Raw genomic sequence first — 55,102 nt, forward strand, 5'->3', positions numbered from 1 at the left:
ACGCCGCGAGTTTGCTGCAGAGCCCTTACCCGCTCACCATCGCAGGACACGCTGCAAGTACGTCCTTGCAAGCTCTTAAGCGGCATTGCATTGATGCAGCGTAAGGTCCCTCGGCGGTGAGCGGACAAGGACCCGTCGAGACGATCGGTATGCATGTTTTCAACAAAACGACCGACTAACTCACTTGCGCGGTGTCCTCACCGATTGCGGGACCGTGTAGCGGCATGGATGCCGCCACCGAGCCTCCAAGGAAGGATTCACGGCGTGTCCCGCGAGCGGTGAGGGCATCGCGCCCTCGACGCCGCGAGTTTGCTGCAGAGCCCTTACCCGCTCACCATCGCAGGACACGCTGCAAGTACGTCCTTGCAAGCTCTTATGCGGCATTGCATTGATGCCGCGTAAGGTCCCTCGGCGGTGAGCGGACAATGACCCGTCGAGATGATCGGTGTGCATGTTTTCAACAAAACAACCGACTAACTCTCTGGCGCGGTGTCCTCACCGATTGCGGGACCGTGTGGCGGCATGGATGCCGCCACCGAGCCTCCAAGGACGGATTCACGGCGTGTCCCGCGAGCGGTGAGGGCACCGCGCCCTCGACTCAGTGGGCGTTTGACTGCACTAAAACGACTTTACGACTGCACTAAATGACTTTACGACCGGGACGATGGTGGCAATCAGTCCTTTGGTCGACGGTTTGACGCGCTCAGCGCAGCGACTTGATGGTCAGGTCGAGCGCGTCCTGGCCTTTTTCCTTTTGCAACAGACGCGCCGGCACCGGCAGGTCCTTGACCACCCAGGCGATCAATTCCTTGTCGCCATCCACGCGCGAAACCTTGGTGGCCTGTTCCTGCTTGCCGTTGACAGTGATGGTTTCCTTGCCGATCACCTTGTAGCTCATCGGTTTGATGCGGCCTTCGTCCACCATGCGGTAGTTGAGCGGCTTGCCGGCGGCTACATCGCGGGTGATCGCCAGGTTGATCAGTAACGCGTCCATATCGCCAGGCTGCAGTTTGACCGGGCCGCGACGGTCCGGCTTGATATCGCCGGCCCACGTCGCCTGGCTGGTTTTCCAGTCGTAATTGGCGGTGACGTTGCGGCGCTTGACCATCATCGACGAGGTGTCGTTGCTGCTGACCGGGCGCAGCTGGCCACTGGTTTCTTCGAACACCGTGCTCTGGGTCAGATTGGCCAGCTGGTTCTGGATGGTCAGCGTGTAGCGCCACTGATTGGCGCCGGCCGCGGCCAGCGTCATCGTGCCGTTGGCCTGCATGCCCATGTAATTGGCAGAGTAATCGGCCTGGAATGGCTGCATCGCGAATGCCGGCAGGCTGGCTACGGCCAGTGCGGCGGCGGCGATCAAGGCGCTGGTGCGAGAGAAGGTTTTCATGGTCAGACTCCTTGGTATTCGACCAGGCGGAGATCGACCTGATCCTCACCTTTGTCACGTTGCAGGATGCGCACCGGCGTCGGAACCCCGTTGGCGATCCAGAGGATGGTTTCGTTGTCGCCGCTGTTGACGCGGTACACGCGCAACGCGTCGTAGCTCAGGTCGCCGACCTGCACCACCTCGGTGGTGTCGGCGGCGCGGTAATCGTATTTGCGCACCCGGCCCACATCGACATAGCGGTAGCTCAGGCTGCGGCCGGGCTGTGCATCGCGCATCAGCGACAAATTCAACGACAGCGCGCTTTGATCGCCGTGCTGCAGTGGAATGGGTTGCTGACGCTCTTTCTTCAGGTCGCCGTCCCACTGCGCGGTGCCGGCTTGCCAGTTATAGACACCGGTGACTTTTTTGCCGAAGAACATCGCCTTGCGCACGGTGCTCTGGCTCAACGGCACATAGGTGTCGCCATCGACGCGAAACACCGTGCTCTGTTCCAGGTTCAAGCCCAGGATGCTGGCGAAGCCCTTGCGGCCGCGGACCGACATGTCGATGCGCCACTGGCTGCCTTCGCCGTGGCTGACCTGCATGGTGGCATCGCCGGCCTCCTTGCCGCGGTAGAACGCCTGGTAGGTCGCCACGAAAGGCTCCAGCGGCGGCGGCGTCCAGGTGCTTGCCGGCAGCGCGGCTGCAGCCGCAGGGGCAACCGGCGGAATAGGCGTGGCAGGCGTCGCACGTGTTTGCGCGGCAGCTGCCAGCGGGGCCGCTGCCTGTTGCGCACGGCCTGCGCCGGCCTGGCAAAGCAGGGCCGTGGTCAACAGCGCGGCGGCGATCGGGATGGCTTTCATGCGCGGGAGCTGAGGCACGGGGCCACAAGGATGTCCGAGACGGGATGAGGGGGGCGTATCCGCATTCAGGCGAGCGCGGCGTCAGCGGACTCTAGTCGTAGTGGCGTAAACAGGCACTGACCGTCGACATGCACCGCATCGCCGTCCACCTGCAGGCGTCCGCTGGCCAGCAGGTCCAGTGTGGCGAGCAGCAGCGGGTGTTCGCGGGCCAGAACGCGTGCGGCCAATTGCTCGGCGCTGTCGCCGGGGAGCACCGGTACGCGGGCCTGTGCGATCACCTTGCCTGCATCCAGTTCGGGTACCACCAGATGCACGCTGGCGCCGTGCTCGGCATCGCCGGCCTCCAGCGCGCGCGCATGGGTGTGCAAGCCACGGTACTTGGGCAGCAGGGACGGGTGGATATTGAGCATGCGCCCGGCAAAGCGCCGCACCAATGGCTCGCCCAGAATGCGCATGTAGCCGGCGCAGATGACCCAGTCCGGCTGTGCGGCGGCGATGGCATCGCCCAGCGCGGCGTCGAAGGCGTTGCGGTCGGCGAAGTCGCGCGGATTGGCGCTCCAACGGCGCGCTGCGTCCATTTTCTGAAGTGCCGGCGCCTGCGGACGGTCGGAAAATACCCCGACCACTTCTGCGTGCAAGCGCCCGCTGGCGATCGCGTCAAGGATGGCCTGCAGATTGCTGCCGCGGCCGGAGGCCAGCACGGCCAGGCGCAGGCGGGGATCAGTTGCGAGCATTGAACAGTCTCCTCACCGCGGGGTAGGCCGCCAGGCTGCCGAAGGTTGCCAGCAGCATGTCGGTGTGCGCGTCCCAGGGGTCGCCCTGCTGGCCGTTGTAGGCCTCGGCGGCCTGTGGCGACAGCAACAGCGCAATGCCCCACTCGAACCACTCGTAGACCAGGCTGACGCAGATGATGCTCATCACCGTCAGCGCGAAGGCCTGCCGCAGCGTCAGGCGGGACCACAGCCGCAACGCCAGTTGCGCAATGGCCGGCGTGAAGCACAGCCCGAACAGCAGGTGGATCAAGCGGTCGAAATGATTGCGCGTCCAGCCGAACGTGGCGCTGGGCGACCAGTGCACTAACTGCATGCTCCATTGCTCGTAGGGCACGTTGGAATACAGCCAGCGCGCGCCGATGCAGTGCAATCCGATAAACACGCAGATCGCCACGAAGGCGGCGTTCTCCAGCGGCCAGCGGCGGTCGGCCCACACCAGTGCGATCAAGCCGATCACGGTCAGCGAACTATGCAAGGCCTGCTCGACCGGCCACAGCGGTGCGATCCAGCTCGCCAGGAACACCGCGATGGTGACGGTCAACGCAGCCGGTTTGGCGCGGCGCAGGGCCCGGGTGATCACGTGGCTCTCAGGCGGCGGTTGCGGCAGGGCCGAACAGTGCCTTGACCTGAGGGCGCAACAAGGTGACCAGCGTAAAGACGCCAAGCACGGTGCCGAACGGCATGAAGGAGCACGAAATGCCCGCCACGACCAGGCACAGCAGATGCCGCCGGCGATGGGCGATACAACGGCCGGCATAGGCCATGAAGCCGGCCAGGGTCAGGCCGCAGATGATGATCGCGGCCGCAAACACCACGAAGATCCAGCCGAACATCCGCATCTCGTCCGGTGCCGTTTCGCCGTTGTTGCCGTTCATCGGCAAGTGCCCGGTGACGATGGCCAGCCCCATGAACAGATGGATCAGCGGAAACAGCGAAAACAGCCCGGTGATGCCGGCCAGCACGTAATGAAAGATCGACAGCAGCTTGAGGTGCTGCAGGTCATCGGCGCTGGCCGGCGTCGGCAGGGCAGGTGTGAATGCGTCCATGCAGGTCTCCTTGGCTCAGCCAATCCGCACGCGTTCGTCGCCGTGCGCAGCGACCACTTGGCCAATGCGCCAATGCGCCAGCGATTGCGCGTCCAGCCCCTGTTCTAGCGTGGCGGCCTGCTCGGGCGAGGCGATCAGCACAAAGCCGATGCCGCAGTTGAAGGTGCGCCACATTTCGGCATCGGCCACCGCGCCTTCGCGCTGCAGCCAGGCGAACACCGGCGGCAAGGTCCATGCCTTGGCATCGATATCCAGGCCCAAGCCGTCGGGAATCACGCGGATGATGTTTTCGGTGAGCCCGCCGCCGGTGATGTGCGCCATGGCATGGATCGTTTCGCCGTGTGACTTGAGCAACGCCAGTACCGGCTTGACGTACAGCGCGGTCGGCGCCATCAGTGCGTCGATCAGTTTGGTGCCGTCGTCCAGTACATGCTCTGCCGGCGCGCCGGCACGTTCGTAGATCTTGCGGATCAGCGAATACCCGTTGGAATGCGGGCCGGAGGACGCGATGCCGATCAGCACATCGCCCTCGCGCACCTGCGCGCCGTCCAGTAGCTGCGACTTTTCCACCGCACCCACGGTGAAGCCGGCCAGGTCGTATTCGCCCGGCGGGTACATGTCGGGCATTTCGGCGGTTTCGCCACCGATCAAGGCGCAACCGGATAGCTCGCAGCCGCGCGCAATGCCGCCGACCACCGCCGCGGCGGTGTCCACGTCGAGCTTGCCGGTGGCGAAGTAGTCCAGGAAGAACAGCGGCTCGGCGCCCTGCACCAGCACGTCGTTGACGCACATGCCGACCAGGTCGATACCGATGGTGTCGTGGCGGCCCAGTTGCTGTGCCAGTTTGAGCTTGGTGCCCACGCCGTCGGTGCCGGAGACCAGCACTGGTTCCTTGTACTTGCCCGACAGGTCGAACAGCGCGCCAAAGCCGCCCAGGCCACCCATCACCTCCGGCCGGAAGCTGCGCTTGACCAGTGGCTTGATGCGTTCGACCAGGGCATTGCCGGCATCGATGTCGACACCCGCGTCGCGGTAGGTCATGGGCGAGGGAGTGGAAGGCGTTGGGCTGGTCACGGGCGTGGGTGGCTCGGCAGTAAAGGCGGCGATTTTAACAGCCACGTTGGCGCTAGCGCCCCATTCGGGCAACAATTCACCCGGATACGCTTACACCATGGAACCGTCGATGCGCCGCAGTCTCGCTTTCTTTCTTGCCCTCGTGGTCGCCATGCCTGTGGTTCCGGCCTTTGCGCAGGCCGATCTGCGCACCGAAGGCGACGTCGCTAAGGCGCAAAGTGCCTACGACGCCGAAGTGCCGGTCAACAGCCAGGGCGAATCCGACCGCCCCGGTGCCCTGGCGCGCGCGCTGGGCGCCGTGCTCGGCAAGGTCTCCGGCGATCGCTCGGTGATGAGCCGCCCCGGCGTCCCGCAGGCGCTGCGCAATGCGCCCAACTACGTCGAACACTACGACTACCGCCAGGATCAGGGCACCTCGCGCACGGGTGCGCCGACCTTCCGCACCACCCTGGTCGCGCGTTTTCGCCAGTCCGATGTGGATAGCTTGATCGCCGCGCTCGGTCTGCCGGTGTGGCCGCTGCCACGTCCCAAGCCGGTTCTGTGGCTGGCCATCGATGACGGCAGCGGCCCGCGTCTGGTCGGCGTTTCCCAGGCCAATGCCGCACGCAGCGTGCTCGACCGTGCGATCGAGCGCGGCTACCGGCTTGGCCTGCCGGGCGGAGCGGCCGCCGAGCAGGCGCTGGCCGGTGCGATCTGGCGCAAGGACACCGCCGCGGTGTCGCGCGCGTCGGCCAAATACAGCCCGCCGATGCAGCTGATTGGCAAGCTCTACCGCAATGCGGCCGGCTGGACCGCCGACTGGGTGTTCGTGGACAACGGCAACGTGTTGTCCAGCTGGAGCAGCAGCGACGGCGATGCGCGCCGCGCAATGGCAGCCGGTGCCGATGGCGCCGCCGATGCCTTGGTCAAGCGCTACGCCAAGCGCGTGGATTCGGGGGTGCCGGGCGTGTACCGCGCGGTGATCACCGGCATCCACAGCGCCGACGATTACCTGCGGGTCGCCGCCGCACTGCAGAGCGTGTCGGTGGTACGCAGCATTCGCCCGGTCAGCGCCAGCGGCGATCGCATGGAAGTAGATCTGGAACTGCTCACGGGTATTTCTGGGCTCAACCGTATGCTCGGCGACAACAGCCCCCTTGTGTCGGTCTCGGTACCGACTGAAGGCCCGATCATTCTCGAAAACGAGCACGCCGAGTACCGCCTCAAATGACGTTAACTCCCGAAGCCGAAATCGCTTTATTCCTGCGTCGCCTCAAATGGGTGGCGGTCATTGTCGGCGTGCTGTGGGTGGTCTCGCTGCTGTCCCCGATCCTGACGCCGTTCGTGCTGGCATTGCTGCTGGCCTGGCTGGGCGACCCATTGGTGGACCGCATCGAACGTGCCGGCCGTTCGCGCAACATGGCGGTGGCGTTGGTATTCGTCTTGGCGCTGCTGCTGTTCGTGCTGGCGCTGATGATTCTGGTGCCGATGATCGAACGCCAGATCATGACCCTGATCGATGCCTTGCCGCAGATGCGCACCTGGGCAATCAGTACGGCCATTCCGTGGCTGGAAGCCAAGACCGGCGTGGAGCTGATGGGCTGGCTGGATCCGGAGCGTTTGATCGACTGGATCCGCAGCCACTGGGAGCAGGCCGGCGGTGCCGCCAAGACCTTCTTCGGTTACGTGTCGCGCTCGGGTTTTGCGATGGTGACCTGGGTGATCAACCTGGCGTTGCTGCCGATCCTGGCGTTCTACTTTCTGCGCGACTGGGATCGGCTGGTCGAGCGTGTGGCGGCGGTCATCCCGCGCGCCTACATCGGCACCGTGAGCCGGCTGGCGCTGGAATCCAACGACGTGCTGGGCGGCTTCATCCGCGGTCAGTTCCTGGTGATGCTGGCGCTGGGCGCGATCTACGCTACCGGGCTGTCCATCATCGGGCTCAACCTGGGATTGTTGATCGGCATCATTGCCGGCTTCATCAGCTTCATTCCGTACCTGGGGGCAACCACCGGCATCGTGCTGGCGCTGCTGGCGGCCATCGTGCAGGCACAGGGGCTGGATCTGAAACTGCTGATCGGCGTGGGCGTGGTGTTCACGGTCGGGCAGCTGCTGGAAAGTTATTTGCTCACTCCGCGCATCGTCGGCGACAAGATCGGCCTGCATCCGGTGGCGGTGATCTTTGCGGTGATGGCGGGCGGCCAGTTGTTCGGCTTCCTCGGCATGCTGCTGGCATTGCCGGTGGCAGCGGTGGCCAACGTGCTGCTGCGGTATGCGCATGAGCAGTACACGCGCAGCGACCTGTACGCCGGCGAGCGTGCCGGTATCGTGCTGCAGTCCACCACGGCCGAGCGCAGCGTCATCATCGACCCGACCAAGGACGCAGATCGGTCGTGAGCGTGCCGCAGTTGCCATTGGCGTTGCGCGCGCCATCCGATCAGCGTTTCGATAGTTACATTGCCGCGCCCGAGGGCCTGCTTGCGCAGTTGCAGGCCCTGGCGGCCGGGCAGGTGAGCGATTGGCTCTATCTTGCCGGTCCCGCCGGCACCGGCAAGACGCATCTGGCGCTGGCGGTGTGCGCAGCAGCCGAGCAGGCCGGGCGCGCAACCGCGTATCTGCCGCTGCACGCAGCAGCCGGCCGCCTGCGCGATGCGCTCGAAGCATTGGAGGGGCGCAGCCTGGTTGCACTGGACGGCGTGGACAGCATTGCCGGGCAACGCGACGACGAGGTGGCGCTGTTCGATTTCCACAATCGTGCGCGCGCTGCCGGCATCAGCCTGCTCTACACCGCACGGCAGATGCCCGATGGCTTGGCGCTGGTGCTGCCGGATCTGCGTTCGCGGCTGTCGCAATGCATCCGGATCGGATTGCCGGTGCCCGACGACGCGGCGCGCGCCGCAGTGCTGCGCGACCGTGCGCAGCGGCGTGGGCTGGGGCTGGACGACGCGGCGATCGACTGGCTGCTGACGCACAGCGAACGCGAACTTGCCACCTTGGTAGCCTTGCTGGATCGGCTGGATCGCGAGTCGTTGGCAGCCAAACGCCGCATCACGGTGCCATTTCTGCGTCGCGTGCTTGAGGATCGCGGGGCGTAAGGCAGTGGGTTTGCGGCTGTCTTGCAGGGCGCTTGCCTGCCAACCATCGCGGGACACGCTGCAAGTACGCCCATCTAAGTTCTTACGCGGCATCCAAGCCTCATAAGTTCTCGCGAGGGTGGGCGGGCAAGGACTAGCCGAGGCAGTCAGTGCGTCGAGTTTTCAGCAAGCAACCAGCAACGCTCTAGCGCGGTGTCCTCGTTCTTCAAAAAAGCAGCCAACTGTCTGGTGCGGTGTCCTCGCCGCTTGCGGGACCGTTGGCGACATGGATGCCGCCAACGAGCCCCCAGGGACGGGTTCACGGCGTGTCCCGCGAGCGGCGAGGGCACCGCGCACTCGACATTGAGAGTGCGCGGCAGGGCCCTTGCCCGTTCACCAGCGCGGGACATGCTGCAAGTACGTCCATCTAAGACCTTACGCGGCATCCATGCCGCGTAAGGTCCGGCAACGGTGGGTGGGAAAGGGCCAGCCGAGGTGGTCGGTGCGTGGTTGCGAGCGGTGCACGCGGTGCGGGCGGCCGCTAACGTGTGGCCTGATCAGCTCATTTCGTCCGAGCGATGTCATTGCCAGTCCGGACATCGCCTCACCCGTCGGCGAAGGCGCATGTGGCAAACACGTTGCAACCAGCGAGCCAGCGCTCGAAGGTTTCTGTTGATGCGCTTGATGACGAGCGTTGCAGCAACGAGTTGCGGTCAGCCGTCGTTGCGCAGTAACTGTGCATCCAGCTCTGCCAGACGCTGCGGCGTGCCGACATCGGTCCAGCGCCCGGCATGGTGGATGCCGTCGATCAGGCCTGCCGCCATCTGCGCGCGCAGGATCGGCGCCAACGCAAACCGCGGCGCCGCGCCGGTCTGCTCTGGCAACTGACCAATCACCGATTGCCAATCGTGCAGCAGCGACGGTCGATACATGCCGATGCCGGAATAGGTAAGCGTTGCGGGCAGATCTGCGTGCACCTTGCCCTCCGCATCCAGCGCAAAATCAGCGCACTCTGCATAAGCGGGGCGATCCACCAACACCAGTTGCGCCAGTCCTTCCGGTGCATGCGACAGCCGGGCAAAGTCGAAATCGGTCCAGATATCGCCATTGACCAGCAGGAACGGTGCATCGCCCAATAGCGGCAGTGCGTGCAACATGCCGCCGCCGGTTTCCAGCGGCGTTGCGCCTTCATAGGAATACGTCAGACGCAGCCCGAACGCGCTGCCGTCTCCCAGCGTTTGCGGAAACTGCTCGGCCAGCCACGAGGTATTGATCACTACCTCGTCCACGCCCAACGCTGCCAGTTTGCGTAAATGCCAGACGATCAACGGCGTGCCGCCGACCGACAGCAAGGGTTTGGGGGTGTGCTCGGTCAACGGCCGCATGCGCTCGCCAAAGCCTGCTGCAAAGATCAGCGCCTTCATACGTCAGCGCGCAATGCGCGTGTTGCCAATGCGGGTTTGACCACCTCGTCCAGCAGCATGATCAGCGGCGCCAGCTCGGCATAGCGCGGCAGTACTTCGTCCAGATAGACGATGAAGCGCGGCACGTTGTCCAGATACCAATGCTTGCCATCGCGATGGCTCAGACGCGAAAAAATGCCCAGGTTTTTAAGGTGCCGCTGCACGCCCATCCAGTCCGCATCGCGCAGAAACTGCTGCAGTGGCGGCACCGGCAATCCGGCGGCCTGCGCACGGGCGTGATAACGCGCCAGCCAGCCGTCGACGCGTGCGATCGGCCAACTCACCGAGGTGTCCTTGAACAGACTGATCGGGTCGTAGGCGATCGGCCCGATCACGCAATCCTGAAAGTCCAATACTGCCGGGCCATCGGGCACCGGCATCAGATTGCGCGGCATGAAGTCGCGATGGGTGAACACGCGTGGTTGCGCCAGCGCGTTGTCCATCAACCGCCGTTGCACCAGCTGCAACTGCTCGGCCTGGCCGCAGTCCAGCTGCACGCCAAGATGGCGACCCAGAAACCATTCCTCGAACAAGCCGGCATCGCGTTGCAGCAGCGCCTCACCAAACACGCCGCTGTCGGCAGGTGGCGGGATCTGTTGCAGCAACAGCAATTGCGCGATGGCGCCATCCAGCAGGGCGTCGGCATTGGCGTCGGTCAGGACCTGCGCCAGCGTCGGTACGCCCAGATCTTCCAGCAGCAGAAAGCCGGTCTCCAGGTCCTGTGCCAGCACCTGCGGCACGCGAACTCCATGCGTAACCAACACGGCGTGCATGCGCAACCACGGCGCCACGTTTTCAAGCTGCGGTGGCGCATCCATCAGGATGCGATCGGTGCCGCGTCCCTGCGTGCGCCAGTAACTGCGAAAGCCGGCGTCGACCGACGCACGTTGCAATGCCGCAGATGGGTCATCCAGTGCGTGTCGCGCCCATTGCAGGCGCAGCGCGTCGCGCGCAGGGTCAGAAGGCGATACCGTCATGTGTCGTGGTTGCGTAGTTAAGTTAGGACGAAGCGTGCAATGCAGCGGTCAGCGTTTGCTGCCGCTGAACAAGCGCAGCAGTGCAAGGATGGCGATGGCACCGAGCAACGCGCCGAGGAAACCGGCAGGCTCGCCTGCGTGGTACCAGCCCATGTAGCGGCCAAACCAGCTGGCTACCACCGCCCCGGCGATGCCCAGCACGATGGTCAGCAGGCAACCCAGGCGCTGCGTGCCGGGCGTGATGAAACGCGCCAGCAGCCCGACCACAAATCCCACCAGCAAAATGTAGAGCCAGCTGTCGCTACCAAACAAAGTGTTCATTGCAGCACCGAAGGCGAACGGGATCGGCAGACTAGCATTTCGGATGTCGGCGACTCGCGCTGCACACGCAGCGCGAGTGGTGCTGATGGGGTGCCTTTTCAGTAAATCGTTGCGTTGGGCATCGCCACAGAAACCCTGCCATGGAGTGACTGCCCAGGCAGCCGCCGCCGTCAATCGCATGATCGAACACCCAGCCCCCGTCCCTGCGGGAGAGGAGCTGGGTGAGAAGACGCTGATCAGGTTGCCGATGCGCGTCCGTCGCGCCAAATGCAACGCAACGCTTCACGTCAGGACACGCCCTCAGCCCGCAGTCGTCTTTCGTCGACTCAACAGCAACCGTGTCCACCATGACGGGTGCCGCTATCGGCCGCCACCGGCGAGCCGCTGGTTTCGCCGCGCAGGCAGGCCGCGTGATGCTCAGCGATCACCTTCGACACGCAGGCGGTGACGCGCTTGCCCATCGGGATGTGCAAAAACTCGTTCGGGCCATGCGCGTTGGAATGCGGCCCCAGCACGCCGGTGATCATGAACTGCGCGCCGGGGAACTTCTCGCCCAGCATGCCCATGAACGGGATCGAGCCGCCTTCGCCCATGTACATCGCCGGCTTGTCGAAGAAGGCCTGGCTAGCGGCGTCGATGGCTTTTTCCAGCCACGGCGCCATGGCCGGGGCATTCCAACCGGACGAGGCTTTTTCCAGCTCCAGCGTGACCTGCGCGCCATTGGGCGGGTCGCGCAGCAACGCCTGCTTGAGCAGCTCGCCACAGGCTTTGCCGTCGGCGGTTGGCGGCAGACGCAGCGACAGCTTCACCGCGGTCTGCGGACGCAACACATTGCCGGCCGAGGCCAGCGGCGGCATGCCATCCACGCCGGTGATCGACAGCGCCGGGCGCCAGGTCCGGTTCAAGACCAGCTCGGTGAGGTCGTCATGCATCGGCACCAGGCCATCGACCATCGGGAATTTGTCGAAGATGGCGGTATCCAGCGTCACCGCTGCGGCCTTGGCCTGGGTCAGGCGCTCGGCCGGCACCTCCACATGCAAACCCTCCAGCAGGATGCGCCCCGTGGCCTCGTCTTCGATGCGCGACAGCAACTGCCGCAGCAGCCGGAAGCTGGACGGCACCACGCCGGACGCATCGCCGGAATGCACACCTTCTTCCAGCACCTTCACGCTGAGGTTGCCACCGGTCAGGCCGCGCAGCGAAGTGGTGCACCACAACTGCTCGTAATTGCCGCAGCCCGAATCCAGGCATACCACCAGCGAGGGCTTGCCAATACGCTCGGCCAGATGGTCCACGTAAGCGGGCAGATCGTAGCTGCCGGACTCTTCGCAGGCTTCGATCAGCACCACGCACCGCGCATGCGAAAGACCCTGGGTGCGCAGCGCCAGAATCGCCGCCAGCGAGCCGAAGATCGCGTAACCGTCGTCGGCGCCGCCCCGGCCATACAACTTGTCGTCGCGCAGCACCGGCTCCCAGGGGCCCAGGTCGGCATCCCAACCGGTCATCTCCGGCTGCTTGTCCAGATGGCCGTACAACAACACGGTGTCGTCGCCGGACTCCGGGCCGGTGGCCGGGATCTTGATGAAGATCAGCGGCGTGCGGCCGTCCAGGCGCACCACCTCGACCTGCATGCCATCGATGGCTTGGGCGCGCGCCCAGGTTTCCATCAACGTGACAGCCTGCTCCATATAGCCGTGGGCCACCCAATCGGCGTCGAACATCGGCGACTTGTTGGGAATACGGATGTAATCGACCAGCTGCGGGACGATCTCGCGGTCCCAGGTTTCGCTGATGAATTGGTCGATCTTGGCGCTGTCCATGAAGGCTCCGAATGCGTGACGTAATGACACATTCTACGCCCGGGGCCAGGGGTAGGTATTTCCCTACAAGGCGGCGCGCAGTTCACCTGCTGTGTGAAAAGTTCGTTGGCGATAGGATTGCTGCATGTGGCGCGGGACACTGGCTCCGCCGGCAGGAATGCTGGCTAGGACCATCACCCAAGCCACAAGGAGCGTTGCAATGAAGTCATTTACCGTAGTCCTGAAGTCCCTGCTACTGGCGTTGTTGTTGTCCTCGAATGCGTACGCGCTTGAGAAGGTCGATATCAACACCGCGTCTGCTGAGGAATTGGACAAGGTGCTGACGAATGTCGGGCGATCAAAAGCCGAGGCAATCGTTGAGCACCGTCAGGCAAACGGTCCCTTCAAAAGTGCCGAGGAACTGGCACTGGTAAAGGGCATCGGACTCAAGACGGTCGAACGGAATCGTGACCTGATCGAAGTAGGAGCCACGATGGCTCCCGCCAAGAAGGCTGCCAAGGGGGCGGCGGTGAAACCGGTGGGACGGCGTTAAGGGGAAGGGATCCGAGATACGGTTCGACGCGAGGATGCGTGGCCGCAACCTAACTGGACAGGATGTCCGGGGGATGGCTGGAAGCCGACAAGGACGTGGAATCGCCCGGTGTTGCACTTGGATGTGCAGCCGGGCGTTTTTCGTTTCAGGACGCGTTGAGTCGATCTCATCGCAGCGCTGTTCCTGATGGGCAACGCCTGGCTTTGCGCTGACAGCGGCCCGCATCCATATGTTTCCGCACGTTGACGCGTTGACGCACGGACATCGCAATGTCCTGAGATCCTGAGATCCTGAGATCCTGAGATCCTGAGATCCTGAGATCCTGAGATCCTGAGATCCTGAGATCCTGAGATCCCGACATCCTGTTGAGCGTCGCGTGATGCAGCGAGGTCGATGCAGACCGTTATTCTCTGAGTGCTCGATGTGCCGGGGGCTCGAAACGCGAGGGCGGCTCGAGATGCCTGATTTGGGTACGTCTGCGGATACCGCACGGTCGCAGGAGGGTTTGGGCGGCGGGCTTCGGGCACAATGCGTCGATGCAGCTGACAGACCTGAGCAGCCGGGTGATTCCGGCCACCGAGTACCGCCGCGAGCGGTGGCGCAATCAATTGGGTTGGACACGCGAGATTCTGCGGCTCGGGGAATCCGAGGCCTGGGCATTGCGGCTGTCGATTGCCGAGATCGAACAGGACGCCGCGTTTTCCGCATTCCCGGGGATCGACCGCGAATTGGTGCTGCTGCATGGAAACGGCATGCGCCTGCAGTTTGGCGACGGTGAGCTTGATCCCGGCGATGCTGCTACGCGTGCTGATGGCCTGATCACAGATACACCTACTGATGACGGTGATGCTGGCGCACGCGTCGCTGGCGCCGCTCGTGTCGTCGAATTGCTGCCGCCCTACCAGCGTGTCCGATTCGCTGGCGAAGAGACGGTCGGTGCGACTTTGCTCGATGGGCCAACGCAGGACTTCAATCTGATGTGGCGCCGCGATCTGCTGCACACCGAACTGCTGCATCGCCCCTTGGTCGGCACCATGCTGTTTTTTGCGGATCCGGGCAGCGCCTGGGTCATCCACCTGTTGGCGGGCCAGGCCAGCTTTGGGCGCGACAGTGGGCTACCGCCCCTGGCTGCGGGCGACACCGCATGGCTGAGTGCATCGACGCGAACCCGTTACGTGCTCGATGGCGGCGGCGAGCTGCTGGCGATCCGGGTGAGTCCGCTTGCTAGCGCCTCCGATTAGCAGGTCCGGGCAGTTGAGAGTGTTCTTGCTCGCATTGAACGGCCGAGATGCAAGTGCAAGTGCAAGTAAAAGTCAAAGCGCAGCCAGTGAACCCGGTAGTTAGCAATGCGGATTGATACGTGTCACGTGCACTGTCTGCGTCGAGGACTAAAGAGGCTGGCAACAAGAAAGAGGCTGACAACAAGTAGCGAACACTCGTCTGGTGGGTGTGAACGGCGCGCAGGGACTGGAGTGTGAGTGGCACACACCCATGCCGAGCAACGGCTGCGGCCGTCTGGCAGCTGCACAGTCGTTTTGTAAGCTGCTCTTAGCGAACTCGCAGAACTGCAGCAACGTGCCGAAGCGTGTCGATGCAGAGCACGGTTGCCGGCAAACGAGCGTTGCTGCATACAGGATTTGGATGCCATGTCTGCCTGCCCACGATCGCCACGTGATGGCAGCGCTCCCCGCTGCCAAGCTGCGATCGTCAGCTTGCGCGCTTGCTGTTCAATACACGTCGCGACGGTAGCGGCCGCTGCGGAGTAGTTCTTGCCTGACCTCGGTGCTCAGCAGCGTGTCGAGGGTACGGTCCACTTCGGGTGCCATACCGCGCAGGCTGCCGCAGAGATAGATGCAGGCGTCGCGGTCGATCCACTGCCGCAGGCGATCGCTGGCAGCGGCCAATGCATGTTGTACGTAACGTACCGACAGGTTGTTGTCTCGCGAGTACACCAGGTCCAGATGCGCGATCCAGCCATCGTGTTGCCACTGCTGCAGTTCGTCGGCAGACAGCGCGTCGTGCGCGGCATTGCGTTCGCCAAAGATCAGCCAGTTGTCGCGCGCACCGGCTGCGATGCGCGCGCGGAGATGGGCGCGCAAGCCGGCGATGCCGGTGCCATTGCCGATCAGCAGCATGGGCTGCGCGGCTGCGGGTGGGTGGAACCCCGGATTGCTGCGCAGGCGCAAGGCAATTTGCGCGCCGAGGTGAGCATGCACGCACAGCCAGCCGCTGCCGATCCCAAGCTGCCCGTCGGCATGCTGGTGTTCGCGGATCAGCAGTTCGGCGTGGCCTTCTTCGCTGATCGATGCGAGCGAGTATTTGCGATGCGGCAGCGCGATCAGGCTATGCGCCAAGGCGGTCGCATCCGCTGACGCCGTGGCGCCTATCTCTGCATCGGTGGGCAGGTGCGAGCGGCCAAGCCAGTCGCGCAGCGTACGACCGTCGATGATGTCCGAGCCATCGCGTCGATGACGCTGCAACCAGGCGTCGACACTCTCTGGTGCGTTCTGCGGCGCGATCTCGGCGATGTCGCCAGCACGCCATGTCGGCAGCGGGCCATCGATGGGCGTGAGGCGGAGCCGATGGATCGGTGCGCCGGCACTGCCTGGATTGACGTGGACGCGCTCGCGCATCTGCCAGGCCGTGTAGGTCGGCACGCTCCAGTCTGGCTGCTCGGCAAGTGCAGGTGCCAATGCCGACAGCCGCTGCTGCCATTGCTGCAATGCGCGCGGGTCGGCATTGTCGACCTCGATGCGCTCGAACAGGCGGGTGCCGCCGCGCGCGTGCAGGCGGTCATCGAGATGGCGGCCGAACGCGCAAAATTGCGTGTACCGACGATCGCCGAGTGCCAGCACCGCGTACTGCACGGCGGCCAGATCCTGTCCGCTGTCGGCGAGCCAGTGACGCTCCGCAGCCTGTGCGTGATCCGGTGCATCGCCTTCGCCGGTGGTGCTGACGATGCATAGCAAATGCGGCACACGCGCGAGCTGCTCGGCAACCACCGCCTCCAGCGGGAGTGCGTAGGCACCGATACCTGCCGCTTGCAAGGCTGCAGCGCTGCGCTCGGCGAGTTCGCGTGCGAATCCGGTCTGGCTTGCCCACACGATCAGCATGCCGCTGCTGTCGCCGTGCAACGTGTTGGCACGTGCCCGGCGGCGCAGCAAGACCGCCGCGCACAGCACGGCGTACGCGGCCATCCCGACGGCTGCCCATTGCAAGCGATGTGGTGTCGGTGCGCTCCACCAGGCACCGTCATGCAGGCTGGCAAGCCAGCCGACAAGCGTCGCCAGGGCGATCAACAGTGCTCCGTTACCCATCCACACGCGTGGGCTTATGGCGCTCATGACGCCGCCAGATGCTTCGCGAAGGCCGGGCTCATCGCTTCGTGCAAACTGCCATCGTGGCGCGTCAGAAAGCGCACTGCCAGATCGGTCTTGGCGGCATAAGCAAGCCCTGCATCGATCCCGAGCACGCTCATTGCGGTGGCCCAGGCATCGGCCTGCATGGCATCGCGCGCGAGCACGGTGACGGCGGCAGGCGCATGCGGAATCGGTGCTCCACTGCGTGGATCGAAGGTGTGCGCGTAGCGCATTCCGTCGGCATCGAAGCGGTGCCAGCGATCGCCCGATGTGGCGACTGCCAGGCCATCCAGCGTGAGCACACGTGCCGGCAATGTGGCGCCGGCGTCTTCGTCGGGTGCGGATTCGACCAGCACACGCCATGCGCTGCCATCGGGTTTGCATCCATAGCCAAACAATTCGCCGCCTACGTCGATCAAGGCGCTGGCGATGTCGGCCTGTCGCAATGCGTGCTGCACGCAGTCCACCCCGAAGCCTTTTGCGATGCCGGATAGATCCAGTGCGACGGCGCCGGGTTGCAGCACCCGCTGGCCATCCAGAGCCAGGCGTTGCCAGCCACAGCGCAGGCTGGCCAGTGCGATCTGCTCGGGCGAGGGCACACGCCGCCGGCCGCCGGAGGCGCCAAAGCCCCACAGTTCGACCATCGGCCCGACCGTGGGGTCGAACGCGCCGTCGCTGGCCTGCGCGATCTGCAGCGCGGTGCGCAGCACGGTGAAAAAGTCATCGGGCAATGTCTGCCACTGACCGGCCGCGGCACGGTTGTAGCGGCTGATATCCGAGTCCGCTTCCCAGGTGCTCATTTGCGCGACCACGCGATCGAGCGCTGCCTGGATACGCGCATGCAGGGGATGCAGGTCGCGCGCAGGCGGCGCCACCAGCTTGACGCTCCAGGTGGTGCCCATGCTGCGCCCGCCCAGGGAGGCAACGGCGTCATCTGCGGAAGAAACTGGGTGCATGCGTGGACCGGTCGAGCAGGTGCTGCCTGAGGCAGCCATGGTGACGCGCGAGCGTGCGGTTTGCATCACGCGGTGTGATGTTTGAAACAGTGAGGGATGCGCCGATTCGACGCTGCAGCACATATCGCAAACACCGCAAACACCGCAAATACCGCAAATACCGCAAATACCGCACAGGCGGCAAGCGGTACACGCCGAACGGCATGTGCCGCTTCCACATCGGCGCTGCATCGCCACTGCGTTAGCCGCAAGGTCAACGCAGTGGCGGACATGAGGCGATTACTGCGGCAACACTTCCAGCGTTGCCACGTAGCCCAGGCGCCGTTGTTTGGCCTGCGGCAGCGAGGTCTTGCTGTCTTCGCTGGTGGTTTCGAGCCAGTACATGCCCGCTTCCGGCCAGGTCACGCTGAAGCCACCCTTGGCGTCGGTCTTGAGCTTGATCTCGTTCTGCGCATCGCGATAGCGCGTGCCGCCACGCACGATCTCGATCTCCAGCCCGGCTGCCGGCTTGCCATCCAGCTGCAGGGTGAACTGCGCCGCTTCACCGGCGACCAGGTCGTTGGGATGGGTCACCGGCACCAGCTCGATGCCCTTGCCGCTGGGTTTGAACGCGGTGGTGGTCGGTGCGCCGCGGGTCACAAAGGTTTCCACGCGATTGAGCGATTGCGACACCTGCAGCTCCTTCGCGTCTTTCGGCACTTCGGTGGCAAAGCTTGCCTCGTTGCCGCGCCAGCGCTTGGGCTTGCCGTCTTCCTTCCAGCTGGCGAACAGGCCGGCGTTGATGATGCTGAGCTTGTAGGTGCCGGGCTGGGTGAGCTGCAGATCGAACACGCTGCGGTACTTGCCGGTGGCCGGGTTTTCCGGCTTGAGCGCGCTGCCATCGGGCGCGGTGATGCTCAGATTATCCAGGCGCAGCGGCACGTGATTGAAGTAGAACAGGTCGTTGGACACCGCCGCATCCACGGTGATCCACGGCGCTTCGCCGGCCAGGACGGTTTGCGATGGCAGCAGCCAGGCCTTGTGGGCGAACGCGCTGACGGGAAGTGCGGCAAGCAGGGCGATCAGGACATGCGAACGTTTCATGACAACTCCTTGAAGAACGATAAGGCGGGTGGGTCACGTGTCTGATCAGCGCACTGCGGCGCTGCGTGGATGCGTGGGTAACGAAGGTCGATACGCGTCTGCGCCACGTAGCGCGCGTCATAGGCACGGATGCATGCACGGCGGCACCGCATCCGCGCCCATCTGCATCAGGGCTTGGCGGTCAGGCTCACCGCGCCGAGTTCGCTGCTGCCGCTGGCCTTGGCAGACTGCGCCGAGGTGGCCGGCCAGGTGAAAGGCACCTTGACCAACTCGCGGCCACCGACTTCGCGCGCAGCTTCCACCACCAGGGTGTACTGGCCGGCCGGCAGCGACTTCAGCGCGCCCTTGGTGTCGGTGAACGACAGCGCATGCGCGCCGGCAGGCCGGGTGGGGCCGGTCACGCCATCGACCGGCACCTCCAGCGTGCGGCCGCTCTTGCGCCACCACTGGCGCAGATCTGGCAGCCACTTGGTACCGTGGCCTTCGGCGGTGTCCTTGGATTGGTACCAGACCGCCAAATTGGCGGCGGCCTTCTGGTCTGCGCCTTCCAGCCAGATCGCCACGTACGGGCGGTGGTATTCGGCGACATTGAGCTTGGGGATTTCGACGTTGATGTCGAGCGTGGCCGCATACGCCGGCATGGCGAGCAGGCCGCTCAGAGCGATGGTCAGGGTGGCGCGCATGATCGTCTCCGGTGAGTAGGGTCAGTGGATCAACAGCAAGGCAAGCAGCAGCGGAATCAGCAGGCCCAGGCCGACCAGCGGCCAGGTCATGCTGCGCTGACGCGCATGCAGGTGCAGCAGGAACAGGCCGGTGATGCAGAACACCAGACAGGCGATGGCGAACACGTCGATGAACCAGCCCCAGGCCGGCCCGGCGTTGCGGCCTTTGTGCAGGTCGTTGAGATAGGCGATCCAGCCACGCGTGGTGCGTTCGTATTCGATTGCGCCGGTGCTGCGGTCCAGGCTCAGCCAGGCATCGCCACCGGGGCGGGGCAGGGCGACATACAGCTCGTCGGGCGACCACTCCGCGTTGCGGCTGCCGACGCTGATCTCCAGTTCGCGACCCAGCCACTGCGCCACGCGCGGCGGCAGCGGTGCATCGCCATCCTGGCGCGTGCCCAAGGTCTTCAACAGCGCTGGCGGCAGGGTGAGCGTGCGTTGCTCGGTGGACGGGCTGGCTTCGATGCGCGCAGCGTGGTTGAGGGTGAGCCCGGTAACCGTAAACAGCAGCATGCCGATCAGACACAGCGCCGAACTGATCCAGTGCCATTGATGCAGCATGCGCAGCCAGAATCCGCGGCGTTGCTGTGCAGTGGCGATGGTGTCGTTGGAAGCGGGCATGCCGATTTATGCCACGTCTGCGGGAACGGGCGGCTGCAGTTGCGATTGCCGCGCGGCCACATCGCTGAGCAAGGCGCGCAGGCGTGGCTGCGGCGCGTTGGCCAGCACGGGCGTGAGCTGACGCAGAAACCCGGCGTGCCCGCCGCCGATGGCGCGTCGCATCCAGTGTTCGGCCTGATCGAGCGCGCCTTCATCGGCAAGCAACGTTGCATAGCTGGCCTGGCCGCGAAAATCGCCTGCCTCTGCGGCGCGGCGATACCACTCGCGTGCAGCAAGCGGATCCGCCGCGCAGGCCAGGCCCTGGTCGAGATAGCGCGCCACAAAATTCATCGACTTGGCGTGACCACGTTCGGCCGCGGTGCGATACAGCGTCAATGCGTGTGCCTGGTCCTGCGCCACGCCGCGGCCGGAGGCGTAGAGATGCGCCAGGTTGTACATGCCCCATTCCAGGCCATGCTCGGCGGCGCGGCGATACCACAACGCCGCCAGCACCTCGTTGATGGCGGTGCCAAAGCCCAGTTCGTGGCAGCGGCCCAGTTGATTCATCGCTTCCGGATGCCCGGCATTGGCGGCCACTTCGTACCACAGCATCGCCATGGCCGGATCGGCGGCAATGCCGCGGCCTTCGGCATACAGCTGTGCGAGCAGCAGTTGTGCAGTCACATCCTGACCGGCGGCGGCCTTGCGCAGCAACGCGACTGCCTGGGCAGGCTGGGTCTGCAGCAGTGCCATCAGCAGGGCTGGGTCAATCGCAGGCTCAGACATCGGCCCACTGCCGCAGCAGGTTGTGATACACGCCGGTGAGCTGGATCAACGACGGATGCCCGGGCGTGTCCTGGGTCAAACGACGGATCGACACATCCAGTTCGAACAACAGGCGGCGCTGTGCATCGTCGCGCAGCATGCTTTGGATCCAGAAGAACGAGGCGACACGCGTGCCGCGCGTTACCGGCATCACTTTATGCAGGCTGGTGCCGGGGTAGATCACCAGGTGCCCGGCCGGCAGCTTCACCGACTGCGTGCCGAAGGTATCTTCGATCACCAGTTCGCCGCCGTCGTAACTGTCCGGGTCGCTGAGAAACAGCGTGCAAGAGACATCGGTGCGAACCGGCTCGGCACCGCCGCGGCTGCGGTCGTAACGCACCGCATTGTCGACGTGATACCCGAACGACTGCCCGTCGCTGTAGCGATTGAACAACGGCGGATAGATCCGACGCGGCAACACCGCCGAGAAGAACGTGCTGCTGCGGGAGAGCGCCTCCAGCACCAATGCGCTGGCCTCGCGCGCTGCGGCGCTGTCCTCGGGCAACTGCGCGTTGTCCTTGGCCTGCGCCGATTGATGGCCAGCGGTAATGCGGCCGTCTGCCCAGTCGACCGCGTCCAGCCGCGCGCGCAACTCGCTGAGCTGCACGGGCGTCAAGACATCGGGAATGGGCAGCAGCATGCGGCGCTCTCCACGCCGTCCGCAGGGTGCGGGCGGCGTGCCGGAAGGTTAGAAACTAAAGGTAGCGTTCAACACCGCCGAGCGGCCATCGCCCGGCAACGCCCAACCACTGCCGGCGGTGACGGTACCCGCGGCGTTGACGGTGAGGTTGTTGCGGATGCTGGTGTAGTACTCCTTGTCGAACAGGTTGTTGACGTTCAACTGCAGGCTGAGCCAGTCGTTGACGCGCAGGCCGACCATCGCACGGTGCACCCAGTACGCGTCGGTCTTGCGGTAGACCGCGGTCGAGGTGTTGTTCGGGTAGAAGCTGCCCTGGTAATTGACGCCATAACCGAAGGTCCACTGGTTGAGCGCGTAGGTGGTCCAGAGATTGCCGGCATTACGCGGGGTCTGCACCAGTTCGCGCCCGGCAATTGGGTCGCCGGTGAGGCTGGCGGTACGGTTGGACACGCTCTGCAGCACTTCGCTGTCCAGGAAGGTGTAGTTAGCGAAGACCGACCAGTGCTCGGTCAGGTAGCCGGCCACGCCCAGTGCGATACCGTCCACGCGCGCCTTGCCGTCGAGCACCTGCTCGGGAATCAGCGGGTCGCCGCTGTTGACCTTGTAGTTTTCGCGCTCGTTGCGGAACACCGCAGCGGTCAGCGCCAGGCGCTCGTTCAACACGTCCCACTTGCCGCCCAGCTCGATGTTGACCGCACTTTCCGGCTCAACATTGCAGTTGGCGCCGGCGGTGGCGGTGGCGATCGGCGTGCACGAGCCGTTGACCGACGCCTTGGACGGGGTCTTGCTGTTGGCGTAGGACAGATACAGGCTGGCGTTGTCGACCGGCTTGAATACCAGGCCGGCGCGGTAGGAGAACAAATCGTCCTTGCTGCCTGCCGGGAAGCCCGGAGTCACGCCGGTGACGCCGCCGGTGGCATTGACGGTGTAGGTGGTGGTGTCGCCTTCGTTGTGTTCGTAACGGCCGCCCAGGTTGAGCATCCATTGCTCGTTGAACTGCAGCGTGTCGAACAGGTACACCGCCTGATTGGTCAGGCTGCCTTTGCTGCGGCCGGTGCGGAAATAGTTCTGCGGGCCGGTCCAGATGTTGTACGGGTTGTCGAAGGTCTGCAGCGGGTAGGTGATGCCGGTGGTGGAGCCGTCGGCATTACGGAAGATGCTGCCGCTGTCGAGTTCGAAGTCTTCCTTGCTGAAGGCCACGCCGGCGACCACGCGGTGCTCGATGGCGCCGGTGTGCAGGGTGGCGGTCAGGTCGGTCTGGCTATGCGCGATGAAGTTTTCGGTGTCGCGCACCAGCCCGCGCGGGCCGCTGTTGGGGTTCCAGGTGGACGGCGGCTGGCCGACGCAGGCGCGACCGGTGTAGGCGTTGGTGTTGTTTGGCAGGCACCAGGTGCCTTCCGGCGCGGTGGCCGAGGTGGTCTGATCCACGCGCTGCAGACGCGCCAGGCTGCGCAGCTTGACGTTGTCGTCAAAGTCCATTTCCAGCACGCCGGTCAGCATGTCCACGTCGATCTCCTGACGCGACACATTGCGATAGCCGTAATAGGTTTCGCGGTCCACGCCCGGCAGCGGGCCATCGTTGAACGGGCTGAGCGCGAACGGCACGCCGTACTGCGGCAGGTTGTTGTCGTGCTGGTGCAGATAGCTCAGCGTGAAGCGCGTATCCGAGCCCAGGCCGAAGGCGATCGATGGCGCAAAGCCCCAGCGATGGCGGAATTCTTCATCGCGGCCCGGCACATCCTGGGTGTGACCCATGGCGTTCAGGCGCACGGCGGTGCCGTTTTCGAAGTCGTAGTTGCTGTCGACGGTGAGGCGGCCATAACGGTCGCTGCCGCCGCCGATCAGCACATTGGTGAAGTCGCCTTGCCCGGCGGTCTTGGTCACCAGGTTGATGTTGCCGCCGACCGAACCGGCACCGGACATCGCCGAGTTGGCGCCGTTGATCAGCTCCACGGACTCGAGGTTGAAGGTGTCGCTGCGGCTGTACTGCGCGCTGTCGCGCACGCCATCGGTGGTGATGTCGCTGCTGGCGGTGAAGCCGCGCAGGTTGATGCTGTCGCCATATCCGCCGCCGCCTTCGCCCGCGCCGAAGGTGATGCCGGGCAGCGTGCTCAGCACATCGCGCAGCGACAGCAGGTTCTGCTGGTCCATGGTCTGCTTGGTGACAACCGTGATGGTCTGCGGGGTGTCGCGCAGCGCTTCGGTGTACTTGGGCGAGGACGGCTTTTGCGCACGTTCCTGCTGCACCCGGATGGCATCCAGATCCACCGCACCCGGAGGCGCCGGCGCATCGCCAGGCTGGGCGAACGCGGGAGCGGACAGGGTCAACAGCACGGCCGAAGTGAGCGGGGAAATCCTGGGAGTCATGAGACGTCTCGAAAAGGAAAGCGGTGCTCCGTCCTGGCGATGGCTCGGCGGATGCGGAAGGGTGTGCGTGCGTCGCTAGCCCGTGGCGCCCGGCTGGCGTCCACCGCACGCGCCGTCGCGCCGCGCTGGAAAGCGCAGGCGAGCAAAACGCAGATCGGAGGTGTCGGACAGTGCAGGGCGCATGGGATCGCAGGGCAGGTCAGATGTTAAGAAGACCTGAAGGGCTGCGATCTTAAATGCAAATCATTCTTCTTTGCAATCTTTGCCGACCGGAGGCGTACGTCGGCAAACACGCGGCGGCTTCCAGCGTGGAAAATATGCGTTGGTAGCTGCCGCGCTAGCGGTCGTCGCGGGTCCAGATGCCGTCGTGCTCGCGCTTGACCGGGAACTTGGGCACGGCGGTGTAGGCGGGGGCGCACAACGGGCGGCCATCGCGGATATCGAAGCGGGCGCTGTGCAACAGGCATTCGATGGTGCCGGCGACCGGGTCGAAGCTGCCGGGCGACAGCTCGTAATCTTCGTGGCTGCAGCGGTCTTCCAACGCGTACAACTCGCCGTCGAGATTGAACACCACGATTGGCGCGTCGGTGACGGCATCCCACGCTGTCTGCAGTTCGCCGGGCAGCAGCGCGTCGCTTGCGCAGACGAAGGTCCAGGTCTCACTCATGGCGCGGCGCCGTTCAGCGATTTTTCCAGCACTTCGAAGCGTAGATCCTGCCGCAGCGGCACGCCGAAGCGTTCGTCGCCATACGGGAACGGCTTGAGGAGGCCAGTGCGGCGATAGCCGCGTCGTTCGTAGAAGGCGATGAGTTCGTTGCGCACATCGATCACGGTCATACGCATCACCGGCAGCTTCCACTCGGCGTCCACGATGCGTTCGGCTTCGGCCAGCAGCGTCTTGCCGATGCCGCTGCCTTGCAGCGACGGGTCCACCGCAAACATACCGAAATACCCTGCGCCGCCGTCGTCGGCGATATGCGCGCACGCCAGCAGGCGCCCATCCTGCTCGACCAGCAATACCAGGCTGCGCTCGCGCAGGATGTCCTGACGCAGCACGGCCGGGTCGATGCGGGCGCCGTCGAGAATGTCGGCCTCGGTCGTCCACCCCACGCGACTGCTGTCACCGCGATAGGCCGAGGTCACCAACTGGACAAGGGCGTCGATGTCATCGACGGTGGCAGTGCGGAACGTGGTGGTCTGCATGAGGGCGGGGATTTGGGAGTGGGGATTGGGGATTCGTAACAGCGTAGCGAAGTTTGGCGCTTTTGAATTCCCGCGTGAATACTCGTGAATAGTAGGGCGATGGAAGTCCAGCTCCCCTCGGTGACATGCTTTTGCGATTCCCGATTCCCGATTCCAATCAGCCCAGTAGGCGACGCACCTTCACCAACGCGGCGACAAAGCGCTCGATCTCGTCATGCGTGTTGTAGAACGCCAGCGATGCGCGACAGGTTGCGGCAACGCCGTAGAACTGCAGCAGCGGGTGCGCGCAGTGCTGGCCGGAGCGCACCGCCACGCCTTCCAGATCGAGCAGGGTGGCAAGATCGTGCGAATGCGCACCGTCGATCAGGAACGACACCACCGCGGCTTTGTCGGGCGTGGTGCCGAAGATGCGCAGGCCATCGATCCGCTGCAGCTCTTCGGTGAAGTGCGCCAGCAGCTCGGCTTCGCGCGCTTCCACATGCTCCAGGCCGATCGACTCCAGATAATCCACCGCTGCGCCCAGGCCGATGAAGCCGGCGATGTTGGGCGTGCCGGCTTCGAACTTGTGCGGGGCATCGTTGTACACGGTGCCTTCGAAGCTGACTTCCTTGATCATTTCGCCACCGCCCAGAAACGGCGGCATGGACTGCAGATGTTCGCGACGCGCCCACAGCGCGCCGGTGCCGGTGGGGCCGCACATCTTGTGGCCGGTGATGGCGTAGAAATCGCAGCCGATCGCGGCCACGTCGATGCGCCGATGCGGTGCGGCCTGCGAGCCGTCCACCATGGTGACGATGCCACGCTTGCGCGCGTCGCGGCAGATCTCGCGCACCGGGTTGACCGTGCCCAGCACGTTGGACACATGGGTGATCGCCAGCAGTTTGACGTCCGGCGTCATCGCCTTGCGCAAGGCATCCAGATCCAGCGCGCCCTCGGGGGTGATCTCGGCTACGCGGATGCTGGCACCGGTGCGCTGGGCCACCAGCTGCCACGGCACAATGTTAGCGTGGTGCTCCATGCGCGTGATCAGGATGACATCGCCTGGTCCCAGACGCGGCAATGCCCACGAATACGCCACCAGATTGATCGCAAAGGTGGTGCCGCTACACAGCACCAGCTCGTCGGCGCGCACATTGAGAAAGCGCGCGAGTTTGCTGCGTGCGCCTTCGAAGGCATCCGTAGCTTCGCTGCCCAGCGCATGCACTGCGCGGCTGACATTGGCGTTCTGACGCCGATAGAACTCGTCGGTCGCGGCAATCACCTGCAGCGGCTTTTGTCCGGTGTTGGCGTTGTCGAAATAGATCAGCGGCTTGCCATGCACCTGCCGCATCAGCAGCGGGAAATCCGAACGGACGCGTTCCCAATCCGGAGCGTTGCCCTGAGTGACGGCAGGTGCATTCATGCCACGCCCGCCGAATTCAGGGCGCGGTCCAGCTGCAAGGCCAGCACGGCACTCAACGCAGCCGGCAGGACCCGCAACGGCTCGTGGCAGAACGCCGCACTCAGCAGACGTTGCGCCTCCGCTTGCGGCACGCCGCGCGAGCGCAGATAGAACAAGGCGTTGTCATCGAGCTGACCGACAGTGGCGCCATGCGCTGCCTGCACTTCGTCGGCGTCGATCACCAGCACCGGCTGGGTATCGATTTCGGCATTGGAAGAGAGCAGCAGATTCTTGTTGGACAGCCGTGCGTCGGTGCCATCGGCGCCCTGACGGATATGGATGCCGCCATGGAACACCACGCGGCTGCGATCGGCACCCACACCGCGCCAGACCAACTCGCAGGCGGTGTCGCGGGCAATATGTTCGATGCCCAGGCGCGTATCGACATGGCGGCGACCATTGCCCAACAGCACGCCATTGGCGGTGAGCTGGGCGTTGCTGCCTTCCAGGCGCACGTTGAGTTCGTGCCGCGACAGGCCGGCGCCCAGTTCCAGATCCACGCGCTGGTAGCGTGCATTGCGTGCCAACACGGCATCGGTGCGCAGCAGTGCGGTGGCGTGCGCGCTATCGGCCTGCACCCGCGCATGCGACAACACCGCGTCCTGTGCCAGATGGACATGCATCACGCTGTTGTCCAGATGCGCCGCATCGCCGACGTGCAGATGATGCTCGACCACATTGAGCGCTGCGCCGGCACGGACTTCGATCAGATGGCGGTAATGCCAGGACAGATCGTGCTCGCTGGCCACGCTGACAAAGACGATATGCAGTGGCAGTTCGATCTGCGCGCCGTCTTGCACGCGCACCAGCACGCCTTCGTCGGCCAGCGCGGCATTGAGGCGGGCAAAGATCTCGTCGCTGCCTTCGAAACGGCGGCCGAGCAAGTGCTTTGCGTCATCGCCTGCGGCCAGTGCGGCCGACAAGGTGTCCAGCTGCACGCCGTCCGGCAAGGTCGAAACATCGCTCAGCGCTGCGGAAGGGCGCCCGTTGACGAACACCAGCCGCGGCGCGGGGATCTCGTCCAGTACGGCGGCATCGAGCAACGTCGGCACCAGCGGTGCCGGCTGAAAACTGCGCCGTTCCAGCTGACGCAGCGAGGTGTATTTCCACGCTTCGGCGCGCGGACCGGGCAGGCCGGTCTGCAGCGCTGCGTCGAGCTCGGCGCGGCGTGCATCGTCGCCACTGAAGCCGCGGGCCAGGGAGTCGAGCAGGGCGCTCATCAGGCGGCAACCTCGGGCACCACACGATCCTTCAGGAAGTGGTAACCGTGTTTTTCCAGCTCCAGCGCCAGTTCCGGGCCGCCGCTCTGCACGATGCGTCCTTCGGATAGCACATGCACCACGTCCGGCTTGATGTAGTCGAGCAGGCGCTGATAGTGGGTGATCACCAGGAACGAACGCTCCGGCGAACGCAGCGCGTTGACGCCGTCGGCCACGCTTTTGAGCGCATCGATATCCAGGCCGGAGTCGGTTTCATCCAGGATGGCGAGCTTGGGTTCGAGCACGGCCAGCTGGAAGATCTCGTTGCGCTTCTTCTCGCCGCCGGAAAAGCCCTCGTTGACACCGCGATGCAACAGTTCGTCCTTCAGATGCAGCACGGCCAGCTTCTGCCGCACCAGCTTGAGGAACTGCATCGAATCCAGCTCCTCTTCGCCACGCGCCTTGCGCTGGGCATTGAGCGCGGCGCGCAGGAAATAGGTGTTGTTGACGCCGGGGATTTCCACCGGGTACTGGAACGCCAGGAACAGGCCGGCGGCGGCGCGTTCTTCCGGCGGCAGATCGAGCAGGTTCTTGCCTTCGAACTGCACGCTGCCTTCGTTGACTTCGTAGCCATCGCGGCCGGCCAGCACATTGCCCAGCGTGGACTTGCCCGCGCCATTGGGCCCCATCAGGGCGTGCACCTGGCCGGGCTGGATGTCCAGCGACAGGCCTTTGAGAATGTCTTTGCCGGCGATGCTGGCGTGGAGGTTTTTAATGTTGAGCATGCTGATGGTCCGTCAGAATTCTTATGTAGCCCCTCTCCCGCCGGGAGAGGGGTTGGGGTGAGGGTCGGCGCGAAGCGTCTCCTGGATTTGGGGGCGCGAGGCTTCGCCCGTATCCTCATCCGGCGCTGCGCGCCACCTTCTCCCGAAGGGAGAAGGAAAAGGGTGTCAGCCGACGCTGCCTTCCAGCGAGACTTCCAGCAGCTTCTTGGCTTCCACGGCGAACTCCATCGGCAGCTCGCGGAACACCTGCTTGCAGAAACCATCGACGATCAGCGACACCGCATCTTCCTGGCTGATGCCACGCGCGCGGCAATAGAACAGCTGGTCGTCGCTGATCTTGGAGGTGGTGGCCTCGTGCTCGACGGTGGCGCCGGGATTCTTCACCTCGATATAGGGGAAGGTGTGCGCGCCGCATTGCTTGCCGATCAACAGCGAATCGCACTGGGTGTAATTGCGCGCGCCATCGGCGTTGCGGTCCACCTTGACCAGACCGCGATAGGTGTTCTGCCCACGCCCGGCACTGATGCCCTTGCTGACGATCTTGCTCTTGGTGCGCTTGCCGATGTGGATCATCTTGGTGCCGGTGTCGGCCTGCTGACGATGGTGGGTGAGTGCCACCGAATGGAACTCGCCCACCGAATCGTCGCCGAGCAGCACGCACGACGGATACTTCCAGGTGATCGCCGAGCCGGTTTCGACCTGGGTCCAGGTCACCTTGCTGCGGTCGCCACGGCATTCGGCACGCTTGGTGACGAAGTTGTAGATGCCGCCAACGCCGTTTTCATCGCCCGGGTACCAGTTCTGCACCGTCGAGTACTTGATCTCGGCGTCTTCCAGCGTCACCAGTTCCACCACCGCGGCATGCAGCTGGTTTTCATCTCGCATCGGCGCGGTGCAGCCTTCCAGGTACGACACGTAGGCCTTGTCTTCGCACACGATCAAGGTGCGCTCGAACTGGCCGGTATGGCCGGCATTGATGCGGAAATAGGTGCTGAGTTCCATCGGGCAACGCACGCCCTTGGGAATGAACACGAAGCTGCCGTCGGAGAACACCGCCGAGTTGAGCGCGGCGAAGTAGTTGTCGCCCACCGGCACCACGCTGCCCAGGTATTGCTTGACGATCTCCGGATGCTCTTTGATCGCCTCGGACATCGAGCAGAAGATCACGCCCTTTTCGGCCAGTTCCTTGCGGAAGGTGGTGCCGACCGAGACCGAATCGAACACCGCATCCACCGCAACGCCGGCCAGCCGCGCGCGCTCGTGCAACGGCACGCCAAGCTTGTCGTAGGTGTCCAGCAGTTCCTTGGGCACATCGTCCAGCGAGGCGTACTTCGGGCCCTTGGGCGCGGAGTAGTAGCTCAATGCCTGGAAATCGATCGGCGCGATCTTGAGCTTGGCCCATTCGGGCATCGGCATTTTCAGCCAATGGCGGTAGGCCTCAAGACGCCAGTCGGTCATCCATTGCGGCTCGTCTTTCTTGGCCGACAACGCACGGATGGTGTCTTCGTCCAGACCGGGCGGGAGCGAATCGGATTCGATCTCGGTGATGAAGCCGGCGTCGTAGCGTCGGCCCAGCCGTTCGAGGATCTGCGCATTCTGCGGAGGAGCAAGTTCGGTGGCCATCGGGCTGCCTACAGGTCAGGTGGTCGCGACGCGTGCGGCGATGGAACGCCGACGGCTGTCGCCAGGGAGAGAGAGGGGCTGCAACATTTGCGCAAGCGTGACCCGACGCAATGCGTCGCCGACCACGTCGTTGATCAGGCGCCAGTTGGAGCGCACGCCGCATGTCTGCGCGATGCCGCACTGGCTGTGGTCCTGGCTGCATTCGGTGATCGCCAACGGGCCTTCCATTGCCTCGACGATCTCCACCAGGGTGATCTGGCTGGCGTCGCGCGCAAGCCGGTAACCGCCGTGCACACCGCGCAGGCCTTCCACCAGCCCGGCTTGCGACAACGGCTTGAGGATCTTGCTCACGGTCGGTGCTTCCAAGCCCGCCTGTTCGGCCAGTTCGCTGGCGCTGAGCACTTCACCGCTACGCGCGGCAAGCACGGTCAGTACGACGGTGGCGTAATCGGTGAGTTTGGTGACGCGCAACATGAGCGAGCAGAAAACCTTAAAGCGGACCGAAATTGTACTCTTTCCGGCAGGGCGGGGCCAACCGCCCGGTTCAGCCGCCGGCAAGCGCAGGGCGTTGCGGGTGGTGGAGCGCTTGTGCTTGGCGCACGGACGCGCTGCGGTCACAATGAGCGGCCCCATCACTGGACCCTTACATGTCGCGCAAAGTTGCCGCCCGCAAGTCACGTATCCACGGCAATGGCATGTTCGCCCTCGCCCCGCTCCGCAAGGGCGAGCGCATCATTCAGTACAAGGGGCGTCTGCGCACGCACGCCGAAGTGGATGCCGACGACACCGGCGACGTGGAAAGCGGCCACACCTTCCTGTTTACGCTCAGCGACGATTACGTGCTGGATGCCAACTACGAAGGCAATGTCGCGCGCTGGATCAACCACAGCTGCAATCCCAATTGCGAAGCGGTGATCGAAGAAGCCGAAGGCGACGACCGCAGCAAGGACAAGATCTTCATCGAGGCCAAGCGCGCCATCAAGGCCGGCGCCGAGCTGACCTACAACTACGGCATCACCCTGAGCGAGCGCCACACGCCGCGTCTGAAGAAGATCTGGGAATGCCGCTGCGGCTCCAAGAACTGCACGGGCACGATGCTGCAGCCCAAGCGCTGAGCCTGGCGAAGCGCACTGCGCGCTGACGCAACGCACACATCGGTTCACGGGTGCGCAACAGCGCGCTGCCTACGGTGCGGGCTTCTTTTATCGAGGAGCCCCACATGGCGTATTCGCTCTCCGGCAAGACCATCGCGGTCCTGGCCACCGATGGCTTCGAGCAATCCGAACTGACAGAACCCAAGCGCCTGCTGGAATCGTGGGGCGCCAAAGTCGATGTGATCGCACCTGGCGATGGCGCAACGATCCGCGCCTGGAATCACACCGATTGGGGCGTTTCGGTTGCAGTCGACCAGCCTCTCGAGCAAGCAACGCCTGAAACCTACGACGCACTGGTGCTGCCCGGTGGCGTGCTCAATCCCGACACATTGCGCATGAATCAGCAGGCGATCGCCTTCATTCGTGCATTCGCCACGGCGCAGAAGCCGGTGGCGGCCATCTGCCATGGGCCGTGGTTGTTGCTGGAGAGCGATTTGGTGCGCGGCCGCAACGTCACCTCGTGGCCGTCGGTCAAAACCGATCTGACCAACGCCGGCGCGCGCTGGCAGGATGCCGAGGTGGTGGTCGATGGTCCGTTGATCACCAGCCGCAAGCCCGACGACATTCCGGCATTCAGTGCTGCGGTGGCCAAGGCCCTGTCTGCGTAAGTCGCGTTAGCCGCTATTTGTCACTTGTTTCAGTAAACACGGCCCGGCGCTGTTGCGTCGGGCCGTTGCATGATGGCCGTTGTGCGCGTCGTACCCACCTTGCGCGGACTGTTTTCGCCCAGGGTGAAGATGACGGTGCGGACTTACTTCCCCGACAGCGCCGCCGCCGGCACCATCTGCTCGATGTTCTGGTTGAAGTTGACCGCCACGCGACCGTTCTGGATGCCCACCGACTCCACCTGCACGGCGCCCATCACTGCGGCAATCGACGGGTCGATGCGATAGATGGGTTCCTTGCGCGCGTAATCGGCCAGCCAGGTGTTGAGTAGCTGACGGGTGCTGTGGTCGAGCTTTGCGCCGGAATTGGCCGGGCGGAAATCGTCGATGCTGGGCTGGTCGAGATAAAAACCTTGTTTGGCGACGTCGTAACGCAGCGCGCTGGTCAGGGTCACATTGCCCACCGGAGCCGGCGCACCGCCGGCAGTGGCCACGGCCAGATCGAACGCCATCTTGAGTCGGTCGCCCGGCGGCAGCGACAGCGCGGGGTTGCTGACCGTCATTGCGATCAAGCCGCCGAGCGTGTCGTGCGTTTGCGGGAAGCGACCGCCCAGATACTGCTGCAGGTCGCTGGCCTGCACGCTGATCTGATGTCCCTGGATCTGCGGCGCCGCCCAGGCGCTGCCAACGGGGAGCGCCAAGGCGAGGGCAAGCACGGATCCGGCAAGCGAACGCAGTTTCATCGGGTGACTCCGGCAATAGGTGACACAACCTTAGTCAGCACTGGTGAACCACGGGTTAGCGCAGTACCGGTTGCAGCGTGGCGGAGTAGATTTCCCAGCTGTCGCTGCCGGCGCGCGGTTGCAAGCGATAGGCGCCGACCAGCTGCTGCGTGCCCGAGCCCGTGCGTACGACGATGCGCACCGGCACTTCGATGCGTCGCGGCGGATGTTCCTGATCCAGCGGCACCGGCGGGTCGTTGTTGATGCGCATCGAGCGGATATCACCGATGCCGCGCAGCGCCGCGTCGTCCGGCACCGGCGATGGACGTCCGCCGGTCCACAGCGCATCGGCATCGGCGCGCGCGGCACCGGGCAACGCACCCAGATAACGCTGCACGGTGGCGCTTGCTTCGGCCAAATCGGCGCGCGTTTGCGCATCGTCGGGGGCTTCGGACGCCGGCGACATGGGTACGCCTTGGGCAGTCACCGCAGCGTAGTCTGTCGCCGCAGTGGCTTTAGGCGAGCTTGTGGTCGCAACAGCTTGCTGATCTGTACTGCGATGACAGCTACAGCCTGCGAGTGCGGTTACTGATAAAGCAATGACGATCCAACGCATAGCGGCTCTCCATCCCCGAGGCGCGCAGTGTAGCGGGCGTATGCGGTGCGGAGCAGCGCTCAGGCGCCGGGTTGGACGCGTTGCAGGCGATCGAGCAGTAGTTGCAGCTTGGGCCGTAATGCATCCAGCGCATCGCTGGGTTGCGCGCGTGGACGGGCGGCCAGGTCTTCCAGCAATTGCGAGCCGACGGTCAGTGCGGCGCATTCGTCGCTGCTCAGATCGCGGCGCAGGTGCAATTCTTCGAGCAGGCGCATCCAGTCGGCGCGGGAGCGCTGTTCAAACTCGATGGTGCAGCGGTCGTCGCACGGTCGCCCGTCGTTCTCGATGGGCGTGACCGTAATGCGATAGCGTTTTCGGGGCATGGTGGTCGCGTCACTCCTGGGCTGCCTCCACCATAGGGGTAGGCTGCCGCGCGCTCGATAGCGCAGGCCATGACGCAGTGTTCCAGCATGCTCAGTCGGCAGGCGGTGGCGTGGTTTTACGCAGCAGCGGCAGTGGATCGTACGCACCGTTGCGCCCATAGACACCATAGTGCAGGTGCGGCGGCGTGCCGCGCGCGTTGCCGGTGGTACCGACCATGCCAAGCGCGGTACCGGGCTCGACGACATCGCCAACGGCCAGTCCAGGTGCCCAGTCGTCCAGGTGCGCATAGTAGTGCCGCTCCATCGCCGGCCCGAGTACCCAGACCTGTTTTCCACCCAGCCCGGCGTCGCGAATGGCACTGACCACGCCGCGGGTGGCGGCGACCACAGGCGTACCGCGCGGCGCGAAAATATCCACGCCGGCATGGCTACGGTCGCGTCCGCGTGGTGCACCGAAGGTGTCGGCGATCTGGCGGGCACGGACGTTTTTCACTGGAATCTGCAGGGTCTGCGGCGGCGGCATCCGTGACAGTTCCCAGGTGGTGCGCAGGCGTTCGCCCATCGGCGACTGCCAGGCCCAGCGCGCGGCCACGCCCAACGCGCACAGCAGGGCAATCGAAACCAGCAGGCGACGCACACGTCGGGCGGGCCTGCGAGGTGCTGGCGCGGTCATAGACACTCTCTGTTGCGAACTCACCAACAGGGTAGACGGGCTGCCATGACTGCGATGTGGTGTGTCGACACGCATCGCCAACAAGACGCGGGAAAAGCGCAAAAAAAAAGACGGCCCGCAGGCCGTCTCGATGACACCGGATGCGTGCTCGATTAGAGCGCGGCGTCCTTCAGCTTCTTCAGCAAGCGTGCCTTGACCTTGAGGCTGGCGGGCTTGGCGGGGAAGGTCTGCTCTTCCTTGGTGAAAGGGTTGATCCCCTTACGCTTCGGCTTGGCCGGCACGTGCACGGCGGTCAGCTTCAACATGCCCGGAAGAGTGAACGAGCCAGCGCCCTTCTTGTTGAGCGACGAGTGTGCGGTGGCTTCCAGCGACGCCAGCACGGCGCGGACGTCCTTCGGAGCCAGCTGGGTGGATTCGGCGATGTGCGCGACCAGGCCGGTCTTGCTCAGGGCTTCCTTGATCGGCTTCGGTGCGGCGGTCTTGGTCGCGGCCTTGGCCGGCTTTGCGGTCTTGGTAGCGGCGACCTTTTTCACTGCCTTCTTGGGGGCAGCCTTCTTAGCGGCGGTTTTTGCCATGAGGTATTCGTTCCGTATTCGTTGGTGGTGTTGGGTCTGCCGACCCAGTCGGCAACGCGAAATGTAGGGCAACTGCTGCGCGCCGCCAATAGGCAAACGATGAAACAACACAAAAAAGCGTCTTTCGACGGGGATTCGTTCACCAGCGGCGCAAAACGCGCGTAAAAACCAGTGCGGAACGCGTGCAGCGCGCAGGCATGTGCCGTATCTGACGCAGAGCAGCAGGTCGTTGCGCAAGGCTGCGGTGGTAATGCGCATGCCAAAAGACTCTGCACTGCGCCATCCGCTCTGCTGCCAACGACGGATGCATCGCCGCGAGATGTCGAACAAGTCGCGTGCGATCGCCTGATTGGCGCGTATTGGCATCGATTGCAAAGCGCGCGACATTGCGCAGGAAAGTCGCTTGATGCCTGGCGGTGGGTATTGGGAAATCGCGTAGCGACGTGTTGCGATGCAGGCTGCGTGCCGGGGGCGATCACCGCGACGCGTCGCTGATTGCCCCATGCAGCCAGCAACGCGTTGGGGCGAACCGCGGCGCGCTAGTCGTTGGCAGCCGACAAGCTGCGGCCGCGCTCGGTCGCAGCAGCGATTGCCCGCGCTGTCAGCGCTTCGAATCCGCCAGCCTGGAATGTTTCGATGGCCGCTTGCGTGGTGCCGTTGGGCGAGGTCACGCGACCGCGCAGGACCTGCGGTGCTTCGCCCGATTCGGTGAGCATGCGCGATGCGCCCAGCAGGGTTTGCAGGACCAGCGTGCGCGCGGTATCGGCCGGCAGTCCCTGCGCCTGTGCTGCCGCTTCCATCGCTTCGGCCAGTAAAAACACATACGCCGGCCCGCTACCGGAAACGGCAGTCACCGCATCCATTTGCGCTTCGTCGTCGATCCACACCGTCACCCCGGCGCTTTCCAGCAATTGGGTTGCCTGCATGCGCTGCGCATCGGAGACGCGTGCAGTGGCATACAGCCCGGTCACGCCGGCGCCGAGCAGTGCGGGGGTGTTGGGCATCGCGCGGACCACCGCCGTATCGCCGCCGCACCAACGCTGCAACTGCGTTGCGGTGATGCCGGCTGCAATCGACAGCAGCAGCGGCTGTTGCGCTTGTGCAAGCGCGGCCAGTTGCGCGCACACGCTTGGCATGACCTGCGGTTTGACCGCCAGCACCCAGGTGGCTGCGCCATCGGCCGCGTCGCGCGCGTCTGCGACGGCCTGTACGCCAAAGTCGCGCGACAACCCGGTGCGCAACTCTTCCACGGGCTCGGCGACGCGCAGGCTCGCAGCCGGCACGCCTTGTCGGATCAGCCCGGCGATCAAGCTGCGCGCCATGTTGCCGCCGCCGATAAACGCGATGCGCCCGGCAGTGGTGGATAACGGCGCAGGCGGCGTGGGCAGAGTCATTGCGGTACCTCTCTAGTAATAGGAATGGATGGCGCGATGCGCGAGGCAGATCAGACGGAGGCGGCGGGCGAGGGCGCGCGCGCGCCGAACAGCGCCGTGCCCACGCGGACCATGGTGGCACCGGCCGCGATCGCTTCGGCGAAGTCTGCACTCATGCCCATCGACAAGGTGTCCACCTGCCGATGGCGCTGCTGCAGGTGCGCGAACAAGTCCTGCATGCGCGCGAACGCCGCAGCGCGACGTGCCTGATCCGGGAACGGCGCCGGGATCGCCATCAAGCCGCGCAGTTGCAGTCGCGGTTGCAGTGCGATGGCGTCGGCCAGGCCGTCGATGGCGTCCGGGGCGCATCCGTATTTGCTGTCCTCATCGTCGATATTGACCTGGATCAGCACATTCAACGGCATGCGGTCGTCCGGGCGGTATCGCGCCAGCAGCGGAATCAACTTGGCGCGGTCCACAGTCTGCACCCAGTCGAAACATTGGCTGGCGACGTCGGCCTTGTTGGACTGCAGGTGGCCGATCAGATGCCATTCCAGCCCCAGCTCGCGCAGCGCGGCGATCTTGGCTTGCGCTTCCTGCACGTAGTTTTCGCCGAATGCGCGCTGGCCCTGGGCGGCCAATGCGGCGACGGCATCGGCCGGTTTGGTCTTTGACACCGCCAGCAACCGAACGTCGGCACGCGCATGCGTGGCTGCTGCGGCATGGATGGCATCGAGAATCTGCTGCAGCGACGAAGCCGGCACGTGGCAATCCAGAACAAGCGGGAGCGCTAGTGTGCCGCCGCCGCTGGCTTCCTTCCAGCGCGCCGCGCGCCTTTGCTGGGTTGACGGTGGCAAGCGCGTACCGGCATCGGCGTCGCTGCGGGCTGCGGGCTGCGGGCGCAGCCGCTGGTGCCCAATCCCGCCTGGCTGGGCCGGACACAGGCAAGCGCCGTGCCTGGGCATGCCCGAAAAACAACGCCTTCAGCCGCATACAACGCTGCCGACCTGAACCGGCGCCAGGCCGCTTCCCGCCAGCAGCCAGAACGCTATACTGCCAGCCGGGGACTACCTTCCAATCGCAGCCTAGGGGAAAAGCAGCGCATGGATATCGCTGAACTACTGGCGTTTTCTGTCAAGAACAAGGCATCGGACCTGCACCTGTCTGCAGGGCTGCCGCCGATGATCCGTGTCGATGGCGATGTCCGTCGCATCAATATTCCGGCGTTGGACCATAAGCAGGTGCACGCGCTGGTGTACGACATCATGTCGGACAAGCAGCGGCGCGATTACGAAGAATTCCTCGAGGTCGACTTCTCGTTCGAGATTCCCTCGCTGGCGCGCTTCCGCGTCAACGCGTTCAATCAGAATCGTGGCGCCGGCGCGGTGTTCCGCACCATTCCGTCCGAAGTGCTGACGCTGGAAGACCTGGGCTGCCCGCCGATCTTCCGCCAGCTGATCGACCAACCGCAGGGCCTGATCCTGGTCACCGGCCCGACCGGTTCGGGCAAGTCGACCACGCTGGCCGGCATGATCGACTACATCAACAAGAACGAATACGGCCACATCCTCACCGTCGAGGATCCGATCGAATTCGTGCACACCTCGCAGAAGTGCCTGATCAATCAGCGCGAAGTGCACCGCGATACGCACGGCTTCAACGAAGCGCTGCGCTCGGCATTGCGCGAAGACCCGGACATCATCCTGGTGGGCGAGTTGCGCGACCTGGAAACCATCCGCCTGGCGCTCACCGCCGCAGAAACCGGCCACTTGGTGTTCGGCACCCTGCACACCAGCTCGGCGGCCAAGACCATCGACCGCATCATCGACGTGTTCCCGGCCGGCGAAAAGCCGATGGTGCGCTCGATGCTGTCCGAATCCTTGCGCGCGGTGATTTCGCAGGCATTGCTCAAAAAGGTGGGCGGCGGGCGTACCGCAGCCTGGGAAATCATGGTCGGCACCCCGGCGATCCGTAACCTGATACGCGAGGACAAGGTGGCGCAGATGTATTCGTCGATCCAGACCGGCCAGCAGTACGGCATGCAGACGCTGGATCAGCATCTGCAGGACCTGGTCAAGCGCAGCCTGATCACGCGCAACCAGGCCCGCGAATACGCCAAGGACAAGCGGATATTCGAGTGATTCGGGAATCGGGAATCGGGAGTGGGGAATCGCACGAGCGCGCCCCTGACCGGTTCCGGCTCCTGGCTTGCAGATTTTCCAATTCCCGATTCTCGATTCCCAATTCCCGGCTCCAAGGGAGCACGCCATGAGCACCATCGACTTCACCTCCTTCCTCAAGCTGATGGCGCATCAGAAGGCGTCGGATCTGTTCATCACCTCCGGCATGCCGCCGGCGATCAAGGTGCACGGCAAGATCAGCCCGATCACGCAGACGCCGTTGACCGCGCAGCAGAGCCGCGATCTGGTGTTGAACGTAATGACGCCGTCGCAGCGCGAAGAGTTCGAAAAGACCCACGAGTGCAACTTCGCCATCGGCGTGTCCGGGGTCGGGCGCTTCCGTGTGAGCTGCTTCTATCAGCGCAATCAGGTGGGCATGGTGCTGCGTCGGATCGAGACGCGCATTCCCACCGTGGAAGAGCTGAGCCTGCCGCCGGTGATCAAGACGCTGGCGATGACCAAGCGCGGCATCATCATTTTCGTGGGCGCCACCGGTACCGGTAAGTCGACCTCGTTGGCGGCGATGATCGGCTACCGCAACCAGAATTCCACCGGGCACATCATCACCATCGAAGACCCGATCGAATTCGTGCATAAGCACGAAGGCTGCATCATCACCCAGCGCGAAGTCGGCATCGATACCGATAGCTGGGAAAATGCGCTGAAAAACACTCTGCGCCAGGCGCCGGACGTGATCATGATCGGCGAGGTGCGCACCCGCGAGGGTATGGACCACGCGATCGCCTTCGCCGAAACCGGCCACCTGGTGCTGTGCACGCTGCACGCCAATAATGCCAACCAGGCGATGGACCGCATCATCAACTTCTTCCCGGAAGACCGCCGCAATCAGCTGCTGATGGATCTGTCGCTAAACCTCAAGGGTGTGGTGGCGCAGCAACTGATTCCGACTCCGGATGGGCGCAGCCGCCGTGTGGCGATGGAGATCATGCTCGGCACGCCACTGGTGCAGGACTACATCCGCGACGGCGAGATCCACAAGCTCAAGGAGATCATGAAGGAGTCCACCAACCTGGGCATGCGCACCTTCGACCAGAGCCTGTTCGAGCTGTATCAGGCCGGCGAAATCAGCTACGAAGACGCGCTGCGCCACGCCGACTCGCAGAACGAAGTGCGCCTGCGCATCAAGCTCTCGCAGGGCGGCGATGCCAAGACCCTGTCGCAGGGGATGGATGGCGTGGAGATTGCCGAAGTTCGGTAATGGGTCGTCTGTTGCCGCAGAGCTTGCGCTGGCTGCGGCCAGTGCCTGGTGCGGTGGTTTGTAGTGGTGGATCAAAATGGCGCCCCGCATCGGGCGCCTTTTTTGTAGACGCGATTCCCCTGTGGTAATGCACGCGTCTCGCACTGGAGAGGCGCATCGCTGCTGTTTCAGATGTAACCAGGGTGGCCGATAGTGTCTAATATCGCACCCCACTGCAGTGCCCAAACCCGTGAGCCTTCCCGATTCCGATCTCCGTCCGGAGCAAGAACCGTTGCCCGACGACGGCACCGTGGTCACCTCCGGGCCGTTGACGCCACCGCCGGATTCGGCGGGAACCACGGCCGACGACCACGCGTACCACCATTCGGTGGCCGAGGACGTGCAGGGCATGGTGCTGGCCACGCTGGTCGCCTCGCTCGGCCTGGCGATCTTTGCCAAGGGCGGGCTGATGATCGGCGGCATGGCCGGTGTCGCCTTCCTGCTGCACTACGCGTTGCATTGGAATTTTGGCCTGGTGTTCGTGCTGGTCAATCTGCCGTTTTACTGGCTGAGCGTGCGCCGCATGGGCTGGGAATTCACATTGAAGACCTTCGCTGCGGTCGGTGCCTGCGGCGCCTTGACCGATCTGCTGCCGCGCTGGGCTGAGTACGCGCACATCAGCACGGCGTTCGCCGCCATTGCCGGGGGCGCGCTGGCCGGGCTGGGTATCCTGTTCTTCATCCGCCACCGCGGCAGCCTGGGCGGAATCGGCATTCTGGCGGTGTATCTGCAGCGCGAACGCGGCTGGAGCGCAGGCAAGGTGCAGATGAGCTTCGATGCCATGCTGATGCTGGTGGCGTTCGCCATCCTCACGCCTGACAAGGTGCTGTATTCGGCGCTGGGCGCGTTGATGCTGAGCCTGGTGCTGATGTTCAACCACCGCCCGCACCGCTATATGGGCGTGTGATCCGGCAGGCGACCTCGTTGCTTGCCACGTAGGAGCGCACCTGGGCGCGATGCAGCTTTACCGATAACCCGTATTGCCAGGGTTCCACCGGCAATCGGTGTGCAAGTTCAAGCATTGCATCAGCCCGCGTGCGCCGAAGAGCGTATGCACGTCATCTCGTTATCGAAGTAGCACTACGCACTGCGCGTTTGGGTGCGCATGCGCCCATGCGGGCCGGATCGTCTGGTTCCTCGCCATGTGCCAGGCCTCGATGCAGGTTGCCTCGCGACTCAGCACGGCGTCGCTATCACTGCTGGCGTAGCGTTGCGCATCGCCATGCAGGCCTGGAGAGACGAAATCAGCGCTGACATTGGACGCATCGCCATCGCGTGGCAGCTTGCCTGGACAGCATCAAGCAAAGCTCGCAGTCTCGACGGCCACGCTCGGCGGTTACTCCGGCTGCGCAGTCGCGGTTATCAACGCCACGCTGGCTCGCTCGCGTCTTGAGTCCAGCGGCAGGGTCGCGACCTGAGTGCCGGGAGCGTCGTACAGCCACAGCGCACAACACCCTTCGGGGGAGGTCAGATAGCTGCTGCGAAAGGCCACAATGCTGGCGCTGTAGCACGCCTGTCCGCGCCGCACACGAAAGTCGGCGACATAATCGAAGGTGTAGTGGCCCGCATCGTGCCAGGGCCATTGATCGGCTTCGTCGGGATCGCCGCTGGTCTGCGCCGGGCAGCGTGCAGCAGGGTCCGGTGTACGCTGCGTGCCGTCCGGTGCGAACGCAAGCTGCTGCAGCTGCGCGTTGACGGCTGCCTGCAATTGCGGGTGTTGCGCCAGCCAGTGCGATGCCTGTTGTTCTTCGGTGGTGGCACTGGCTGCTTGGCGCGATGGTGTCGCCAGCGTGTGCCGGTAGCGATAGCGCACCTGCAGTACCTGCGTCTCCACGCGTTCGCCGGGCAAGGACAACGGGCGCGATACGGTCACCGTGTCCTGAAAATAATCGCCATCGCGGGAGGCCGCGTAGCTTTTGCCATCGATACGCAGCCAGTACAAAGCTTGATCGCTGCCGCGGCCGTTGATGCTGAAGCTGCCCGGCGTGCCATCTGCGTCAACTGCAGTGGCGACTGCCGGGCGGAAGCCCTGCGCGCGGTTGTAGCGCAGCACGGAGATGTCGTTGAAGAGCCCGGTGCCGCCGACATACGCATCGTCTATCAGATCGCGCTGACCGTCTTCGTCCAGGTCGGCCAATGTGTAGTGGTGGTTGCCGTTTTCAGCGATGTCGTTCTCTGCACTGGCACTGGTGCTGCGGTAAGCCTGCACTGCCAGCCACTCCGCATCTGTCACACCCACTGGCTGCACGGCTGGGGGTGCTTCGGCATCGTCGCTGTCGTCCGGCCTGCCGAGATCGAAGCTGAGCCCGGTGGTGTCGGCATGGCGCTGCAGCACGGTATCGATCGGGGTGGGGTTGCCGATTGGCTCGGCGACGATTTCGCGACGCAATTGCTCCAGCACCTGCGAGACCGTCGCAGTCGTTGGCGGGGCCGCATGTGCCTGGAAAACCAGCCCGGCATGGACGAGCACGAGCAGACAGCCGTTGCGTGTCCTTGCTGAGACAGGCGATGGCACGATGCCGACAGCGTGCCTGTCTCCGTGCCTGAACATCCGCGCGCTCATGCTGCCTGCATCCAGGCCGGTTTGAGTTTGGCGATACGTTTGAACGCCGGGCATTGCGCGTGATGTGCGCCGGGCAGGTAGCCCAGACTCATCAGGAATTCGCCGGTGATTTCGCCGCCGGTGAAGCGGAACGTCTTCTTGAACAATTTGACCCAGGCCGGCTTGTCGAGCGGATGCTGCGCATCCAGCCATTGCGCAAAACTGCCATGCGAACGGCGCAAGGTCTGGATGACCTGCGCGTTGTGGATGGCCGCCAGGATTTTCAGACGGTTGCGGATGATGCCGGCGTCGCTCATCAAGCGCGCAATCTCGGCGTCACCATACGCCGCGACCGTATCCACGTCGAATCGGTCATACGCCTGCTGAAAATTGGCGCGTTTGCGCAGGATGGTTTCCCAGCTCAGGCCGGCCTGATTGATTTCCAGCACCAGGCGCTCGAACAGTTCGCGTTCTTCGCGCTGCGGGAACCCATATTCGTGGTCGTGGTAATGCCCGTGCACCGGGTGGCCGGGCGCGATGCTGCAGTAGCCGCTCATGGTTGAGGTTCCGGCCGGATGCCTACTTCGTTGGGGGTGATGTGGATGCGTCGGCCTCCCGGCAGCGCCAGGTCCGGCCAGCGATTGGGCCGCGTCTGTAGCTGACCATTGCGCAGCGCCTGGCTCACTTCGCTCATGGCCGCATCGTCCAGGGAATAGAGCTTTGCCGTACCGGCTTGATACCATCCACCGCCGCTGCGGGTCTGCAGCTCGCAGGCAACCACATAGTCGGCGCCGAGATTGCACAACAGCACATCGAGCTCGCCGTCGCCATCGAGGTCGCTGCTGCTGACAACGCAGTTGCTGTTGCCCTGCGTGCAGGCGCCCCAGAGCATCTTGGACCGCACCAGGTAGTGCCACCAGTCCGCTGGCGGCTCTGCCTGGCCGGCAGCTACGGTCACGTGCTTGCGGATTTGGGTCAGGTCAGTCAGCTGTTTGTCCTTCTGGTCTTCTACTGGCTCACTGCCTGCCCAGCGGCTGGTGCGTGCCAGTAACTGCTCCAGCTTCTGCTTGCGCTCCGGGCTGCCGGCAAAGGGGGGCGTCGCGCGCAGCGACTGCACGGCCAGATAGCCGCGGCGGCCATTGTCGAAACGCAGAAATTCCAGATTCTGTTGCAGGGTCTCGGGCGTGTCGTTGGCAAGGCGCTGCATCTGGCTCTGCACGGTGATGCGATACGGGTCGAGCAGCGGTGTATTGACCAGCACTGCCAGCCCGATCACCACCCACGACAGCGCCATGTTGCCGCCGGCCAGCTGCGGTAGCCAGCGATCGGCGCGCGGCCGCAGCACCGCGAACGCGTAGGCCATGGCATATGCCAGCGCCAGCGCGGCCAGCAAGGCCGCGCAGACGCGTTCGCTGGTCCAGCCGTGCTGCGCAATGCGCAGACCCACCGCGTAGGCGGCCAGCGCCGCATGCAGCGGCAGGCTGAGCAACCCGGCCTCGATCATCCGGCGCAACCAGCGCGGATACGGCGGCAGCCCGCTGCCATCCTGGTACACGGCGTTGGTGAACAGCACCAGCCCGAACACCAGGCTCAGCAGGATCGACGCCGCCGAACGGGTCTGCCAGAGCGCCTGCAGCCCGGTGAACGGCAGCACCAGCAGGAACAGCAGCGCGATGCCGGCCAGCAGCGGGAGCAGGCCGGTGCAGAGGGCGAACAGGATCTGCCGCATCACCTGCACCGCGCGGTGCTGGGTGCGCCCGATCAGGATGCCCAGCCCGGTGATGGCGCCGGTCGCCAGGTAGGCGAACGCCTGTTCGTGGAACAGTTCGGCAAAAAACCTGATCTTGACCAGCGCGAACAGGCTGGCCCATAGCCCCAGCACCATCCAGCACACGCCCACGAACAGCAGCGCCAGTGCCAGGGTCAGGCCGTTCTGCCAGGCGTGTTCGAACAGGTCGCGGTAGCCGGCACGCCAATGGCCGTGCAGCTGCCGATGTTGCATCCAGGGCAGCGCGACGAACCAGCCGACCGTGATGGTGAAGCCGAACGGACCAAGGACCCGCGCGACCTGCAGGGCCGGCGCGCCAGTGCTGCTCCACGCCGCCCAGCTGCCCAGGGCAGCCAATACCAGTGTGCTTGCCGCCACGTGCTGCCACAGGCGCCAGTCGCGAAGATCCTGCACGCTCAGCAGTACCAGGCTGGGCACGATCGCCACCACGGTGTACCAGCAGATTCGGGCGCCCAGTTCGGTGAAGGGCCACGCGCCATGTTGTTGGCCCACTGCGGCCAGATACAGCAGGCAGCCCTGCAAGAGCGCCACCAGTACGATCAAGACGCGGGTCTGGCGGGGCAGTGGCGCGTCGGAGCGCGCGGGTACGGTTCCAGGTGTAGGCAGCATCGTCGGTCCTTGGCATGCAATAGGCGGCAAGTATGGCAGTGGCTCTGCGCGCGGCGGAACGAACGGCTAGAATGCGGCCATGTCTGTTTTGCCCACGCCTCTGGCCAACCAACTGCTGATCGCGCTCCCGGCGCTGTCCGATCCCACCTTTTCGCGCAGCGTCGCGCTGATTTGTCAGCACGACGAAAACGGCGCGATGGGCGTGCTGGTCAACCGGCCGTCCGAGTACACATTGGGCGAAGTGCTGTCGCAGATGGGCATCGACACCGACGATGCGCAGCTGCGCGAGCAGATCGTGCTCAGTGGCGGGCCGGTACACCCGGAGCGCGGCTTCGTCATCCATGACGATGCGCGCGAATGGGATTCCAGCCTGGAAGTGGGGCAGGGCGTATTTCTGACCACGTCGCGCGACATCCTCGAAGCCATGGCCGCCGGCAAAGGCCCGCGCAATGCGCTGGTGGCACTGGGCTGCGCCGGCTGGGGCGCGGGCCAACTGGAGTTCGAATTGGGCGAGAACAGCTGGCTGACCGCACCGTCGGACGCCAACGTGCTGTTCGACACCGCGCTGGAAGATCGTTGGCAGACCGCTGCCGGGCGCATCGGTGTGGACCTGTTCCGGCTCACGGATTATTCCGGGCATGCCTGAGGCGGGCGCACTCCGCCCCGATGGCACGGTGCTGGGCTTCGACGTGGGGTCGCGCCGGATCGGTGTGGCGGTCGGTACCGCATTGGGTGCCGGCGCGCGTGCGGTCGCGGTCATCAATGTGCATGCCAACGGCCCGGACTGGGCAGCGCTGGATCGCGTGCACAAGGAATGGCGACCAAATGGCCTGGTAGTCGGCGACCCGCTCACCCTGGACGACAAAGACCAACCTGCCCGTAAACGCGCGCATGCCTTCGCCCGGCAATTGCGCGAACGCTATGCGCTGCCGGTCGTGCTGATCGACGAACGCTCCAGTTCGGTCGAAGCCGCGCAGCGGTTTGCGCGCGAACGCGCTGATGGGCGCAAGCGCCGCCGCGATGCCGACGCACTGGACGCCATGGCGGCGGCCGTGATCGTCGAACGCTGGCTGGCTGCGCCCGACCAAGCCACTCTTCTCCCTTGATTCCCGACCTGCGATGACCACCATGCAACTCGATTCGGACGGACGCCTGCGTCACCTGCTCACCCTGGAAGGACTGCCGCGCACCACGCTGCTGCAACTGCTCGACCGTGCCGGCCAGATCCGCGATGCCGCGGTCGGCCGGGTCGGCAAGCGCAGCGTGCTGGCCGGCACTGCGGTGTGTACGCTGTTTTTTGAACCGTCCACGCGCACGCGCAGTTCATTCCATCTTGCCGCGCAACGCTTGGGCGCGGACGTGCTCAATTTCGACGCGTCCACCTCCTCCACCCGCAAGGGCGAGACCGCGCGCGACACCTTGAAAAATCTCGAAGCGATGGGCGTGCGTGGGTTTGTGGTGCGCCACCCGGATGACGGCGCGGTGGAAGCGCTGGCCGCTGCCGCAGGCGAGGGCACCGCATTGATCAACGCCGGCGATGGCCGCAGTTCGCATCCCACCCAGGGCTTGCTAGATATGCTGACCCTGCGCCAGGCCAAGGGCACCGATTTTTCCAAGCTCAAGGTCGTGATCGTCGGCGACGTGAAGCACTCGCGTGTGGCGCGCTCGGACCTGCATGCACTGCGCACGCTGGGCGCTGGCGAGATCCGCGTGTGCGGCCCGGCCAGCCTGCTGCCCGATGACGACATGCTGGACGGCTGCGTGGTCGGCCAGGATTTCGACGCCATGCTGGAAGGTGCCGACGCCCTGATGATGCTGCGCCTGCAACGCGAGCGCATGGAAGAAGGCCTGGTGCCGTCGCTGGAGCAATATCACAGCGACTACGGGCTGACCCGCGAGCGTCTGGCGCGCGCCGGACGCGATGCCGCGGTGCTGCATCCGGGCCCGATCAACCGCGGCGTGGAAATCACCGACGAGGTCGCCGACGGCGCGCAATCGTGCGTGCTGCGCCAGGTCGCCAACGGTGTCGCTGTGCGTATGGCGGTGCTGGAAACCTTGTTGGGCTGATTGCCCGCACGTTCGCTCGCAGGCACCGCGCGAGCGCAGTGCCTGCGAAAGATCCACCGAACACTGAACACCGGGCGCAGCGACAGCCGTCGCAGCGCCCGCTTTTTTCCTGCACGCAGGCATGCATCCCGGCACTCGAGCATGGCCGTCTGTCAGCATCGCTACGCAGCCACAAGCCGCGCGTGGCAGATCGTCCGAATCGGGCTCCACCGCAACGATGCAGCGCCTTCTTCGCGATGCATCCCGTTGCCGCTGCTCGTCGCTTGTCTTGAGTCGCCGCCAACCTGACGTTAGCCGCGCGACACAAATGCGTGTGGCAGTGCAAGCTCTTGCGATTCCCCATTCCCCATTCCCCATTCCCGATTCCCGATTCCCGATTCCCCGCAACAAGCACCAAGCCCTAACACCCGCTCGCCTAAGGTGGCGGTCTCTTTCAATCGCAGGAGATCGCAATGGGTATTTCGCGTCACGCCACCGCTCACTGGGAAGGCGACCTCAAGACCGGCAAGGGTCAACTCAGCACGCCGCAGAGCGGCTTGATGGACAACACCCGCTACGCCTTCAGCAGCCGTTTCGGCGACGAGAAGGGCACCAATCCAGAAGAACTCATCGCTGCCGCGCACGCGGGCTGCTTCACCATGGCGCTGTCGGCGCAGCTGACCGAAGCCGGCTTTCCGCCGACCTCGCTGGACACCCGTGCAGACGTCGATCTGTCGATGGAAGGCGGCCCGCAGCTGTCGCAGATCCGTCTGAAGCTCAAGGCGGTGGTGCCGGGGATCGACGAAGCCAAGTTCCGCGAGCTGGCCGATACCGCCAAGAAGAATTGCCCGGTATCCAAGGCACTGAGCGCCGTGCCGATCAGCCTGGAAAGCGAATTTTCCAACTGATGCGTGTCAAGGCTGCGGAGCGTCGGCGGACCATGCCGGCGCGCGCAGCTGGCGGCAACCTGAATAGGCCTTTGTAAGGCCTGTTCGGTTCAGGGCGGTTTCACTGCAACAAGCCGAGCATCGGCAACGTGTCCTCCCTGTGAAGCTGCCGCAATGAAAACTCTTGTGCTTGGTGCTCTGGTAATGGGTCTGGCCGTGGCGGGCAATGCAACGGCGCAGCGCTACGACAGCGGCTACCGCGACAATGGTCGTGGCAGCTACGAGGACGGTCGTTACGAATACGCACGCGTCGTACGCGTGGACCCGATCATCGTGTCCGATTCCTACAACGAACGCAGCAGCGAGCGCTGCTACAGCCGTCCGTCCGATGGCTACTACACCAGCAATGATGGCTACTCCCGCGACGGCGGCAGCTACGGCTCGCCCAATGCCTCCAACCGAGGCGTTGCCAGCGTCATCGGCGGTATCGCCGGTGCGGTGCTCGGCAGTCAGGTCGGTGGCGGTAACGGACGTCTGGTCGGCACTGCCGTCGGCACCATGGCCGGCGTCGCGGCGGGCCGCTCGATTTACGAGGCTAATCACCGCAGTTATCAAGGCAACGTCAGCGTCTGCGAACCTGTGTCGTACCGCACCTCACGCGAGCGTGTGGATGGCTACGACGTGACGTACGAATATGCGGGCCGCACTTACCACACGCGCAGCGATTACAACCCAGGCGACCGGATCCGGGTACGCGTGGATGTCCGTCCTGACTGATTGATTACGTGTGGGTTGTTCGTCAAAAACGCTGCGGGAAATCGCAGCGTTTTTTTATCTTGCGAGATATGCGGCAGGTGAGCGTTTGCTGCTAGTGCTTGATGGCACGTCGCATCGGGCAGACTGCAAAGGTTTCTGAGTTTGACCGCTAAACGCAGGTGCACCTTACGACGGATGTTGATCGGGCCGAGTTCGCAGCGCGGAAGAATTTTTATGGGTTCTTCGCCTGTGAACCGCACGCATCAAGCTGGGCGAACACCAACATGGCGGCCGCGCTCAGCCCCAGTCCAAGGTCCCGCGAATCACCGTCTGCACCTGGCCGCCGGACCACACGTCGCCGTTGTTGTCGATGCGCAGTTCCAGCAAGGCATCGAAGCCGATCTCGCGGCCCTGACTGACCACGTAGCGTCGCTCTTTGCCGGGCAGCGCGTGGCGGCTGTCCAGCCAGGCCGCGAGCACGGCATTGGCCGCACCGGACGCGGCGTCTTCAAAACGCCGGCCATTGCCCACAAAGGCGCGCACCGCCAGATCGTAGCTGCCAGCCTGAGCGGCACGCGCGTAGGCGAAGACGCCCATGCTGCCCGTGGATTCGGCCAAGGCGGCAATCGCGTCCCAGCTCGGCTGCAGGCTGCGCAATGCGGCTTCGCTGGCCAGCTCCACGACCCACCAGGTGCGGCCGCCATCCATCAACGCGGGCGGCAGGGCGCCGAGCGACCAGCCGTGCAGTGCATCGCGCAGACGCGGGTCGTCCGCGTCCACCTGTTCGGTAACGCGCGCGCGCGGCGTGCGGATGGCGATGCTGCGGTGGCCATCGATCTGCTCCACGCGCAGCGGCAACTGGCCGGCAATGCCGTCCTGCACCAGCAGGCCTTCGTCTGGCGCGGCCAGCCCGGCGTCGAGCACCGCATGCGCCGTGCCCACGCTGGGGTGGCCGGCGAAGGGAACCTCTTTTTGCGGCGAAAACATCCGTAGCCGGTAGCTGCTGTGCGCATCGGCTGCGGGAAACACAAAGGTGGTTTCCGGCAACTTGGTCCAGCGGGCGATCGCCTGCATCGCCGCATCGTCCAGACCCTGCGCATCCAGCACCACCGCCAGCGGATTGCCGCTGCCGGGGCGGGCGGAGAACACATCCAGTTGCAGGAAACGGCGGGTGGTCATGGTGGCGGATCCGCGAACAGGGCGCGGCAGCTTACCAATCGATGCGGCCGTCGATCACCTGCAGCGTCGTTCCGCCAATCCAGACTTCGCCTGCATCATCCACTTCCACCTGGATGCGGCCATCGCGGCCCACCTCGCGGCCCTGGCTGGCGACATAACGCGACGCCTCGCCGGGCAGGCGGTTCTCGCCATGCAGGCGTGCGGCAATGCAGGCATTGGCGCTACCGGTGACCGGATCTTCGGGGATGCCGTCGCCGGGGCAGAACGCGCGCACCACCAGATCTGCGTCGCCGTCCTGCACAGCGGCATAAATCGCCAGTCCGGTGGCCGCGCTGGCCTGGGTCAGGCGGGTAATTGCGGCAAGATCCGGCGCGGCCTGGCGCACCGCCGCGGCGTCGTCCAGCTCCAGCAGCCACCAGTTCGGGCCATTGTTCCAGAGTTCTGCGGGATGCTGCGCTACCTGCAATCCGGCGCTAGCTGCCCGCACTGCCGCCGCGTGGGTGTCGCCGGTTGCAATGATGTGCGCGCGTGGCGCGCGCAGCCGCACCTGCAAGGCGCCGTGGCGGTCGAACACGTCCACCGGCAGCACGCCGGCCGCGCATTGCTGGTGCAGCCGGCCATCGGCCTTGTATGCGGTCAGCCCGTGCGTTGCGGCGGCCCACGCCGCGCCGACGCTGGGGTGGCCGGCAAACGGCAGCTCTGCGCGCGGGGTGAAAATTCGGATGTGATAGTCGGCATCCGGCACGCTGACCGGCACAAAAAAGATCGTCTCCGACAGGTTCAGCCAGGCGGCGATCTGCTGCATCTGCTCGGTTGACAGCGCGCCCGCGTCGAACACCACGCCCAGCGGGTTGCCGGAGCCGGTGCGGCTGGCGAAGACATCCAGTTGCAGGTAGCGGTGCTTGCTCATGCGCGGTGCGATCTCGGTGGTAGGAACATTGCAGATGGTTGCAGCGCAAACCGTTGCCGCGATGAAGAGCGGCGCTGCGGAGTGCGACCGCACGCGGGGTCAGATGCGCGCCATTGGCAGTAGAATCGGAGGTTCCGCCCGGCATCCCGGCTTCTTTCCCCCATCATAAACGCCTACTCCATGTCAGCTCCCCACTCTACCGATCGTTGGATCGTCCTCAAGTTCGGCGGCACCTCGGTGTCGCGTCGTCATCGCTGGGACACGATTGGAAAACTGGCGAGCAAACGGGCGAACGAAACCGGCGGCCGCGTGCTGGTGGTGGTGTCCGCGCTCTCGGGCGTGACCAACGAACTCACCGCCATCGCCGATGGCGCGGCCGATAGCGCACAGCGCGTGGCAGCGCTGGAACACCGCCACCGCGAGTTTCTTGCCGAGCTTGAGCTCAATGCCGATGCGGTCCTCGGCGAGCGGCTGGCCGCATTGCATGCCCTGGTTGCCGATGCGCGCGCTGCCACGCGCACGCTCGATTGGCAGGCCGAGGTGCTGGGGCAGGGCGAATTGCTGTCTTCCACCATCGGTGCGGCGTATCTGCATGCCAGCGGCCTGGATATGGGCTGGCTGGACGCACGGCAGTGGTTGTCGGCATTGCCGCCGCAGCCCAATCAAAGCGAATGGTCCAAGCGCTTGTCGGTGTCGTGCCAGTGGCAGTCCGATGCGGATTGGCGCACGCGCTTCGATGCGCAGCCCACGCGCTTGCTGATCACCCAGGGTTTCATTTCGCGGCACGCCGATGGCGGTACTGCCATTCTGGGCCGCGGCGGCTCGGATACCTCGGCGGCGTACTTCGGTGCGCTGCTCGGTGCCAGCCGCGTGGAAATCTGGACCGATGTGCCTGGCATGTTCAGCGCCAACCCGAAGGAAGTGCCGGACGCGCGCTTGCTGACCCGTCTCGACTATTACGAAGCGCAGGAAATTGCCACCACCGGCGCCAAGGTGCTGCATCCACGCTCGATCAAGCCGTGCCGCGATTCCGGCGTGCCGATGGCGATCCTGGATACCGAGCGCCCGGAGTTGCCTGGCACCAGCATCGACGGCAATGCCGAACCGGTGCTGGGCGTCAAGGCGATCAGCCGCCGCAACGGCATCGTGCTGGTGTCGATGGAAGGCATCGGCATGTGGCAGCAGGTGGGCTTCTTGGCCGACGTGTTTACCTTGTTCAAGAAGCATGGGTTGTCGGTGGACTTGATCGGCTCGGCCGAAACCAACGTCACCGTGTCGCTGGACCCGTCCGAGAATCTGGTCAACACCGATGTGCTGGCGGCGTTGTCGGCGGACTTGTCGCAGATCTGCAAGGTCAAGATTATTGTTCCTTGCGCGGCGATCACCCTGGTCGGCCGTGGCATGCGCTCGTTGCTGCACAAACTGTCGGATGTGTGGGCCACGTTCGGTCAGGAACGTGTGCACATGATTTCGCAGTCGTCCAACGACTTGAACCTGACCTTCGTCATCGACGAAGCCGACGCCGACGGCCTGTTGCCGATTTTGCATGCCGAGTTGATCGACAGCGGCGCAATGCCGGTCAGCGAAGGCGAGGTGTTCGGCCCGCGCTGGCGCGAGATCATCGGCTCGGTGCGTCCGCGTGCCACGCCGTGGTGGCATGCCGAGCGTGCGCATCTGCTAACGCTGTCCAAGGTCGGCACGCCGCGCTATGCGTATCACCTGCCCACGGTGCGTGCGCGTGCGCATGCGCTGGCGCAGATCGCGGCGGTGGATCAACGCTATTACGCAATCAAGGCCAATGCGCATCCGGCGATTTTGATCGCGTTGGAGCAGGCCGGTTTTGGGCTGGAATGCGTGTCGCACGGCGAATTGCGCCGTGTGTTCCAGACCTTGCCGGAGCTGTCGCCGCGCCGCGTGCTGTTCACCCCGAGCTTTGCGCCCAAGGCCGAATACGAGGCAGCGTTTGCATTGGGCGTGACCGTCACCGTGGACAACGTCGAAGCGTTGCGCAATTGGCCGGAGGTATTCCGCGGCCGCAATGTCTGGCTGCGGATCGACCTGGGGCATGGCGATGGCCATCACGAGAAGGTCAACACCGGCGGCAAGGCGTCCAAGTTCGGCCTGTCGTCCACGCGTGTGGACGAGTTCGTTGAAGTCGCGCGCACGCTGGAAGTCACCATCACCGGTGTGCATGCGCACCTGGGCAGTGGCGTGGAGACCGGCGAGCACTGGCGCATGATGTACGACGAACTTGCCGGCTTCGCGCGCCGCATCGGCACGGTGGAAACCATCGATATCGGCGGCGGTCTGCCGATTCCGTACAGCGCCGAAGACGAGCCGTTCGATCTGGACGTGTGGGCCAAGGGGTTGGCCGAGGTCAAAGCGGTTCATCCGGGCTACCGCCTGGCGATCGAGCCGGGCCGTTATCTGGTGGCCGAAGCCGGCGTGTTGCTGGCCAGCGTCACCCAGGTGATCGAAAAGGATGGCGTGCAGCGCGTAGGGCTGGATGCGGGCATGAACACCTTGATCCGCCCGGCGCTCTACGATGCCTGGCACGACATCGAAAACCTCAGCCGGCTCGATGCCGTGGCCGATGGCGGTTTCGATATCGTCGGCCCGATCTGCGAGTCGTCCGACGTGTTCGGCAAGCGCCGCCGTTTGCCGGCTGCCACTGCACCGGGCGATGTGGTGCTGGTGGCCGATGCCGGTGCGTACGGCTATTCGATGGCCAGCACCTACAACCAGCGCGAGCTGCCGCGCGAAGAGGTGATCGATGCGCCCGCTGGCTGAGTTCGTCTTGCTCAGCACCCTGGCCGGTGGCGTGTCGATGGTGTTTTCCACCGCCATCGACATGGCCGGCCAGCGGGTGCAGTGGACCGATAGCCTGAAGTGGGTGCTGCCGGCGCTGGCCGCGGCAGGCGTTGGCGCATGGAGCGCGGCGCTCTGGCAGCGTCGCCGCGATAGGCGAGCGACCGCGTCCGCGCAGCATGCCGGTGGCATGGCATTGCGCACGGTGGTGTTGAGCGCGCTCAGCTATCTGCCGGCGTTGCTGCTGTATCTGCTGGTGGCGTTGGCGGCCACTGGCGATGCGCGGGTCATTGGCTCGCAAGTGATGCTGCTGTTGTTCGTCATCGGCTGCCTGCCACTGCTGTGGGCTGCGGTGCCGTTTTCCATGATTGAATATGCCCTGTGCCGACGCTATCTGCGTCGGCAACGGGTTCTTGCAGGTAGTCCATGAGCGCTTTCGACAAACACCAGATCTCCACCTTCCGTTTCGTGCGCTGCGCACTCGACGCGCAGACCGGCGTGGCGACGCTGGTGTATGCCTTTGACCATGGCCCGGAACTGGTGGAAACCGTTGCGGTGCCCGGCGCGCCGTTCGTGCTGGATGGCGCGCGTGCCGCTGCCGTGCAACAGGCTTTGCAGTTGCTGCACCTCATCGCGGGCGTGAGTTACTACAAGGCCGCGGTGCCGCCGACCATCGCCATCGACAGTTACAGCATCGATGCCGACACCGCCGCGCTGGTGGAAAGCGTGTACCTGCACGGCTTGGGCGAATTCGCCTACCGCAATGGCTTGAACCTGCACGGCAAGATCAACTTTCCGGTGGCTGCGCCGGCAACTGCGCAAGCGCCTGCGTTGGGCCTGCGCGAGCATGCATTGGTCGCCATCGGTGGCGGCAAGGATTCGCTGGTCAGCATCGAAGCATTACGGCACGCCGGTATCGCGCAGACCGTCAGCTGGATCGGCGGCTCGCAACTGATCCGCGCCTGTGCCGAGCGCACCGGCCTGCCGGTGCTCAACGTTGGCCGCGTGCTGGCGCCGGAGTTGTTCGAGCTCAACCGCCAGGGTGCGTGGAACGGGCATATCCCGGTGACGGCTGTGAACTCGGCCATCCTGGTGTTGTCGGCGTTGCTGACCGGCGTGGGCCAGGTGGTGTTCTCCAACGAACGCTCGGCCAGCTACGGCAGCCAGATTCCCGGCACCGGCGAGGTCAATCACCAGTGGTCCAAGGGCTGGGCATTCGAGCAGGCGTTTGGCGCGTATGTGCAGCGGCATGTGGCGGCCGATCTGCGTTACTACTCGCTGCTGCGGCCGCTGTCGGAGCTGGCGGTGGCGCGGCAGTTCGCCAAGACCGATCACTACGACGCGCATTTTTCCAGCTGCAACCGCAACTTCCACATCATGGGCGAGCGCCCGGTGCACCGCTGGTGCGGCGTGTGCCCCAAATGCCATTTCGTGTTCCTGGCGCTGGCGCCGTTCATGCCCAAGACGCGTCTGGTCAGAATCTTCGGGCGCAATCTGCTCGACGATGCCAGCCAGGCCGGCGGCTACGATGCGCTGCTGGAATTTCAGGACCACAAGCCATTCGAATGCGTGGGCGAAGGCCGCGAATCGCGTGCGGCGATGGCGCTGCTGGCAACGCGCGCGGAGTGGAAGGAAGACGCGTTGGTGAAGCGTTTCATCCGCGAGATCCAGCCGCAGCTGGATGCGCAGGACTTGCAGCTGGAATCGCTGATGGCCATCGATGGCGAGCACCGCATTCCCTCGGCGCTGTGGGAGCGCGTGCGTGCGAATTTCGCAGCTTGAGGGCAGGGCGGTTGCGTTGTGGGGGTGGGGGCGTGAGGGACGCGCTGCCTATCGCGCGCTGCGCAGTGCCTTACCCACGCAACCGCTGACCGTCTTTTGCAACGCCGAAGAAGCGCGTGAGCTGGATGCATTGGCCGATGCGGCGTTGCAGGTGGAAACCGACGCAAGCGCGCAGGCGCTGGGCC

Annotated in this window: 56 protein-coding genes and 1 other RNA gene (1 of these 57 only partly in view); 19 read left to right on the forward strand and 38 right to left on the reverse strand. The window is 64.6% G+C overall.

Annotation, left to right across the window (positions count from 1 at the left end; all coding sequences use genetic code 11):
* Positions 1–703 precede the first annotated feature (703 nt).
* The 6 genes from ABQZ00_RS04765 to purM form a co-directional block, all read right to left on the reverse strand.
* Positions 704–1,387 carry a DUF3108 domain-containing protein gene (locus tag ABQZ00_RS04765; RefSeq protein ID WP_115554275.1) on the reverse strand — a complete coding sequence of 228 codons (684 nt, stop codon included), beginning with the start codon at positions 1,385–1,387 and terminating at the stop codon, positions 704–706.
* A gap of 2 nt (positions 1,388–1,389) precedes the next feature.
* Positions 1,390–2,229, reverse strand: a complete 840-nt coding sequence (locus tag ABQZ00_RS04770) for a DUF3108 domain-containing protein (protein ID WP_323539392.1) — start codon at positions 2,227–2,229, stop codon at positions 1,390–1,392.
* 65 nt (positions 2,230–2,294) lie between these two features.
* A complete protein-coding gene (gene purN / locus ABQZ00_RS04775; protein ID WP_323539391.1) occupies positions 2,295–2,963 on the reverse strand; it encodes a phosphoribosylglycinamide formyltransferase in 669 nt (222 codons plus the stop codon).
* Positions 2,950–3,567 (reverse strand): DUF2238 domain-containing protein, encoded by a 618-nt coding sequence (locus ABQZ00_RS04780; protein ID WP_323539396.1) that lies wholly within the window; start codon positions 3,565–3,567, stop codon positions 2,950–2,952. The genes purN and ABQZ00_RS04780 overlap by 14 nt, the downstream gene beginning before the upstream one ends.
* Positions 3,568–3,589: 22 nt before the next feature.
* Positions 3,590–4,048 carry a hypothetical protein gene (locus ABQZ00_RS04785; protein WP_323539390.1) on the reverse strand — a complete coding sequence of 153 codons (459 nt, stop codon included), beginning with the start codon at positions 4,046–4,048 and terminating at the stop codon, positions 3,590–3,592.
* 15 nt (positions 4,049–4,063) lie between these two features.
* On the reverse strand, positions 4,064–5,197 hold the full coding sequence (gene purM, locus ABQZ00_RS04790) for a phosphoribosylformylglycinamidine cyclo-ligase (protein ID WP_323539389.1): 1,134 nt from the start codon (positions 5,195–5,197) through the stop codon (positions 4,064–4,066).
* 22 nt (positions 5,198–5,219) lie between these two features.
* On the opposite strand from purM, the gene ABQZ00_RS04795 reads away from it, so the two are divergent.
* From ABQZ00_RS04795 to hda, 3 genes are read left to right on the forward strand one after another with little or no spacing between them, the layout of a single operon-like run.
* Positions 5,220–6,332, forward strand: a complete 1,113-nt coding sequence (locus ABQZ00_RS04795; RefSeq protein WP_323539388.1) for a DUF2066 domain-containing protein — start codon at positions 5,220–5,222, stop codon at positions 6,330–6,332.
* The gene (locus tag ABQZ00_RS04800; protein WP_115554272.1) at positions 6,329–7,498 is read left to right on the forward strand and encodes an AI-2E family transporter; all 1,170 of its coding nucleotides are present in this window, start codon (positions 6,329–6,331) and stop codon (positions 7,496–7,498) included. Before ABQZ00_RS04795 ends, ABQZ00_RS04800 begins: the two co-directional genes overlap by 4 nt.
* Positions 7,495–8,196: a DnaA regulatory inactivator Hda gene (hda, locus tag ABQZ00_RS04805; RefSeq protein ID WP_115513501.1), complete on the forward strand. Its 702-nt coding sequence runs from the start codon at positions 7,495–7,497 to the stop codon at positions 8,194–8,196. The genes ABQZ00_RS04800 and hda overlap by 4 nt, the downstream gene beginning before the upstream one ends.
* Before the next feature lie 692 nt (positions 8,197–8,888).
* Here hda and murU read toward each other — a convergent pair.
* The 4 genes from murU to ABQZ00_RS04825 all read right to left on the reverse strand — a co-directional run bounded on the left by murU (position 8,889) and on the right by ABQZ00_RS04825 (position 12,756).
* The gene (gene murU / locus ABQZ00_RS04810; protein ID WP_323539387.1) at positions 8,889–9,599 is read right to left on the reverse strand and encodes an N-acetylmuramate alpha-1-phosphate uridylyltransferase MurU; all 711 of its coding nucleotides are present in this window, start codon (positions 9,597–9,599) and stop codon (positions 8,889–8,891) included.
* On the reverse strand, positions 9,596–10,615 hold the full coding sequence (locus ABQZ00_RS04815; protein WP_323539386.1) for an aminoglycoside phosphotransferase family protein: 1,020 nt from the start codon (positions 10,613–10,615) through the stop codon (positions 9,596–9,598). Before ABQZ00_RS04815 ends, murU begins: the two co-directional genes overlap by 4 nt.
* A gap of 48 nt (positions 10,616–10,663) precedes the next feature.
* Entirely contained in the window at positions 10,664–10,936 is a 273-nt protein-coding gene (locus tag ABQZ00_RS04820) for a GlsB/YeaQ/YmgE family stress response membrane protein (protein WP_005993264.1), read from the reverse strand.
* 326 nt (positions 10,937–11,262) lie between these two features.
* On the reverse strand, positions 11,263–12,756 hold the full coding sequence (locus tag ABQZ00_RS04825) for a M20 family metallopeptidase (RefSeq protein WP_323539385.1): 1,494 nt from the start codon (positions 12,754–12,756) through the stop codon (positions 11,263–11,265).
* Positions 12,757–12,913: 157 nt separating this feature from the next.
* Here ABQZ00_RS04825 and ABQZ00_RS04830 point away from each other — a divergent pair, with 157 nt between their 5' ends.
* Together ABQZ00_RS04830 and ABQZ00_RS04835 are read left to right on the forward strand one after the other, a co-directional pair.
* Positions 12,914–13,288, forward strand: coding sequence for a ComEA family DNA-binding protein (locus ABQZ00_RS04830; protein ID WP_005993268.1), 375 nt, complete (start codon positions 12,914–12,916; stop codon positions 13,286–13,288).
* Positions 13,289–13,824: 536 nt separating this feature from the next.
* Positions 13,825–14,529 (forward strand): HutD/Ves family protein, encoded by a 705-nt coding sequence (locus ABQZ00_RS04835; protein WP_323539384.1) that lies wholly within the window; start codon positions 13,825–13,827, stop codon positions 14,527–14,529.
* Between the two features lie 172 nt (positions 14,530–14,701).
* On the opposite strand, the gene ABQZ00_RS04840 is transcribed toward ABQZ00_RS04835, so the two are convergent.
* From ABQZ00_RS04840 to ABQZ00_RS04915, 16 genes are all read right to left on the reverse strand, one after another.
* Positions 14,702–14,775, reverse strand: a non-coding RNA gene (locus tag ABQZ00_RS04840) — sX9 sRNA.
* A gap of 240 nt (positions 14,776–15,015) precedes the next feature.
* Positions 15,016–16,632, reverse strand: a complete 1,617-nt coding sequence (locus tag ABQZ00_RS04845) for a sulfite reductase subunit alpha (RefSeq protein ID WP_323539383.1) — start codon at positions 16,630–16,632, stop codon at positions 15,016–15,018.
* Positions 16,629–17,603 (reverse strand): FAD:protein FMN transferase, encoded by a 975-nt coding sequence (locus ABQZ00_RS04850; protein WP_323539382.1) that lies wholly within the window; start codon positions 17,601–17,603, stop codon positions 16,629–16,631. Before ABQZ00_RS04850 ends, ABQZ00_RS04845 begins: the two co-directional genes overlap by 4 nt.
* A gap of 279 nt (positions 17,604–17,882) precedes the next feature.
* Entirely contained in the window at positions 17,883–18,686 is an 804-nt protein-coding gene (locus tag ABQZ00_RS04855) for a DUF4198 domain-containing protein (protein ID WP_323539381.1), read from the reverse strand.
* Positions 18,687–18,853: 167 nt separating this feature from the next.
* Positions 18,854–19,369 (reverse strand): DUF2271 domain-containing protein, encoded by a 516-nt coding sequence (locus ABQZ00_RS04860; protein WP_323539380.1) that lies wholly within the window; start codon positions 19,367–19,369, stop codon positions 18,854–18,856.
* A gap of 21 nt (positions 19,370–19,390) precedes the next feature.
* Positions 19,391–20,029, reverse strand: coding sequence for a PepSY-associated TM helix domain-containing protein (locus ABQZ00_RS04865; RefSeq protein WP_323539379.1), 639 nt, complete (start codon positions 20,027–20,029; stop codon positions 19,391–19,393).
* A 6-nt stretch (positions 20,030–20,035) separates the two neighbouring features.
* Positions 20,036–20,794: a tetratricopeptide repeat protein gene (locus tag ABQZ00_RS04870; protein ID WP_323539378.1), complete on the reverse strand. Its 759-nt coding sequence runs from the start codon at positions 20,792–20,794 to the stop codon at positions 20,036–20,038.
* Positions 20,787–21,473: a Fe2+-dependent dioxygenase gene (locus ABQZ00_RS04875; RefSeq protein WP_323539377.1), complete on the reverse strand. Its 687-nt coding sequence runs from the start codon at positions 21,471–21,473 to the stop codon at positions 20,787–20,789. The genes ABQZ00_RS04870 and ABQZ00_RS04875 overlap by 8 nt, the downstream gene beginning before the upstream one ends.
* A 48-nt stretch (positions 21,474–21,521) precedes the next feature.
* Positions 21,522–23,840, reverse strand: a complete 2,319-nt coding sequence (locus ABQZ00_RS04880; protein WP_323539376.1) for a TonB-dependent receptor — start codon at positions 23,838–23,840, stop codon at positions 21,522–21,524.
* A 337-nt stretch (positions 23,841–24,177) separates the two neighbouring features.
* Positions 24,178–24,507: a non-heme iron oxygenase ferredoxin subunit gene (locus ABQZ00_RS04885; protein ID WP_323539375.1), complete on the reverse strand. Its 330-nt coding sequence runs from the start codon at positions 24,505–24,507 to the stop codon at positions 24,178–24,180.
* A complete protein-coding gene (locus ABQZ00_RS04890) occupies positions 24,504–25,043 on the reverse strand; it encodes a GNAT family N-acetyltransferase (protein WP_323518576.1) in 540 nt (179 codons plus the stop codon). The genes ABQZ00_RS04885 and ABQZ00_RS04890 overlap by 4 nt, the downstream gene beginning before the upstream one ends.
* 157 nt (positions 25,044–25,200) lie before the next feature.
* Complete coding sequence (locus ABQZ00_RS04895) at positions 25,201–26,445, reverse strand: cysteine desulfurase (RefSeq protein WP_323539374.1); 1,245 nt, start codon at positions 26,443–26,445, stop codon at positions 25,201–25,203.
* The gene (gene sufD, locus ABQZ00_RS04900; RefSeq protein ID WP_323539373.1) at positions 26,442–27,704 is read right to left on the reverse strand and encodes a Fe-S cluster assembly protein SufD; all 1,263 of its coding nucleotides are present in this window, start codon (positions 27,702–27,704) and stop codon (positions 26,442–26,444) included. The genes ABQZ00_RS04895 and sufD overlap by 4 nt, the downstream gene beginning before the upstream one ends.
* Positions 27,704–28,468: a Fe-S cluster assembly ATPase SufC gene (sufC, locus tag ABQZ00_RS04905; RefSeq protein WP_104614542.1), complete on the reverse strand. Its 765-nt coding sequence runs from the start codon at positions 28,466–28,468 to the stop codon at positions 27,704–27,706. The genes sufD and sufC overlap by 1 nt, the downstream gene beginning before the upstream one ends.
* Positions 28,469–28,633: 165 nt before the next feature.
* Positions 28,634–30,091 carry a Fe-S cluster assembly protein SufB gene (sufB, locus tag ABQZ00_RS04910; protein ID WP_055849652.1) on the reverse strand — a complete coding sequence of 486 codons (1,458 nt, stop codon included), beginning with the start codon at positions 30,089–30,091 and terminating at the stop codon, positions 28,634–28,636.
* 15 nt (positions 30,092–30,106) lie between these two features.
* Positions 30,107–30,565: an SUF system Fe-S cluster assembly regulator gene (locus ABQZ00_RS04915; RefSeq protein WP_115513484.1), complete on the reverse strand. Its 459-nt coding sequence runs from the start codon at positions 30,563–30,565 to the stop codon at positions 30,107–30,109.
* A 173-nt stretch (positions 30,566–30,738) separates the two neighbouring features.
* Between ABQZ00_RS04915 and ABQZ00_RS04920 the strand changes: the two genes are divergently transcribed.
* Positions 30,739–31,206, forward strand: a complete 468-nt coding sequence (locus ABQZ00_RS04920) for an SET domain-containing protein (protein WP_055849656.1) — start codon at positions 30,739–30,741, stop codon at positions 31,204–31,206.
* A gap of 104 nt (positions 31,207–31,310) precedes the next feature.
* Complete coding sequence (locus tag ABQZ00_RS04925; protein WP_323539372.1) at positions 31,311–31,853, forward strand: type 1 glutamine amidotransferase domain-containing protein; 543 nt, start codon at positions 31,311–31,313, stop codon at positions 31,851–31,853.
* A gap of 143 nt (positions 31,854–31,996) precedes the next feature.
* On the opposite strand, the gene ABQZ00_RS04930 is transcribed toward ABQZ00_RS04925, so the two are convergent.
* The 7 genes from ABQZ00_RS04930 to ABQZ00_RS04960 form a co-directional block, all read right to left on the reverse strand.
* The gene (locus ABQZ00_RS04930) at positions 31,997–32,593 is read right to left on the reverse strand and encodes a DUF1439 domain-containing protein (protein ID WP_055849660.1); all 597 of its coding nucleotides are present in this window, start codon (positions 32,591–32,593) and stop codon (positions 31,997–31,999) included.
* A 55-nt stretch (positions 32,594–32,648) separates the two neighbouring features.
* Entirely contained in the window at positions 32,649–33,038 is a 390-nt protein-coding gene (locus tag ABQZ00_RS04935; RefSeq protein ID WP_115528547.1) for a hypothetical protein, read from the reverse strand.
* Between the two features lie 209 nt (positions 33,039–33,247).
* A complete protein-coding gene (locus ABQZ00_RS04940) occupies positions 33,248–33,550 on the reverse strand; it encodes a DUF3861 family protein (protein WP_055849666.1) in 303 nt (100 codons plus the stop codon).
* Between the two features lie 91 nt (positions 33,551–33,641).
* Positions 33,642–34,223: a M23 family metallopeptidase gene (locus ABQZ00_RS04945; RefSeq protein ID WP_323539371.1), complete on the reverse strand. Its 582-nt coding sequence runs from the start codon at positions 34,221–34,223 to the stop codon at positions 33,642–33,644.
* Positions 34,224–34,375: 152 nt separating this feature from the next.
* The gene (locus ABQZ00_RS04950; RefSeq protein ID WP_055849670.1) at positions 34,376–34,798 is read right to left on the reverse strand and encodes an HU family DNA-binding protein; all 423 of its coding nucleotides are present in this window, start codon (positions 34,796–34,798) and stop codon (positions 34,376–34,378) included.
* A 539-nt stretch (positions 34,799–35,337) separates the two neighbouring features.
* The gene (proC, locus tag ABQZ00_RS04955) at positions 35,338–36,192 is read right to left on the reverse strand and encodes a pyrroline-5-carboxylate reductase (protein WP_323539370.1); all 855 of its coding nucleotides are present in this window, start codon (positions 36,190–36,192) and stop codon (positions 35,338–35,340) included.
* 50 nt (positions 36,193–36,242) lie between these two features.
* Positions 36,243–36,935, reverse strand: coding sequence for a YggS family pyridoxal phosphate-dependent enzyme (locus tag ABQZ00_RS04960; protein WP_115514591.1), 693 nt, complete (start codon positions 36,933–36,935; stop codon positions 36,243–36,245).
* A gap of 339 nt (positions 36,936–37,274) precedes the next feature.
* Here ABQZ00_RS04960 and ABQZ00_RS04965 point away from each other — a divergent pair, with 339 nt between their 5' ends.
* The 3 genes from ABQZ00_RS04965 (at position 37,275) to ABQZ00_RS04975 (ending at position 40,516) form a co-directional block, all read left to right on the forward strand.
* A complete protein-coding gene (locus tag ABQZ00_RS04965) occupies positions 37,275–38,312 on the forward strand; it encodes a type IV pilus twitching motility protein PilT (RefSeq protein WP_003489919.1) in 1,038 nt (345 codons plus the stop codon).
* Positions 38,313–38,439: 127 nt separating this feature from the next.
* Entirely contained in the window at positions 38,440–39,570 is a 1,131-nt protein-coding gene (locus ABQZ00_RS04970) for a PilT/PilU family type 4a pilus ATPase (RefSeq protein ID WP_055849678.1), read from the forward strand.
* Positions 39,571–39,841: 271 nt separating this feature from the next.
* Positions 39,842–40,516: a DUF6198 family protein gene (locus ABQZ00_RS04975; RefSeq protein WP_055849681.1), complete on the forward strand. Its 675-nt coding sequence runs from the start codon at positions 39,842–39,844 to the stop codon at positions 40,514–40,516.
* 429 nt (positions 40,517–40,945) lie between these two features.
* Here the strand turns inward: ABQZ00_RS04975 and ABQZ00_RS04985 are convergent, their stop codons facing one another.
* The 3 genes from ABQZ00_RS04985 to ABQZ00_RS04995 form a co-directional block, all read right to left on the reverse strand.
* Entirely contained in the window at positions 40,946–42,079 is a 1,134-nt protein-coding gene (locus tag ABQZ00_RS04985; RefSeq protein ID WP_323539369.1) for a hypothetical protein, read from the reverse strand.
* Positions 42,080–42,168: 89 nt separating this feature from the next.
* Positions 42,169–42,708: a DNA-3-methyladenine glycosylase I gene (locus ABQZ00_RS04990; RefSeq protein WP_055849687.1), complete on the reverse strand. Its 540-nt coding sequence runs from the start codon at positions 42,706–42,708 to the stop codon at positions 42,169–42,171.
* Positions 42,705–44,549, reverse strand: coding sequence for a DUF4153 domain-containing protein (locus tag ABQZ00_RS04995; RefSeq protein ID WP_323539368.1), 1,845 nt, complete (start codon positions 44,547–44,549; stop codon positions 42,705–42,707). Before ABQZ00_RS04995 ends, ABQZ00_RS04990 begins: the two co-directional genes overlap by 4 nt.
* A 79-nt stretch (positions 44,550–44,628) precedes the next feature.
* Here ABQZ00_RS04995 and ABQZ00_RS05000 point away from each other — a divergent pair, with 79 nt between their 5' ends.
* The 5 genes from ABQZ00_RS05000 to ABQZ00_RS05020 all read left to right on the forward strand — a co-directional run bounded on the left by ABQZ00_RS05000 (position 44,629) and on the right by ABQZ00_RS05020 (position 48,259).
* Positions 44,629–45,195 (forward strand): YqgE/AlgH family protein, encoded by a 567-nt coding sequence (locus ABQZ00_RS05000; RefSeq protein WP_055849691.1) that lies wholly within the window; start codon positions 44,629–44,631, stop codon positions 45,193–45,195.
* Positions 45,188–45,655: a Holliday junction resolvase RuvX gene (gene ruvX, locus ABQZ00_RS05005; RefSeq protein ID WP_055849693.1), complete on the forward strand. Its 468-nt coding sequence runs from the start codon at positions 45,188–45,190 to the stop codon at positions 45,653–45,655. Before ABQZ00_RS05000 ends, ruvX begins: the two co-directional genes overlap by 8 nt.
* Positions 45,656–45,668: 13 nt before the next feature.
* Entirely contained in the window at positions 45,669–46,616 is a 948-nt protein-coding gene (locus ABQZ00_RS05010) for an aspartate carbamoyltransferase catalytic subunit (protein ID WP_055849696.1), read from the forward strand.
* 452 nt (positions 46,617–47,068) lie between these two features.
* Positions 47,069–47,503, forward strand: a complete 435-nt coding sequence (locus ABQZ00_RS05015) for an OsmC family protein (RefSeq protein WP_005992502.1) — start codon at positions 47,069–47,071, stop codon at positions 47,501–47,503.
* A gap of 153 nt (positions 47,504–47,656) precedes the next feature.
* Positions 47,657–48,259 carry a glycine zipper 2TM domain-containing protein gene (locus ABQZ00_RS05020; RefSeq protein WP_323539367.1) on the forward strand — a complete coding sequence of 201 codons (603 nt, stop codon included), beginning with the start codon at positions 47,657–47,659 and terminating at the stop codon, positions 48,257–48,259.
* Between the two features lie 276 nt (positions 48,260–48,535).
* On the opposite strand, the gene ABQZ00_RS05025 is transcribed toward ABQZ00_RS05020, so the two are convergent.
* Both ABQZ00_RS05025 and ABQZ00_RS05030 read right to left on the reverse strand, forming a co-directional pair.
* Positions 48,536–49,417 carry a PhzF family phenazine biosynthesis protein gene (locus ABQZ00_RS05025; RefSeq protein WP_115562533.1) on the reverse strand — a complete coding sequence of 294 codons (882 nt, stop codon included), beginning with the start codon at positions 49,415–49,417 and terminating at the stop codon, positions 48,536–48,538.
* A gap of 31 nt (positions 49,418–49,448) precedes the next feature.
* Positions 49,449–50,327, reverse strand: coding sequence for a PhzF family phenazine biosynthesis protein (locus ABQZ00_RS05030; protein WP_323539366.1), 879 nt, complete (start codon positions 50,325–50,327; stop codon positions 49,449–49,451).
* A 180-nt stretch (positions 50,328–50,507) separates the two neighbouring features.
* On the opposite strand from ABQZ00_RS05030, the gene ABQZ00_RS05035 reads away from it, so the two are divergent.
* The 4 genes in view from ABQZ00_RS05035 to murD are tightly spaced (each overlapping or abutting the next) and all read left to right on the forward strand, a layout consistent with a single transcriptional unit that may run on beyond the window.
* Positions 50,508–53,117: a bifunctional aspartate kinase/diaminopimelate decarboxylase gene (locus tag ABQZ00_RS05035; protein ID WP_323539365.1), complete on the forward strand. Its 2,610-nt coding sequence runs from the start codon at positions 50,508–50,510 to the stop codon at positions 53,115–53,117.
* Entirely contained in the window at positions 53,101–53,565 is a 465-nt protein-coding gene (locus tag ABQZ00_RS05040; RefSeq protein WP_323539364.1) for a hypothetical protein, read from the forward strand. Before ABQZ00_RS05035 ends, ABQZ00_RS05040 begins: the two co-directional genes overlap by 17 nt.
* On the forward strand, positions 53,562–54,917 hold the full coding sequence (murL, locus tag ABQZ00_RS05045) for a UDP-N-acetyl-alpha-D-muramoyl-L-alanyl-L-glutamate epimerase (protein ID WP_323539363.1): 1,356 nt from the start codon (positions 53,562–53,564) through the stop codon (positions 54,915–54,917). The genes ABQZ00_RS05040 and murL overlap by 4 nt, the downstream gene beginning before the upstream one ends.
* A protein-coding gene (gene murD, locus ABQZ00_RS05050) for a UDP-N-acetylmuramoyl-L-alanine--D-glutamate ligase (RefSeq protein ID WP_323539362.1) crosses the window boundary here: on the forward strand, positions 54,898–55,102 show its 5' end (the start). It continues 1,205 nt past the right edge of the window; the window shows 205 of its 1,410 coding nt (coding positions 1–205); it begins with the start codon at positions 54,898–54,900; its stop codon lies beyond the right edge, outside the window. The genes murL and murD overlap by 20 nt, the downstream gene beginning before the upstream one ends.

This window comes from Xanthomonas sp. WHRI 10204 (genome assembly GCF_040202875.1).
In the GTDB taxonomy this organism is placed as follows: domain Bacteria; phylum Pseudomonadota; class Gammaproteobacteria; order Xanthomonadales; family Xanthomonadaceae; genus Xanthomonas.

Bases quoted from the DNA above. Each gene is read 5' to 3' on its own strand.
- ABQZ00_RS04925 (WP_323539372.1), top strand. From the start codon at position 31,311: ATGGCGTATTCGCTCTCCGGCAAGACCATCGCGGTCCTGGCCACCGAT.
- ABQZ00_RS04860 (WP_323539380.1), bottom strand. From the start codon at position 19,369: ATGCGCGCCACCCTGACCATCGCTCTGAGCGGCCTGCTCGCCATGCCG.
- ABQZ00_RS05015 (WP_005992502.1), top strand. From the start codon at position 47,069: ATGGGTATTTCGCGTCACGCCACCGCTCACTGGGAAGGCGACCTCAAG.
- ABQZ00_RS04935 (WP_115528547.1), bottom strand. From the start codon at position 33,038: ATGTCGCCGGCGTCCGAAGCCCCCGACGATGCGCAAACGCGCGCCGAT.
- sufB (WP_055849652.1), bottom strand. From the start codon at position 30,091: ATGGCCACCGAACTTGCTCCTCCGCAGAATGCGCAGATCCTCGAACGG.
- ABQZ00_RS04785 (WP_323539390.1), bottom strand. From the start codon at position 4,048: ATGGACGCATTCACACCTGCCCTGCCGACGCCGGCCAGCGCCGATGAC.
- ABQZ00_RS04915 (WP_115513484.1), bottom strand. From the start codon at position 30,565: ATGTTGCGCGTCACCAAACTCACCGATTACGCCACCGTCGTACTGACC.
- ABQZ00_RS04770 (WP_323539392.1), bottom strand. From the start codon at position 2,229: ATGAAAGCCATCCCGATCGCCGCCGCGCTGTTGACCACGGCCCTGCTT.
- ABQZ00_RS04995 (WP_323539368.1), bottom strand. From the start codon at position 44,549: ATGCTGCCTACACCTGGAACCGTACCCGCGCGCTCCGACGCGCCACTG.
- ABQZ00_RS05000 (WP_055849691.1), top strand. From the start codon at position 44,629: ATGTCTGTTTTGCCCACGCCTCTGGCCAACCAACTGCTGATCGCGCTC.
- sufC (WP_104614542.1), bottom strand. From the start codon at position 28,468: ATGCTCAACATTAAAAACCTCCACGCCAGCATCGCCGGCAAAGACATT.
- ABQZ00_RS04880 (WP_323539376.1), bottom strand. From the start codon at position 23,840: ATGACTCCCAGGATTTCCCCGCTCACTTCGGCCGTGCTGTTGACCCTG.
- ABQZ00_RS04990 (WP_055849687.1), bottom strand. From the start codon at position 42,708: ATGAGCGGCTACTGCAGCATCGCGCCCGGCCACCCGGTGCACGGGCAT.
- murL (WP_323539363.1), top strand. From the start codon at position 53,562: ATGAGCGCTTTCGACAAACACCAGATCTCCACCTTCCGTTTCGTGCGC.
- ABQZ00_RS05010 (WP_055849696.1), top strand. From the start codon at position 45,669: ATGACCACCATGCAACTCGATTCGGACGGACGCCTGCGTCACCTGCTC.
- ABQZ00_RS04885 (WP_323539375.1), bottom strand. From the start codon at position 24,507: ATGAGTGAGACCTGGACCTTCGTCTGCGCAAGCGACGCGCTGCTGCCC.
- ABQZ00_RS04945 (WP_323539371.1), bottom strand. From the start codon at position 34,223: ATGACCGCGCCAGCACCTCGCAGGCCCGCCCGACGTGTGCGTCGCCTG.
- ABQZ00_RS04940 (WP_055849666.1), bottom strand. From the start codon at position 33,550: ATGCCCCGAAAACGCTATCGCATTACGGTCACGCCCATCGAGAACGAC.
- ABQZ00_RS04825 (WP_323539385.1), bottom strand. From the start codon at position 12,756: ATGGACAGCGCCAAGATCGACCAATTCATCAGCGAAACCTGGGACCGC.
- ABQZ00_RS04965 (WP_003489919.1), top strand. From the start codon at position 37,275: ATGGATATCGCTGAACTACTGGCGTTTTCTGTCAAGAACAAGGCATCG.
- ABQZ00_RS04890 (WP_323518576.1), bottom strand. From the start codon at position 25,043: ATGCAGACCACCACGTTCCGCACTGCCACCGTCGATGACATCGACGCC.
- ABQZ00_RS04795 (WP_323539388.1), top strand. From the start codon at position 5,220: ATGGAACCGTCGATGCGCCGCAGTCTCGCTTTCTTTCTTGCCCTCGTG.
- ABQZ00_RS04855 (WP_323539381.1), bottom strand. From the start codon at position 18,686: ATGAAACGTTCGCATGTCCTGATCGCCCTGCTTGCCGCACTTCCCGTC.
- ruvX (WP_055849693.1), top strand. From the start codon at position 45,188: ATGCCTGAGGCGGGCGCACTCCGCCCCGATGGCACGGTGCTGGGCTTC.
- ABQZ00_RS04800 (WP_115554272.1), top strand. From the start codon at position 6,329: ATGACGTTAACTCCCGAAGCCGAAATCGCTTTATTCCTGCGTCGCCTC.
- proC (WP_323539370.1), bottom strand. From the start codon at position 36,192: ATGACTCTGCCCACGCCGCCTGCGCCGTTATCCACCACTGCCGGGCGC.
- ABQZ00_RS04835 (WP_323539384.1), top strand. From the start codon at position 13,825: ATGCAGCTGACAGACCTGAGCAGCCGGGTGATTCCGGCCACCGAGTAC.
- ABQZ00_RS04895 (WP_323539374.1), bottom strand. From the start codon at position 26,445: ATGAATGCACCTGCCGTCACTCAGGGCAACGCTCCGGATTGGGAACGC.
- ABQZ00_RS04920 (WP_055849656.1), top strand. From the start codon at position 30,739: ATGTCGCGCAAAGTTGCCGCCCGCAAGTCACGTATCCACGGCAATGGC.
- purN (WP_323539391.1), bottom strand. From the start codon at position 2,963: ATGCTCGCAACTGATCCCCGCCTGCGCCTGGCCGTGCTGGCCTCCGGC.
- ABQZ00_RS04870 (WP_323539378.1), bottom strand. From the start codon at position 20,794: ATGTCTGAGCCTGCGATTGACCCAGCCCTGCTGATGGCACTGCTGCAG.
- ABQZ00_RS04930 (WP_055849660.1), bottom strand. From the start codon at position 32,593: ATGAAACTGCGTTCGCTTGCCGGATCCGTGCTTGCCCTCGCCTTGGCG.
- ABQZ00_RS04815 (WP_323539386.1), bottom strand. From the start codon at position 10,615: ATGACGGTATCGCCTTCTGACCCTGCGCGCGACGCGCTGCGCCTGCAA.
- ABQZ00_RS05025 (WP_115562533.1), bottom strand. From the start codon at position 49,417: ATGACCACCCGCCGTTTCCTGCAACTGGATGTGTTCTCCGCCCGCCCC.
- ABQZ00_RS04950 (WP_055849670.1), bottom strand. From the start codon at position 34,798: ATGGCAAAAACCGCCGCTAAGAAGGCTGCCCCCAAGAAGGCAGTGAAA.
- ABQZ00_RS04850 (WP_323539382.1), bottom strand. From the start codon at position 17,603: ATGCACCCAGTTTCTTCCGCAGATGACGCCGTTGCCTCCCTGGGCGGG.
- ABQZ00_RS04820 (WP_005993264.1), bottom strand. From the start codon at position 10,936: ATGAACACTTTGTTTGGTAGCGACAGCTGGCTCTACATTTTGCTGGTG.
- murU (WP_323539387.1), bottom strand. From the start codon at position 9,599: ATGAAGGCGCTGATCTTTGCAGCAGGCTTTGGCGAGCGCATGCGGCCG.
- sufD (WP_323539373.1), bottom strand. From the start codon at position 27,704: ATGAGCGCCCTGCTCGACTCCCTGGCCCGCGGCTTCAGTGGCGACGAT.
- ABQZ00_RS04970 (WP_055849678.1), top strand. From the start codon at position 38,440: ATGAGCACCATCGACTTCACCTCCTTCCTCAAGCTGATGGCGCATCAG.
- ABQZ00_RS04875 (WP_323539377.1), bottom strand. From the start codon at position 21,473: ATGCTGCTGCCCATTCCCGATGTCTTGACGCCCGTGCAGCTCAGCGAG.
- ABQZ00_RS05035 (WP_323539365.1), top strand. From the start codon at position 50,508: ATGTCAGCTCCCCACTCTACCGATCGTTGGATCGTCCTCAAGTTCGGC.
- ABQZ00_RS05030 (WP_323539366.1), bottom strand. From the start codon at position 50,327: ATGAGCAAGCACCGCTACCTGCAACTGGATGTCTTCGCCAGCCGCACC.
- ABQZ00_RS04845 (WP_323539383.1), bottom strand. From the start codon at position 16,632: ATGAGCGCCATAAGCCCACGCGTGTGGATGGGTAACGGAGCACTGTTG.
- ABQZ00_RS05020 (WP_323539367.1), top strand. From the start codon at position 47,657: ATGAAAACTCTTGTGCTTGGTGCTCTGGTAATGGGTCTGGCCGTGGCG.
- ABQZ00_RS04865 (WP_323539379.1), bottom strand. From the start codon at position 20,029: ATGCCCGCTTCCAACGACACCATCGCCACTGCACAGCAACGCCGCGGA.
- ABQZ00_RS05040 (WP_323539364.1), top strand. From the start codon at position 53,101: ATGCGCCCGCTGGCTGAGTTCGTCTTGCTCAGCACCCTGGCCGGTGGC.
- ABQZ00_RS04830 (WP_005993268.1), top strand. From the start codon at position 12,914: ATGCTGGCTAGGACCATCACCCAAGCCACAAGGAGCGTTGCAATGAAG.
- ABQZ00_RS04765 (WP_115554275.1), bottom strand. From the start codon at position 1,387: ATGAAAACCTTCTCTCGCACCAGCGCCTTGATCGCCGCCGCCGCACTG.